Origin of the sequence: Bacteroides sp. K03 (assembly GCF_019734355.1) — a bacterium.
GTDB lineage: Bacteria > Bacteroidota > Bacteroidia > Bacteroidales > Bacteroidaceae > Bacteroides > Bacteroides nordii.
The window spans coordinates 115,343-173,013 of the sequence record NZ_JAASHC010000008.1 but is presented as its reverse complement, the minus strand read 5'-3'; the positions used below and the strand labels follow the sequence as shown (position 1 = coordinate 173,013).

Below are 57,671 nucleotides of genomic sequence, written 5' to 3'. Positions count from 1 at the left end.
CAGATGTTTTATACCATAGGTTAATACTACTGCTTCAGCAACACTTGTCCCAATATATACAGCATCTTTCAATAGTTCTTTATCCTTTCCTATACCCGCATAAATAGCCATGGCCACAGGTACACCTACCGAAATATAAGGTGCCGAACGAGAAAATACTTTGCTATAATTCCGCACAAACTTCCCATCCATACTGTTTATTTTATGCAACGTGTTTATATCCCAATTTTGTGCCTGAGCGCCTATTATACAGAACATCGAAACACAGATAACCACAAATTTTCTCATCGTATTCTTACTTATTAGATTGGACAAAGATATAGCAAAAACATTGAGTATTCATAAAAAAAATAATATCTTTGTTCCCTTAACCATTAACATGTCCTTATTTAATCCATGATAAAAAACAGTTCTTGTAAAAGATTCACCAACTGTGCACAGTGCTCCAAAACAGCTGAAAGTACACTGATCTACAGGAGTTTTCCCAGAGGACAACACTTCCCTGCTGATAAATGCACACAGAACTGTATGATATTCATAATAAAAGGCGAACTACTTGTAAATAGCCAGGAATATCCTGGTACCAGTTTGCATTCCGGACAATTTATTCTTCAGGCCATTGGTTCTAAAATTGAAATACTGGCATTGACAGAGGTGGAATATATTGTATATTGGTTCAACCAACTTCCACAAATATGCGAAGATCGCTATCGCGAAATTCTGAACGGTGCCGAAGCTCCATTGACTTATACCCCCTTGATGATGAATTCCCGCCTTAACAATCTCATAGTTGGCCTCAGCGAATATCTGGCGGAAGGTATTTCCTGCGGCCCTTTTATTGAATTAAAATGTCAGGAACTCGTATTCCTCCTCATTTGTTATTATCCTCAGCCACAACTCGCCAGTTTCTTCTATCCTATCAGTACCTATACTGAAAGTTTCCAATATTTCGTTATGCAAAATTATGGAAAAGTCAAAAATGTAGAAGAATTTGCCCACTTGGGTGGATATACTGTCACAACATTTCGCCGCCTTTTCAGAAACCTGTATGGTGTACCGGTATATGAATGGATACTCGATAAAAAACGCGAAGGAATTCTTGACGATCTGCAACACACCAAAGAACGAATTACTGATATCAGCGCCCGCTATGGCTTCGATTCTTTATCACATTTTGCCCACTTCTGTAAAGCCTCTTTTGGTGATTCTCCCCGTGCCCTGCGATCACGTGCTGCCCAAGGCGAAAAGATAAGTAAGAAATAATAGTTGACATATCTGTCAATTCCACCATAACAACACAAGCTAACCAGTACATTGACACACGGATACATTAAAGAATTATTTCTTTAATTCTTTGGTTAATCAATGTATTTCCTGTACTTTTGCACGAAGAGACGTATGCACGTAAAATAAAATTCATAGTTCTAACAATTAAATAATTTAAAATCAATCATTTATGTGGTTAAGTAATTCATCTGTAGGAAGGAAAGTGGTGATGAGCGTTACAGGTATCGCCCTTGTCCTGTTTCTAACGTTTCACATGGCGATGAACCTTGTTGCGATCATCTCGGCTGAGGGTTACAACATGGTTTGTGAGTTCCTGGGAGCAAACTGGTACGCGTTAGTGGCGACTTTAGGACTGGCTGCCCTCTTCGTGATTCACATTATCTATGCTTTCTGGCTGACAATGCAGAATCGTGCAGCACGCGGTAACGAACGTTATGCCGTAGTAGACAAACCCAAAACTGTAGAATGGGCTTCACAAAACATGCTTGTGCTGGGCCTTATCGTAATCCTTGGATTGGGTCTTCATTTGTTTAACTTCTGGGCTAAGATGCAGCTCCCCGAATTGATGCACAACATGGGGTCAGTAGTAGACACTACTTACGCTGCCGACGGTGTTTATCACATTATCAACACCTTCTCTAATCCTGTATACGTAGTGCTTTACCTCATTTGGCTTGCCGCTCTCTGGTTCCACCTTACTCACGGATTCTGGAGCTCTATGCAGTCACTGGGCTGGAACAACAAAGTATGGATCAACCGTTGGAAATGTATCTCCAATATCTATTCAACTATCGTTGTCATCTGCTTCGCCCTGGTAGTAGTCGTATTCTTCGTTAAATCGTTGGCATGCGGCGCTTGCTAAATTTTATAATTGTAACTGATTAAATCGTAAATAGCATTATGACTCAAATAGATTCTAAAATTCCTGAAGGCCAGTTAGCCGAAAAATGGAGTAACTATAAAGCTCACCAAAAACTTGTAAATCCTGCCAATAAACGTCGTCTCGACATTATCGTTGTAGGTACCGGACTTGCCGGCGCATCTGCTGCCGCTTCTCTGGGTGAAATGGGATTCAGAGTATTCAACTTCTGTATCCAGGATTCTCCCCGTCGTGCTCACTCTATTGCAGCACAGGGTGGTATCAATGCAGCTAAGAACTATCAAAATGACGGTGACTCCGTATACCGTCTTTTCTACGATACAATCAAAGGTGGCGACTACCGTGCACGTGAAGCCAACGTTTATCGTCTGGCAGAAGTATCCAACGCCATCATCGACCAGTGTGTAGCCCAGGGTGTTCCTTTCGCCCGCGATTACGGTGGCACACTTGACAACCGCTCATTCGGTGGTGCACAGGTATCACGTACATTCTATGCCCGCGGTCAGACCGGACAGCAGCTGTTGCTGGGTGCTTATTCAGCATTGAGCCGCCAGGTACAGAAAGGTACTGTCAAGTTGTTTACTCGCTATGAAATGCTTGACCTCGTTATCATCGATGGACGTGCACGTGGTATCATTGCCCGCAACCTCGTAACCGGTGAAATCGAACGTTTCGCAGCTCATGCTGTAGTAATCGGTACTGGTGGTTATGGAAACGCTTTCTTCCTTTCTACCAACGCTATGGGTTCCAACGGCTCTGTAGCTATCCAGTGTTACAAGAAAGGTGCTTATTTTGCTAACCCATGTTTCGCACAGATTCACCCGACTTGTATCCCTGTACACGGTGACAAGCAGTCTAAACTGACGCTGATGTCTGAGTCTCTCCGTAACGACGGACGTATCTGGGTTCCGAAGAAAATCGAAGATGCCAAAGCACTGCAAGCCGGAACAAAGAAACCAACTGATATTCCTGACGAAGACCGTGACTTCTACCTGGAACGCCGTTACCCTGCATTTGGTAACCTCGTACCTCGTGACGTAGCATCACGTGCTGCCAAAGAACGTTGCGATGCCGGCTTCGGTGTAAACAATACCGGTCTGGCTGTATTCCTTGATTTCAAATATGCAATCGACCGTTTGGGTGAAGATGTGGTTCGCGCCCGTTATGGTAACCTCTTCGACATGTACGAAGAAATCACCGACGAGAATCCATACAAAACTCCGATGATGATATTCCCCGCTATTCACTACACAATGGGTGGTATCTGGGTTGACTATGAATTGATGACCTCCATCCCGGGTCTGTTCGCTATCGGCGAAGCTAACTTCTCTGATCACGGAGCCAACCGTCTGGGAGCATCCGCTTTGATGCAGGGTCTGGCCGACGGATACTTCGTACTGCCTTACACAATCCAGAATTACCTGGCCGATCAGATTCAGGTTCCACGTTTCTCTACAGATCTGCCTGAGTTTGCAGCAGCAGAGAAAGCTATCAAGGAGAAGATCCAGAAGATCAAAGCCGTTAACGGTAAACACTCCGTTGATTCTATCCATAAAAAGCTGGGTCACATTATGTGGGATTTTGTAGGTATGGCTCGTACCAAAGAGTCACTGCAAAAAGCATTGAATGGTATTCAGGAAGTGAAGAAAGACTTTTGGACAAATGTACGTATCCCAGGTGATGTAAACGAACTGAACGTAGAACTTGAAAAAGCACTCCGTCTGATTGACTTTATCGAAGTAGGTATGCTAATGGCCCGTGACGCTTTGAACCGTGAAGAATCTTGTGGTGGCCACTTCCGTACAGAATACCAGACTCCGGAAGGTGAAGCGCTGCGTGACGACAAGAACTTCTCTTACGTATCCTGCTGGAAATACACCGGTGAAGATTCAGAACCGGAATTGATCAAAGAAGATTTGAACTATCAGTTTGTGAAAGTTCAGACTCGTAATTACAAGTCATAATTCGGTTAATCAATTAAAGGAAAACAAAAAATGGATAAAAATATATCATTCACGCTGAAAGTATGGCGTCAGAAAAGCCCTAAAGCTAAAGGTGCTTTTGAAACATACCAAATGAAAGATATCCCGGGTGACACATCGTTCCTCGAAATGCTGGATATTCTGAACGAACAAATTATTAATGACGGTGGCGAACCAATCGTATTCGACCATGATTGCCGCGAAGGTATCTGTGGAATGTGCTCTCTGTACATCAACGGACACCCACACGGACCTGCAACAGGTGCTACTACCTGCCAGATGTACATGCGTCGTTTCAAAGACGGTGACACAATCACTGTTGAACCATGGCGTTCTGCCGGTTTCCCGGTAATCCGCGACTTAATGGTAGACCGTTCTGCTTATGACAAGATCATGCAGGCTGGTGGTTACGTAAGCATAAATACAGGCGCTCCTCAGGATGCCAACGCTATCCTTATCTCTAAGGACATCGCTGACGAAGCTATGGACGCTGCTGCATGTATCGGTTGCGGTGCTTGTGTAGCTGCTTGTAAAAATGGTTCGGCTATGTTGTTCGTTTCAGCAAAGGTTAGTCAGTTAAATCTGCTTCCACAAGGAAAAGTAGAAGCTGCACGTCGCGCGAAGGCTATGTTGTCTAAGATGGACGAACTCGGATTCGGTAACTGTACAAACACTCGTGCTTGTGAAGCTGAATGTCCGAAAAATATTTCTATCAGCAATATCGCTCGTCTGAACCGTGACTTCATCCTTGCAAAACTGAAAGACTAAATATAATTTAGTATTTGATTAATAGCAGAAGAATCCCTCACCCAATATAGGTGGGGGATTTTTTTCTCTTAATCCGAACTGGGTGAACAGAGGATAGAAGTAATGTACTTTCATTATCACATAATAGAAGATTTTCTGCAATATACAACCATAAATTAGAGCTTTTTCTACAAAGAAATAGAAAACAAAGAAACGTCTCATCCTGCGTATTAAAGGCGATTTCAGACAAAAGCTTAACCTATTTTCTTAGGAATTAAGAAAATAAATAGATTATCACAAGCTTAATAATTATTAATACATTATATTTGCAAAAAGAAAAGAAGATGTATCACGTATTCAATGTATAAATAGCATAACTTACAGTGCATCTTTTTAGTTGCGTGAACAAATATTTGTGCCAGACTGAAACCGACCAATTTTCATCTCAAACTTCGGCACAGAGAAAGTCCCGCAACCTTTATTGCATATATATGTTATATTTGTGCTTTTTATGTACAAATAGATTATTTCGTATATATACAAATAAAGGGAGCGTGGGCTGACTCATTATTCGAAGGGAGGTTCTTGGTCGGACCACAGTCTAGAATAATGTTTCGGTCACACGCTCTCGTTTTACAAAACAAGCGCCTCCGAAACATTTGCATCTATTTTTATTATAAAGAGTATTAAAAAGAATTTATGTACACAAGAAAAGAGAAAAAACAGTGAACAGTTACAAGAAAACAAAATACAGGCATGGAGGTTATTAATATATTAGTCCATTGCCACGAAAAATAACTCTGATTTAATAGTTAATAGAATTTTATCATCCCTTATGTAAGAGAGGATGCCGGCAGCTGATAAATCTTTATGAAAAGCACACGAGCGTGTGTGCGAACTGTCAGGCATCTATTTAGGCAGGGCGTCGCTGTGAAGCGATGCCCTTTTTTCAACACATTATGAAGGAAATACTACTATGCTTTCCCGGAACGTATGTTACGGGGAGATGCACCAAAATTCTTCTTGCAAAAATTAGAGAAATGAGGCAAAGATTCGAAGCCATATTGATAACAAATTTCAGATATAGTAGCCTGCGTATAGCGAAGATCATAGATGATTCCCTCTTTACGTCGCTTCATCATCCATTCATAGACGGGTTCATGAAATACAGAGTTAAAAATACGACGAAAAGTGGTTACAGTATATCCTCCTAACTGAGCAAAGTCTTCTACTGTTTTCACTTTAGCATGATTTTCGAGAACGAAATATTGAAAGCTGGTAGTATATTTAGAAAGTGGATGTATCAACGTAGATAACTCGTAATCGGAATAATAAGAACTAAGAATAAAAGCCAGTTCTTTTCGCTTCAATGACAGCAATTCACGACAAATTTTTTCCTTAGACAAATAAATTGCAGATCCTTCGAGAAAATGCAATAACTCAGGTACTATTTTTAGTGGAGAAAAAATCAGAGGCGGAGTTACATCGTGCATGATGTAATTGTAACGCTCTTCACAAAAAAGTTCAGGTTTGTTAAAGCTATAACACACACATTCAGCATCTGCCATGACAAGTATTTCCAGTTTTGAACCAATGGCCTGAAGAATAAATTCACCAGCATGCATCATCGTACCGGCATACTCCTGGCTATTGATAAGTATTTCACCTTTGAGTAGAAAAATGATAAGATTTTCCTCACACTTCTGAGCAGGTTTATGGAACCCTCTCGGATGAGAAGCGTGGATGATAGCATTGTTCACTGCCTTAGGACATTCCGGACAGTTCATCGTTACTCCACAAGTGGGGGTACCGGGCATAGTAGTATATATTATTTGTTTATGTTTCCAGCAAATGTACAAGAATATTTTAATAGACAAAGCATCCTACTAAAAAAATCCTCAAGAAAAGCTATAATAACTCTCCTTGAGGAATCAATTAATCATTTATATGCCATCGGTGTAGGCTGGTTTATCTGTTTTGAACACCTTTCTGCTATCCTTTCACATGCTTGTGACCGGAATAATTGCTAATGTGCTTCTCGTTTTGTTGAAATAATAAACCAATGGTTGGGATTAGACACCTTCGTAAATTTTATTTCCTGAGGATATATATTATTATCAGCCTCAATAATGAACTCATTTTCACCCTCTTTCGTTAAGAAACTAATTATCGGTTCATATGATTTATAATAATACTGCGCACTCATGCCATAACCTTTCCAAAGAATACGAATTTGATCATCAGTCCCTTCTACTACTTCATATTGAGTAGTATATACGCTTCCTATGTTCTCCTTACAAATAGCCAAAATCGCCTGAAGGCTTGTTTCCGGCTCAAATGGATTGGTATATAAACCGAGATAAAAGTCATTAAAGGTAGTTCCGAAATCATTGTTCATGATATAAACCATACTATTCCACAACTGACGGAAGCGGGTACTACTACGCTTATTTGCAAAATACCACGTATCCGTTGTCTGATTAAAAATGCGATTGATAGGCAAGGTTCCTATCTCAATTGTATTTTTATCATCCTTGAAAACAAGTTTTTTCTCTGCATCATCCCATTTGAGACTTTCTATTGTTGCACCTCCAATAGTTACGGGATTGGCACATTTCGCTCCTTCCGCTGTGAGAATAAATGACATCAACTTTGTTTCAACCTTGTCATTTACCGTATGACACTAAGAACAAGGAGTTTATCGCACAACTAACCGATCGCCTGAAACAACTGCTATTGGACATGAATCCTAAAGAAATACAAGTAAAAAAACAGATACGTGAGATTATTTCGCAACTGAACCAGATTGACAGTAACAATATATTGCAAGATTTCCGGGATTCATTTGAAAGTATTCATCATCATTTCTATGAGAACTTGAATGAAGAATATCCTACTATTACAATGAAAGAAATGCGCTTGTGTGCCTTGTTACGATTAGGATTGTCTACCAAGGAGATTGCTGATATTACTTTCAAAGAGGTACGGAGTGTGGAGTCTGCACGCAACCGCCTACGTAAAAAACTGCAAATCTCCCAAACGGAAGACTTGCAGAAGTTTTTGATGAGTTTTTAAGCTATACACTTATTGGAATCTGACTATTCTACGGTAGCACCACCTTCACCTTTTATCCAATTGGTGACTGTGGCACTGGAAGAAATTTCTTTCCGCATGAAAGTTAATGTAATATCATAAGATATGCCTGCCCGAAATTCATTACCGGTAGTTGAAGTTACTTTAGATACATTCAACTCTCCATGATTAGTGACAACTGTGAGGTTTAATTCTGCATCACCCGTAATAGGAGCAATCATTACAGCCCCTCCTGCCCTTACTGCTTTGTCTTTAGGGATGGGTACTCCATTCCCGGCAGTTACATTTAAAGCATAAAGATTCTGAGTTTCGCTTACTGTTAATGTTTTACTCGTCAAATCGAATCCTACAGGTAGCTGAATACCGTTCAATTGAATCATACGGACATCGTCCATATCATCTTCGGGTATGCTTTCGCCTTTTTGTATGTAAAAAGTAAGCTGCGTAAGTGCATGGCTGAATGCCAGCGAAGGAGCAGCACTACTTTTGGTACCGAAAATTTCGTTAGAAACCAGTACGTCTGTACTTCCGTCTGCCTCAATCTTACCAAAGGTATAAAGCTGTCCGGTTACTTTTCCAATGGGAGAGAATGCCTTCATAAAGGTTTTACCACCATCGGTAAGGTAATACTGTTCGTTTTTGAAAACAACAGCGGAACCTTTTGTGGGGGAAGCAATGATGGATTCCTTGGTATCGGTAGACCAGGAAGGAGAGGCATCGTTATAGGTGGTAGCATCTGAAGTAGTTTCCCAACCTAAAATAGTTGCATAAAAAGGTTCGTTCTCGCCGATTGCTGCACGTGACTGGGCTATCGTTCTTTGCACTTCTGCACTGAGACGAATTTCCTTCGGGCCAGAGGGAGACATAGCACTATCAGTCTCTGTATCTATGATTGTACAGCTTGCTAATAGTGCTATGAAAGATATTAAGAAGGGGGTCTTAATCATTCGATAATTATTTATTCTACATCACCAGAACCTGTACCCTCTTTCCACGCAGTAACTGTAGTTTCAACTGAGATTTTTTCTTTGAATGTAAGAGTTACAGTGTAAGCTGTACCTGCTGCGAAAAATTCACTGTCATCAACAGTTACTACTACATTATCAAAGGTCTTATCACTTGTCCCATCATTAGTTACGACAGTTAAGCTCATTGTTTTTTCTGTTGTGGGAGCAATCATCAATTCTGAGTTAGCTATAGGCGTAGCAACATCCGGTATTTCAATACCTCCATCAGCAATCGTCACTGATATTGGAGTTGATGGAGCTTTCGTTACCAATGCATTACTCTTTAAATTAATACCTGTAGCAACCTGAGGGGCATTTAATTTAATAGATTTTAGCTTAGTACCATTCAACAAACCATTACCCGCTTTAATAGAAAATTTAACCTGAGTCAGTACATGGTTAAACACAAATCCTGCTACAGGAGCAGCGGTTCTACTTCCTGAAATTTCACCTGCATACAAAATATCCATGGAACCGTCTTCTGCTATACCTGTAAAATTATAAATACCATCAGCTACAGTACCTGCAGGATAACAAGCTTTCATGTAAGTCTTTTTGGTGTTGTCTGTATCGTAATATTTATTAAGCGTAACAGTTGTTGAAGTAGCTACATTTATGTCCGCAGCTGTAACAATCCAAGGAGCAGCTGTAGCATAGTCAGGAGCAGTTGTACCTTCCCATCCTAATATGGTTGCCTCAAAGGTTCCACTCGTCAATGGAGCTCTTGTCACCCCTGCAACTACATTCGTTTTTACCCCTGCAGTAACCTGAATCGCTACCGGTTCCCCATTATCAACTGCATCTATACCCTCTACTTCTGTGTTTGAACAACTTGCCATCATTCCCAATGCCAATGCTGAAAAGATAAATGTCTTCATACTTCTTGTCTTTAAAAGTTTATATTATTGTTTTATTTGTTTCTTATATCACACTACTATTTCCTGTTTCTATCACCCAACTAACTACTGTAGCAGTCGTACCTATTTTCAATAAATTGAATGTCACCTCTACAGGTGCTTCGGCTTGTACCTCTTTTATAACCTGAGTGATATCTGTCGTTATTGTTTCTTTTGCTTCATCCTCATATGTAAAACTCATTTCCAAGATAGTCTTTCCCTCTACATCTGCTCTTGTAGTACTGATTTCATGCAGGAGAGGCAATAACATTTTTCCTTCAAAACAGACTCTGTCTTCCTTATATACCGATATCAAATCAAGATAACACTCGGAAGTAGAGTAAGCAGCAATTTCCATAGTGAACAATTTCAGCGAATTGATCATCCCGATAAGATGCGCCTCAGCCTGTTTCACTTTCTTACTTGTTGGCATCTCAAAACAAGCTTTCAATACCAAAGGGTGAGGTGAGAGTACTACTAATGGCCCGTTCGTCTCGGTGACATTGAATTCTGCCACAGAAGAAAACATCATTTCCGGATGCATTACATCACCGCTCACTCCCGGCTCTAATAACTCTATCGCTGCATCCTCCGCCACATCCATATTACTGAACTTCACATTGGTCTCTGCTTTGTTCATACTAAGCAACAGCAGCTTATATTTACCAGGCAACAAATCATTGATATAAACATCATCGCCAACTTCTCTTGAAAAAGGTTTCAAAGAACGACTTTCCGGATAAAACACCAACCATTCTCCTTCCGGCTTACTATATTTCCCCCAATTGACTTTAACATGAACCGTACCATCGGGTACACTCTCAACGTCATCCTCAATAGGACGAAAAGAACAAGATGAAAGCAACAGGATTATTCCTTCACACAGTACAAGACACAGCACTTTCCATGAAGAAGATTTTCTTACTTTTTCCATCTTCTGTTTCTTTTGATACAACAAATATAGAAGATGAAAATAAACTAAAACAATACTTAGATAACTATTTTAGGGCACTGGAAGGGTTCGTGAAACGATTGGAAGTTTTTTGCAAGTTTGGGACTTTTCTATTCGCGAAACTTCTATCGTTTTACACTAATAAGCCACACTAAAGAGCATTTAACTTTTGTAGGTCCGATGTAAACAATACGGCGTGTGTCTTTCCAGGTTAGTTCTCCCTGGTCCGAAAGGTAGGTGTGAAAGTCAGTAGTCAGACAGCCTACCCCCAAGCTGAACTCCAACGAAAAATGGCGGCCTATGCGCCGGGTATATCCATAACTAAGACCGCCGGCAGCATAATACTTTCCCCGATAACCTGTTGTTTCGCCAAACTGAAAGTCATAATTACCGCCTTCGGCATATAATCCGAAGAAATGGCCGATCAAGGGATCACGCGTGCGGCGATTGCCCAACCAGCAACGTCCTTCAATGCCACCGGATACTAACTGATAGCAGAAATTACGCTCATTATTCAACCACCAGGGGCATTTGTATTCGGCATTCACTGACCAACGACGTCCCAAGGGTATCTCCAACTCAAGATTCGGAGCTAAAGCAATGTCATAAAGCAGATTGTTTTTTAATGCGAGAATCGTCTTTCGCCGTTTCGGAGTAATCAAAACCGATCCGGCGTCCTCCGGTTCTATAGATTCTGTCAGAAGAGCCGGAGACTGTTGTCCGACAGTCGATGCAAAGCCGGATACAGGTTCTACCCCGTTCAACGGAGCTACCAAATCGGCATAATTCCAGCTCACCTGTATCTCCGTCCGGTGTAAGCGAGGTAAAAGCGATTCCTGAATATACGTATAGGGTTTCTTGCCGTTAAGATATTGCAAAAGTTTTTCACACTTTGCCGGATCATAATGATGATAATCTATCACACGCAACACATCTTCCTGATCAGGAACTCCCGGATCGGACGCTATCAAAGTACGCCAATCCATCCAATCTGTCTCTTTACGACAGAGCACAAACTTAGCATGCAGGCGGGGATAACGTTCGTTTATATAATCTCTCACTGCCTCGGCACGCCGTGCAGCCAACCAGGCATTGAATTTCAGACTGCCTTCCGGCACTATCAATGAAGTTATTATCAAAGAATCGGGATGTGCCGTTTCCAAAGAATCGGCAAAAAGAGCATCAAGGGCAGCAATCGTTTCACTATTATCCAGATAATCCGGATCTATCTCATCCTGATTGAAAGGGAAATAAATATAACTACTTCTTACCGTATCCTTCTTTACAATAGGACGAGTGCCCTGAGCATAGTTTGCCCCGGGTATCATAAGAAGTAATCCTAAAATAGATATGATGCAGATACGGCTTTTCATAACAACACATTAAACAGGTAGCAAATATAGAAAAGAGATTCCAGAATAAAGCAGAATCAATACTAAATCTGAGAAAGAATGTCTCATACAGTGAAATGATTGACAGATATTTGCAACTCCGGAGTACTTCCCACACGGGGAGATATGACAGGCGATGCTGATTATTGCAATGCAGGTTAGCACTAATTTTCACAGCAGGCAGAGGGATGGCAGCAACAATCGTCGTCCATTCTGCGAAAATCCGCATAAGCCCGTGTTTCATCTGATGATAACAGCATTTGTCATTACTGCCTCTGCCTTCCCCCGTATGGATAAAACCTTATCTCGTAGAGTAACGTATGGTTCTCCGGTATGCAACGTTGTTTTACATGTACATGTTTCACTGCTCGACATGTACATGTCGTACTGCTCCACATGTGCATGTCGTACTGCTTTACATGTACATGTAAAACACAGTTGCATACTGACCAACGGCTTGTTGCTTCCTGACTCAAACAACGAGCCATACCGGGGAATAGTAACGAGGCTACTCCTAAGTACTTCCAGCGCGAAAAAGCATACCGGATCTTATATCAGAATCGTGCAGTTTTATATACCGGACGATCTCTGACACCCCCTTTTAAATAGGGTTGTGTACGATAACAGTGAAAAACCGTGAAAGAATTTAAAAGAGAACCAATATTGAAAGAAATATTTGGAGGAATAGAGTGGAAGCCTTACATTTGTACTGTGATTTTTTTCATAGTATTAGATTTAAGGTTAACAAAGGTTGGAGCAAGGCGTTGCTCCTTTTTTTATGCCTATCATTGAAGTAACTGATACATTCCGCCTGCCAGTACCCGTATCACCCCCTTCATTTCAAGTTCAAACAAAATAGCATTCATTTTATGTACAGCAATATCGGTTTCAACTACCAATGTATTGATCTGTAAAGCCCCCTGTGCTTGCAAAAGAGAGATAATCCGCTGTTCTTCTTCTGATAATTCCGGGAAGAGATTCCGCTGAACATTCTCCACTTTCCGAGACTGTGAAGAAGCATCCCAGCACATGGCTTTCACAAAATCTTCGGCAGACAAAAGAAGAGCTGCTTTATTGTCACGAATGAGTTGATTACAACCGATAGAAGAGGCATCCATCGTACGTCCGGGAAAAGCAAAACAGTCGCGATGATAACTTTCGGCAATATCGGCCGTGATCAGTGAACCGCCTTTAGCAGCAGACTCCACGACAATCGTAGCATCTGCCATACCTGCTACAATACGGTTACGGCTTATAAAGTTATGTTTATCGGGATTGGTCCCGGTGAGAAACTCGGTCAGTAAACCACCTTGCTGCAACATGTCAACAGCAGTTTTCCGATGGACGGAAGGATAAATACGATCAAGCCCATGCGCCAATACGCCAATGGTAGGAAGGCTGTTGGCAAGGGCCGCACGGTGTGCATGAATATCAATGCCATAAGCCAGACCACTTACAACAAGTACATCCGGACAGAGGATTTTCAAATCGCGAAGAAAAGAAGCACAAAGCTGCTTGCCATAATCAGTAGCGTTACGGGTACCTACCATATTAATAACGCGAAGCGCATTCAAATCGGCATTTCCTTTGAAAAAAAGAGCAATAGGGGCATCATCACATTCGCGAAGACGGGACGGATAATGTTCATCGGCCAAAGTAAGACATTGAATATGGTTCTTCTCTGCAAATTCATACTCTTCGCCGGCACGTACCAATACCTGTGAACAATCCAATGCTTCCACCACGCGGTTGTTTACTCCCGGCAAACGTTCAGGAAGTTCCTGCCGGAAACGAAAAACGTCAGCAGCACTTCCAATACCATCCACCAGCTTCTTTGCCCAAATATGCCCAATGCCCGGAACCTGTGTCAAGGCAATGCTACAAATACACTCTTCGCGGCTACTCATTGCAAGTAGGGCGCAAATACGCTGTCGAACAGTTCACTATCACTCAAACGCCCATTAACGACACATACAGTTTCAACGGTTGCCTTTACTACTACTTTGCTATCACTCTTCCGGAAGATATCCTGATAGAACACGTACTTGATACCTTCTTTTTTCATATAGAGTTTGGAGACAAATTCGTCTCCACTCTTCAATGGAGTTTTAAAGGCCATATTGATACGGGCAACAACCGGATCAACTCCCTGCTCATGCAATGCAGCAAAACTGACACCCACAGAAGAAAGGAATTCATGACGCGTATGTTCCAGATAGTGTTGATAATTGGCATTGTTGACAATGCCTTGCAGGTCGCATTCATAATCGCGTACCTTCATCTCCAGCTCGTAAATATAATTCATGGTTGTAATGTTATAAAGTTATAGGGTAGTAAAGTTATAACTCTCCTTACAACCCGCCTTTAAACTTTTTCAGTTCATCCACAGAAACCAGTTTGTAGAGCTTATCACTCGGACGTATCTTATCGAGTTTCATGGAAAAACGTTCTCCCTTTTTTACGTTTTGTACCGGTTCAAGATCAACACGTGCCTCTTCGAGGGTAGCAAACAAAGCTCCGGTAGTCGGTCCGGTTACCAATAACTTATCGCCTACATTCAATTCGGCTGCTTCTACAAGAAACTCGGCAACACCGATATTACTAAAATAACGGATTCCTTTACCCACGTAGATCTTACGTTCTGTAGCTGCCGAACCATAGTTCTTAGTCCACTCTCCCAAACGCTGTCCCAAATAGTATCCGTCCCAGAAGCCACGATTGAATACACACTTCAGGCGTTCATCCCAGGCAGCCACTTTCTCGTCAGTGAAAGTATCGTCCAGATAAGCCTTGATAGCCTCTTTATAACACTCCACCACGGTACGCACATACTCAGGACCGCGGGCACGGCCTTCTATCTTGAACACCCGTACACCGGCATCCATCATCTTATTCATAAAATGAATCGTCTTCAGGTCTTTGGGTGACATTATATACTGATTGTCAACGTCCAGCTCCACATCCGTCTCTTTATCCCGCACTGTATAAGAACGGCGGCACACCTGCATACAGGCACCACGATTGGCAGAACTGTTCATCTCATGCAACGAAAGATAACACTTACCGGAGACAGCCATACACAAAGCACCGTGACAGAACATTTCAATACGAATCTGTTCGCCCGAAGGGCCACATATATTTTCTTCTACGATATGACGATAAATCTCCGCTACCTGCTCTAAGTTCAATTCGCGGGCAAGCACTACCACATCGGCAAACTGAGCATAGAATCTCAAAGCCTCTATGTTGGATATATTCAGTTGGGTAGAAAGATGCACCTCCTGCCCGATCCGGCGGGCGTAACTCATCACCGCCACATCGGCAGCAATCACAGCCGAAATACCGGCTTCTTTCGCCGCGTCAACGATAGTGCGCATCAGTTCCAGATCATTATCATATATGATTGTATTCACCGTCAGATAACTCTTCATCCCATGTTCATCACAGGTCCGGGCTATTTCGCGCAGATCGTCAATGGTAAACGTATTGGCCGAACGGGCACGCATATTCAAATTTGCAATGCCAAAATAAATAGAGTCGGCACCTCCCTGAATGGCTGCTGCAAGTGATTCACGGGAACCAACAGGAGCCATTATTTCAAAATCATTCAAACTAAAACTCATATACTTTATTAATAGAAAGCTTATTATCCCCCCGGTCTTCCGGGAGGTTTTTCTCATAATTCAATCAGTTAAATAAATCAAGAAGTACAAAGGTAGGCTTTTTTCCGTATTTTTGTAGCGATAACGAAAGTTACTTCAACCGTAAATCGTAAAATTAAGTAAACCGAAAATGAAAATAGGTCCTATAGATTTGGGCGAACGCCCTGTATTCCTTGCTCCGATGGAGGATGTGACAGATCCTGCCTTCCGTTTGATGTGTAAAAAGTTCGGATCCGATATGGTGTATACGGAGTTTGTTTCGAGCGATGCACTGATACGCTCTGTCAACAAGACCACACAGAAACTTTCTATCTGCGACGAAGAGCGTCCTGTTGCCATACAGATATACGGAAAAGATACCGAAGCTATGGTAGGAGCAGCACGGATTGTAGAAGAGGCGCAGCCTGATATACTGGATATCAACTTCGGATGTCCCGTAAAAAAGGTGGCCGGTAAAGGTGCCGGAGCTGGGATGTTACAGAATATCCCAAAGATGCTGGAGATCACCCGTGCCGTAGTAGATGCCGTAAAGATACCTGTTACAGTAAAAACCCGCCTGGGTTGGGATGCCGACCACAAAATCATTGTAGATCTGGCAGAACAACTACAGGACTGCGGTATTGCCGCACTCGCCATCCATGGACGTACCCGGGCACAAATGTATACCGGAGAGGCAGACTGGACACTTATTGGTGAAGTGAAAAACAATCCCCGCATGCATATTCCGATCATCGGCAACGGAGACGTCACCTCGGCAGCAACCGCCAAAGCGTGTTTCGACCGTTACGGAGTAGACGCCATCATGATTGGCCGGGGCAGTATCGGACGCCCCTGGATCTTCCGCGAGGTGAAACACTATCTGGAAACAGGAACCGAACTTCCTCCCGAAACCTTTGAATGGTATCTGAATGTGCTTCGCGAAGAAGTGCTCAACAGCGTAGCCCGCCTGGACGAACGCCGGGGAATCATTCACATACGCCGCCATCTGGCTGCAACTCCTCTGTTCAAAGGTATTCCTAATTTCCGGGAAACCCGTATCGCCATGCTAAGAACAGAGTCGGTAGAAGAATTATTCCGAATATTCGACAAAATAAAACCGGATGGTGAATAAAAAAGAGATTGGCTTTAGTGGATTTATCATAAAAAAGTTATTACTTTTGCAGAAAATAGATTCTTTTATAAAGTAACAAACAATATGAGACAACTGCTACTCTTTTTTATTTTATCACTGTTCACCTCTCCGTTACTTCGTGCGCAATCTGTAGAAGAAATACAGAATAGCAAGGAATATATTTGGGGAACCGGCAATGCCTCTACGCTCAAAAAAGCCGATAACGAAGCGTTGGCGGCATTAATAAGCCAGATATCTACCAATGTATCCAGCCAGTTCAGCCAACTGACGGAAGGAGGTACAGACGGAGACAAAGTAACCGTAGACGAAACATTCAAATCAGTCATCAACACCTATTCACGTGCAACACTGAACAATACCCGACGTATCGTAATACAGAACGAACCGGAAGCTGCGGTAATGCGCTACATCAAAGTCAGCGAGATACAACGTATCTTCGAGGGGCGTAAAACAAAATTGCTCGACTTTACTCAAGAAGCGATAAAAGCTGAGAAAAAAGCACAGGTAGCTGATGCCTTACGCTATTATTACTGGGCACTGACCCTACTGCAAAGCTATCCTGACGGGAATTTTCTCACAATGAAAGACGAAGAAGGGAAAGATCAGCTATTATGTAATTGGATTCCCAAACAGATGAATGCTATCTTCTCTCATCTGGAGGTTTCCATAAACGACGTCCACATCGACGGTGATCTGAAAACAATCGATCTGAAAGTGCTCTACAAAGGTCAGCCTGCCCGCAACTACGATTATACCTATTTTGACGGGCGTGACTGGTCAAACATCTTCTCGGCAAAAGACGGACTGGGAATTATCGAAATGCCTGCTGTTGCCAATGCCAAAGGGATGCAGATAAAAACGGAGTATATGTTTGAAGGCGAGTCTAATATCGACAATGAACTGGCCGAAGTCATGCAGTCAGTCAATCCGATCCCTATGCGCAACTGCTATCTGAAACTAACAGGTGAGGAGCCTAAACCAGGAGAAACCCCGGCAGCAACATTGCTGACAGCTTCCGGTGATAGCGCCAAACAAACAGAATCCGCCATGCATTATCTGGCTAACGAAGAAGTTACTGTCTATCAGAGCACTATGAAAGAGGTAGAAAACGCCATCCGCTCCAAAAATTACGCCAATATACAATCTATTTGTACACCGGAAGGATTCACCATGTTCAACCAACTGATTAAATACGGTAATGCCAAAATAGTGAAGGAACCGGAGCTAAAATATCTGGAATGCAATGGTGAGGTAACCTGTCGCAGCCTTCCCATGAGCTTCAGTTTCAATGGCAACCGCCGCACATTCGTTGAAGACATCGTATTTACCATGACCAAAGAAGGTAAGATAGACGCCATTGCCTTCGGACTGAACAAGCCGGCTGTTGACGATATTATGAATCAGACTTCCTGGGGAGACGATGTACGTAAAGTATTGATTAACTTCCTTGAAAGTTATAAAACAGCCTATGCATTAAAACGCTATGATTACATCAACAGTATATTCTCGGATGATGCTCTGATTATCACCGGTTCGGTGCTGAAACACAAAGTAGTAAACGAGGGGCAACCTATGAGCAAAGAGGCTGTGAAGTATACCCGTCAGACAAAGAGTGAATTCATGAAAAGACTGAAACACATCTTTGCCGGAAATGAATATATCAATCTTCGCTTTGCTGACAATCAGGTACGTAAGTCGGGAGTAGGAGGCGAAATCTATGGTATCCAGATCAAACAGGACTACTTCTCGTCCAGCTATGGCGATACAGGCTACCTCTTTTTAATGGTGGACCTCAATAACCCCAAAGAACCCATTATTCATGTACGTACCTGGCAGCCGGAGAAAGACCCGGATTTCGGCCTGATAGATTTAAGTCACTTCTGATCGGAAGTGAACTGAACTCACCACAGAGTCTCACAGAATTTTAAATCTCTGATGAAACACGGATTTACGCAAATGAACGCAGATTAAAAGACTGTAGTTCTTTATCATCTGCTTGTTTCCCTTTGCGAAAATCTGTGTTAATTCGCGTTTCGATTAATCATCGCTTGGCGTACTTCCCCGTGCGGGAAGCATTCAAAACCATACAGCAAGAAATCAATTTTACCGACAACCATCGCATCAGAAAAGTTTTGTCACTGAAAACCGTTACAAAACGACTACACATAAGTTAAAAATCAAACTTATCCGATCATTTTATTTGATAAAAAGGGATTCATTTACAAACATTAATTATATTTGTTCGAAAAATACATTAATCCTAAATTACAGAAACAAACATGTCAAATAGCACTACTAAACGTCTGTTGCTACTATTTATCGTTCTTCTATTTATTTGCCCTGCCATCCCTGTGCTTGCGCAACAAGGAAAAATCAACGTAGCATCTTTCCAACGTATGGAAAGCGACATCACTGCCCGTGTCACAGCTCCCAAACGAGACCAAAACGGTGAAGTCTGTGCACTTATCCGTATCGTGACCAATGTAAAAGACCTTATGTTTGAACCGGACGCCCTGGGAATCACGGCACGTGAAAACAAAACAGGAGAAATCTGGCTGTACGTCCCGCGAGGCGCCCGCCGTATCTCTATTTTACATGACCAACTCGGTATTATGCGAAACTACTTCTATCCGGACATCATCGAAAAAGCTACCGTATACGAAATGGTACTCAACACCGGTGATCAGCAGGATAAACCTGTAGTTGAAAACAACATGCAGCTCATCGTAGTACGCCCCGAACCAGCTACCTCCAATATTTATATTGACGATGAACAGGTGCCGGTTGAGAATGGTCTGTTCAACGCTACCATGCCCAAAGGAGATCATACGTATCGTGTAGAAGCTCCGATGTACCAACCCGAAGCAGGTGTTATTTCCTTAGGGAGCAGTCCGGTAACCAAAAGTGTAGTGCTGAAACCCAAGTTCGGCTATATGGAAATATTCTCCCTGCCCGAACAGGATGCCAAAGTTTACATTGACACAGTTCTCGTAGGTACAACCCCTTACCGCAGTGACCGCATGGCTATCAAAGAGTATAAAGTACGCATCGAAAAGGAAACTTATTTCCCCATAGACACTGTACTGACTGTAGCTGCGGGCGAAACGGTACGTCCCACTTTCCGGATGATATCTACTATCAAGCCAAAAATCCCAATGAATACACTTGTCTTGCTGCAGGCCGGATACAACCCGAACTCTACTACCTTTGGCGCTATGTTAGGATTTGGTAAAAACAAGAACGGCTTCTACATCGGTTTCCGTAGCGACTTTAGTTCGGCAGGGAGCGACTTGGAATGCAACGAAAATGGCACAATAGGTGACGGAAGTATACCTCCGTTCTATAAAGAAGGAGTCACCCACCAATCACGTATGTCAGTTACCGCCGGATATTTCCGTCGCCTCAACAAGACGATCTACCTTTATGCAGGAGCCGGATACGGCAGCCGTACTCTATCTTATGAACTGGATGAACGGGCTGAGGATGAAAGTGGAAAAAGCCTTGAGGGGATACAGGTAAAGGATACAAGTAAATCTCCCACCGGAGTAGCCTTCGAGTTAGGTGGTATTCTGCGCTTCAATAAGTTCCTGATCTCTGCGGGGTACCACACAGTAAATGCCAAATACCACGAAATAAGCGCCGGTATCGGTATGATATTCTAATCCCAAAACGTAAAATGAGATGAAGAAATTCCTATATATAATAATGTGTGGGGTGCTACTCTTGTCAGGCTGCGAAGAAGACAACGAGCCGTTGGCATATCCGCCTACGCTTGCCAGTGGTAGCGTGACGGAAATGACAAGGGTGCAAGCCGTTCTTTCAGGAGCAGCCATCCCCCATCCATCCAGCATCGTGAAATGTGATATCGGCTTTATGGTTGCCACCTCAGACAACATGGCCGATGCGGAATCTTTTGTTGGCACGGAAGAGTCTGACGGCAATAATCAATACCGGGCAACAGCTACAGGATTAAAACCAGGTACCCAGTATTACTTTTGTATCTATGCTAAAAGCGGCAATACACTGGTAAAAGGCCCGGTACAGTCATTCACTACAGAAGAAAGCATTGCTCCTATTGTAAGCGTACCAACCGTTATCAGTAAAGATGAAACTACCCTGACACTTAGTAGCCAGGTGACCGATGACGGTGACGATACTCCGACCATTCGTGGGTTTGCTTATAAAATATATATTGAAGGCGACCCCGACCCGACCAAGAGCGATAACGTAGTATTGGGTTCCCTCACAGCAACACGTGGAAAAGAGGATCCTTTCACTGGTACTGCTATCAATCTGCAATCCAATACAACCTATGCCATACGGGCATATGCCACCAATAAAACCGGAACCGGATATAGTCAGGTCATTACATTGAAAACGGATGAACTAATGACCCCTATTGTTACAATCACTCCACCCAATCCGGATAAACTGACTTCCTATACACTGGAGGTAACAGGAACCGTCACTGACGAACGGGGGTATCCGGTTCAAGAACGCGGCTTTTGCTGGAGTGCGGAGAATCGTCTGCCTGTAGTGATTGAAAACGGGCAAAATCAGGTAACAGCTGATGCAACCAGTACCTTTACCAAGGTAGTGACCGGATTGAATTCCAAAACGAAATACTACCTCCGCGCCTATGCTACCAATGAAAAAGGAACCGGTTACAGTTCTCCGATAGAATTTACCACTGTCGAAGAGCAGACTGCTTCACTGACGAAAATGATTGTATCGGATATTACTTCCGAATCGGCGGTACTCTCGGCTCTGGTAGCAACGGGAATAGGTGCAGAAATCAGAGAAAAAGGATTCTGCTATAGTAAGGAACATAACCCTACCAAGGCAGATAATCCGCAACCTTTCAACGGAGAAAGTAACCAAATGCAAACCAGACTTACCGCATTGGAAGAAGGCGTCACTTACTATGCCCGTGCTTATGCCACTACACGCGATGACACATTCTACAGTAATGAAGTAGAATTCACTACCAGTGCATTACTTGTGCCCGAGATTGGTAATCCTGTCTTCAAGAATGTCACGGAAACTTCGGCAACCATCACTGCCGTTATCATTTCTAATGGGGGAAGTGAAGTGCAGGAACGGGGAATCTACTATAGTCTGACCAATCAAAACCCGGAACAAGGAGGGGCAAATGTACAAACGGCTTTATCCGAGAGTGCAGATCTTGGTAAAATAACGGTTAATCTTACCGGACTGACCGGCGGGCAGAGATATTATGTGAAAGCCTTTGCGCGTAACAGTAAAGGAATCGGATATTGCAGCGCACCTGCCACTCTACTGACTGCAGCAAATACGGCACCCAAAGTGAGTAGTTTGACAGTAATGAACATTCAGGACGATAATGCCAAGGCCAAAGCATTCGTTTCCGATGCGGGAGGAAGCGGTTTAACCATTACCGAGCGAGGGTTTGTATGGAGTAATAATGGAATAACACCTACCCTGGAAAACAATACAGGTAAAGCCGTCGCATCAGGAAGTGCAGATAGTTTTGAAGCATTATTAAACGAACTGAATCCCAGCACCTCCTATATAGTACGTGCATATGCCAAAAACAATAAAGTGCAGGAAGCCGGATATAGTCAGCCCATCAACTTTATGACAGGACAAACCTATGCACCTACTTTGACAGAAGGAAAAAGAGAATTAGTCAAATTCGATCGGATCACCATTAGTGCTGTTATTGCCAATGACGGAGGAGCTACCGTTACCGATTATGGTATCTGCTGGGCACCTGCCGGTGAAACTCCGAACATTAAAGGGAATCATGTTAAAGGGATAATGACAGGAAATACCTTCACCGCAACAGCTACAGGACTTACACATAGTACCTCTTACAGCGTAGCTGCGTATGCCAAGAATAAAGACCGGAATGGAGTTAGTTATATTCCCTTTGGTGATATAACGACTACTGCATTACCTCCCCAACCGGGCGATAACCCTACACCAGATGATCCAATTCTTGGTAAAAAACCATCAATGAACGGTGTGTATAATTCGGGAACATTCCCTACAAAATTAGTTATTACTTCCGGTATTAGTGACAAAGGGAGTGCAGCAGTTACAGCCCAAGGCTTTATTTGGAGTGCTACCGAACAAAATCCTGAAATAGGGAAAGCAGGATGTACCAATGTATCCATCACTCCAGGAGGAGAACTGAAAACTGTTCTCACCGGACTGACACCGGGCACTACTTACTATATACGCTCCTATGCCACCAACGATGTAGGTACAGGATATAGTAACACAGCCTGGCTGACTACCGAACCGGGAGACAAAGTAGAACCCGGAGAAGGAGATAATCCCACACCGGAACCAATTGATAACAAATAAAAATATCCAGATATGAAACGAATCAGTATCTATTTTATCATGCTTGTAGCTGCATTCAGCCTCAGCATAGGCGTACAAGCCAAAACAATAACAGTAACAACAGCAGGAACGCTCTCATCGTATCTGTCTTCTGAAGAGACACAAACCGTTACAGAACTTATTATCAGCGGCCCACTGAACGGTACAGACATTGCATTAATACGTACTACCGCAGGAAATCTGGAAAGACTCGATCTGACCAATGCAACCATTGTAGAAGGAGGTACTCCATATACCTCATATAATGGACAGGATTATATGACTCAGAATAATATAGTTGGCAGCTATATGTTTCGGGGAATGGTCAATCTGATAGATTTGAAATTTCCTAAGAACGTTGTAGGGTTAGGAAGTTATACTAAAAACGGATCTTATTCTACATGGAGCGGATATAGCGTATCCAACTGTCCGTCATTGGAAACCGTTACACTTCCAAGTACATTACTATGGATCGGAGAATACTCATTCGATGCATGCAGTCGTTTGAAAGAAATCATTATTCCAGAAGGAGTCAAAATAATGGGGCAATATACTTTCAATGGCTGTCAATCATTAAAAAAAGCCTCCTTACCAAGTACACTAACAGATAGTTTCACCTATGATGGATGTACTTTCACCAGTCAATATAATAGTGGTAGCAACTTTGCTGACTGTACTAATCTGGAGGAAGTCATCTTGCCGGAAGGTCTTACCTTATTGTATTCATATATGTTTTCCGGTGCAACTTCTATTAAGCATATTACATTGCCCTCCACACTAAAAGTAATAAACAGCGCTTTCAATGGATGTAGTGGTCTTTTAGAATTAGAACTTCCAAGTGGATTAACTCAATTAGGAAGCATGTACGGTTGTAGTTCATTGAAATCATTAGTTATCCCCGAAAGTGTAACTGAAGTAGGTTCTTTTGGGAGGTGTACACAATTGGAATCAATTACACTCCCCTCTGGATTAACAGGATGGTTGCCCGACTTCAATGGCTGTAGCAATCTAAAAAGTATTACTATACCGGATAATGTAATTGGAATTAATAGACGAAATTTCGAGGGTTGTAACTCATTAAAAACAGTCAATATCTCTGCCTCATCAAAGCTTGAAGAAATTAGAGAGGAAGCTTTTCAAAGGACCTCTATTACTGAAATTCATTTACCGGAATCAGTTAAAAAGTTAGGACGTTATGCTTTCGCATACTGCACACAATTGACACATGTAACCCTCCCTAAAAACAATACTGCTTTCCAAATGGAAAATTTTGTATTTACAGGTTGTTCTACTCTGGAAAACATCAATCTGCCTACTTCTTTAACCTCTATCCCTCAAGACGCTTTTAGTAATTGTATATCATTAAAAGAAGTTACTCTCCCGGGAGCACTTACAGAACTTGGACATCAAGCTTTTAAAGGATGTACACAACTCACTAAGATAACAATTCCCGGAACCATTACTTCATTTAACAGTTCCGTATTCGCCAATTCTGGACTCACAGAGGTAACAATAAACAACGGTATACGAGAAATTGGGGAAAATGCTTTTGAAAATACCCCCCTCACCAGTATTACATTTCCTAAAACCATCACACGTATCAGTGGACTTGGAAACAGTAATATCACTAACATTCATTTTGCAGAAGGTGCAGAACCTACAGAAATTGTGGAAAATGCATTTTATGGATGTAAAATTGCCACTTTTAATATCCCTGCAAGTGTAACAACCATAAAAGAGGGAGCTTTTCAATACAGTAGTATTCAGGAAATCACAATCCCCGAAACAGTAACTACCATAGAAGATCGTTGCTTTAATAACTGTAACGAACTTACCAAAGTTACTCTCCCTACCAATATGACCGAATTACCGAATAGCATGTTTTGGAGCTGTCCCAAACTAAAAACAATTCAATTACCATCTAAATTGGAAAAAATAGGGAGCTATGCATTTCGTGACAGTGGAATCAATGCAATACAACTCCCACAGAACTTAAAAGTAATAGAATACTGGGCCTTTAATGGATGTACTCAACTGAAAAGTATTACTCTTCCTCCTCATCTGGAAAAGATAGGAGAACGAGCTTTTGAAAGTACCTCTATCAATAATATTGAAATACCGGTTACCGTAACAGAAATTGGAGAAAGAGCTTTCCGGTGTTATAATTCATCTGAAGGGTCCTACAAATCCTACTTAAATACCGTAGTATGGAACCCCAGTTGGGAAGTTCCTTATAATGTATTCTCTGCAGCGACTTATCTCTACATTCCAGAGAATGGAAGCGTAGCATCCGATGCAGAATACAATTTCACTTATATTTTCCGGGGAGGTGTCACTGACCAAATGGAGATCAAAACAAATGGGAATCAGTTCAGTATTCCCAAAGAATTAAAAGCTAAAAAAGTGTATTACTACAAAAACTTCAATACAGAGAGTGGATACAACTCACCAGCTGGCTGGAAAACCATCGTATTACCGTTTGATGTTGATCAATTTACGTATACGCGGTACTCTACCGAACCCGACGCTACCGGAACCCCACTGGCACCTTTCGGCAATACCCTTTTAGAAACAGATGACACAGCCCTGCCATTCTGGTTATACGAACTTACTCCAACCGGATATGTCTCAGCCACTTCAATACAGGCCAATAAACCTTACCTCATTTGTATGCCTAACAACCGGGCTTATCCGGAAGCCAATAATATTACCGGTAATGTTCGTTTCTCTGCAGAAAATGGCGCAGGTGTTCTACTTGCTCCTACCGAAGGTGCCCTACAATCGTCAGAGGGTGCCAACTACAGTCTTGTACCAACTTATGCTACAGTTGAAAAAAGCGAACAGGTATATTCTTTAAATGAAACAAGTTCATACTTTGATGGTAACAAAGACTATCCCGCCGGTAGTGTATTTATCCGTAATTATGCCGACGTAGCCCCCTTCCAGGCCTATGTACAGACCAAAGCCGCTCCTGCATCTGCTCCACGGCTATACAGCATTGGTGGCGATGGAGGCAGTATCACCGGTATCGGAAGCATGATCCTAACTCCTAACCAGGCCACCAGAGCATACAGTGAGAACGGTATTCTCTATATCGAAAGTAATGCTGTCCGCACCATTCCTATTTATGATGCCAGCGGACGTACCATACGAGTGATCGAAGCTCAGGAAGGCCGCAACGAAGTAAACGGACTGGCAGAGGGCATCTACTTCCTTGAAGGACAAAAAGTAATGGTAAAAAAATAACGAAGTATCAACATGATTCAAAAACATCAGATACAAATAATCAGGTACCTGCTCCTTACCCTCATCCTGCTTTTACCGGCAGGATGTGATAAGGACGAGGAACCGATGATATATGCGCCTACACTGGTGACAAACAATGCTACCGGACTGACGCGATATGATGCGGTACTGACAGGTTCGGCCATTGAAAACCCAAAGAGCGTGGGAAAATGCAAGATAGGATTTCTCTATGCCGAATCGAGTTCGATGAACAATGCAAAGGAGGTAGAAGCCCAGGCCGGAGACAAAAACCAGTACACTGTAACACTGGAAGGCCTATCTATCGGAAAAACTTATTACTATTGCATTTATGCCAGTACCGGATACAGCAAAGTGAAAGGAAATGTGATAAGCTTTAGTACACTCGCCAGTGAAGCACCTACTCTCAATGTACCTGTGGCCGAAAGCAAAAGTGAAACGGGAGCTATCCTGACCAGTGGTGTAACCGATGATGGTGGTAGCGACCTGACAGACTTTGGAGTAGTTTACAAAGTAAAAACAGAAGAGGACAATGCGGATCCCACTGAATATGATATCGTAAAGAACGCGTCATCAGGCTTTACATCCGAAGCCTTCACTGTAGAACTAACCAATCTAAAGGCAAATACCACTTATCTGATACGGTCTTATGCTAAAAACAAAACGGGTAAAACCGGATACAGTGCCGAAAGCATCGAAATTACTACAGATGCATTGAAAGTACCAACAGTTACCTGCAATCCGGTTGGTGATATTTCAGCCTATACAGCACTGGCTACTGCCCGCGCTGTAACACCGGATGCAGCCTATCCGATACTGAAACGTGGTTTCTGCTGGAGTGCCGAGAACCAGGTTCCTACCATAGACAACCTGAAAGAAGAAGTTGCTTTAGGAGCAGCCGACTTTTCTAAACTACTGGAAGGTTTGAATACTGGTACGAAATATTATCTTCGGGCTTATGCAGAAAATGATAAAGGCATAGGATACAGTCCGGTGGTAGAGTTTACCACACAAAATCTGCAGGTAGTGGGTTTTGAAACAGTACCACAGATCAGTAATATCACTGTATCATCAGCTGAAGTAACCGCCGTTATTACCGTGCCCGAAGGTACGGAGATTCTGGAAAAAGGGATTTGTTATGACATCTTCTCTACCAAGCCGGGTGTAGATATGGAAGGTGGGCCTAAAAAAGATACGAGTAGCGGAAATAACATCCACATAGCCATAAACGGATTACAAGAAGGTACCAATTATTATGTAACTGCCTATGCCCGAACAGTCGACGGCTATTTTTACAGTAATCCAACATCATTCCATACCGTACAAACCCATGTTCCTGCACTCGCTGTACCGGTTATAAATAATATTGGTGAAACAGTAGCCACCGTAAAAGTAGAAGTTACTACCGACGGAGGCAGAGATATAGAGGAAATCGGCTTTTGTTGGAGCAGCGAAGTATCTGCACCTAACATAAACGATAACGATCACATCACTGAAGTTGGCAAACTAACCACCTACACCAAGCAGATCTCTAATCTGAATAAAGGTATCAAGTACTACGTACGAGCTTATGCCAAAAACGTAAACGGAGTGGCATATAGTCCCGTGACAGAGTTTACCACTCAACTAAACAGTGCACCGGAAGTGGAAGACCTGACAATGAGTATTATTAATGATGATAATGTTACTGTGGAGGCTACCATCACCAATACCGGAGGATTGAGTATCCTTAAAAAAGGTTTTGTATGGTCGGATTCCAGTAATGCTACTCCAACTCTGGAAAACTGTCTTGATAAGAAAGAATTGGGTACCGGTTCTGATGCTGGCGGGCGTTTTGAGGCTCAAATAGTAAATCTTACTATGGCTACTCCTTATTATATTTGCGCATATGCAGAGAATGAAAAAGGGATCACTTACAGTATTCCCGTCCGTTTCGTTACAATTGCGACCTATACCCCTGCCGTAGGATATCCTTCGGCAGAGAATATCACCGCAAATACAGCTGATATGTCAGCTAACATTTCAAATGACGGAGGAGCCAGTGTCACTGAAGTAGGTTTCTGCTGGAGTGAAAACAGTTCGGAACCGGTAATAGATGAAGCGAAAAAGAACTATGCAAAAGCACAGGTGGCTACTAACTTCTCTACTAAGATTTCCGGATTAAAAGCAGCAACCTATTATTATGTAAGAGCTTATGCAAAAAACAAGAATGGTATCTCATACAGTAGCGGTTACAGTAGCTTTACAACGCTGACTACTACTCCCGGTCCGGATGATAATCCATTACCCGAACCCCAATCTGCCCAAAAAGCACGAACGGTAAGAAAGTAAAACTCCTTTTTATATTCTCTCTAACATAAGGTGAGGCTCCCCCGGTATTTCTTTATAAATGTCGGGGGAGTTGTATTATAATGGTCTAATACCCATCCTATCACTCCCGTCCACATTGTAAAGATACCCTCAAAACAACCGGAAATCATAAGATAGTATAAGAGATTCAGAACAAATAGACTTTGAAATAGACTGAATACACACTATTTTTGCAAGCAGTTGCTGAAAACAGCTTTGCCTATTAATAACTAACAGAATCTAAAAATGAAAAAAAAAGAAAAGCCACTATTTATCCATTACAAATCCTGCCGGATAACTCTACTTGTTTTTGTATGGTTACTCCCACTTGTCAGCGCATATGCTACCCCTTATAATATTGCAACTCGCGCACAGGTAAAAGCCTCTTCTTTCATGCCCGGATTCGAACCGGAAAAGATTATCGACGGAGCAATCCGCCTATACGATCAGGGAGAATGGCGTTCTCAGAGCAAAGAGACGTTTTGGGGATATATTGATTACCCATGGATAGAATTAAAATGGGACGAGGCACAGCCGATAGAAAGAATTATCTTGTACGACCGCCCCAATCCCCAGAGTCAGATGGCAGGAGTTACTATCCACTTCAGCGATCATTCTAAAATCTACGTAAATTCAATTCCCAACGACGGTGCTCCAAAGGTGATTGATTTCCCTACGAAACTCAGCTCTTTTATTCGTATCGAAAGCACGGACGCAATGGGCACCAATGTAGGTCTCTCCGAAGTGGAAGTCTACCCATCCATCGAGGGATATCATGATTTTGTAGAAAAGGTAGACCCTTATATCGAGACTGCACGAGGAAGATATTTCTTCTTTGTTACAGGAAGCCTGCCCTTTGGCATGATTAGCGCAGCTCCTATGACACGAAACAAAAACCAGTACGGCGGCGGATACAATTATAATTCTAAAGAAATATTAGGGTTCCCGCAACTGCACGATTGGATGAATGGCGGCATTGTACTGATGCCTACCACAGGTGAAGTGCCCACCAAGCAGGGAGAAGAGGGATGGAAATCATCCTTCTCGCATGAAGGAGAAACAGTACGCCCGGGTTATCACAAACTATTTTTAGACAGATATAACCTATGGGTAGAGCAAACCGCCACAGACAGGGTAAGTTTTTATCGCTTTACCTATTGCAACGATGCTCCTCTTGCAGATATACTGCTCAATCTGGGAGGATATGTAGGTACAATAACCATGACCGAAGCAAATATCCAAAAGGTCAGCGATCAGGAAATAGAAGGCTCCGTCAACACCATGGGAAGACTATGGGGAGGTCCCGACAATGTAAAAGTGTATTACGTTATGCAATTTAGCAAACCAATGAAAGCCATAGATGGTTGGGATAACCAAACAGAATACCGGGACATAGAATCTCTGACAAGCCATGAAAAACCGACACGGCGCAATGCCACCGGCATGACGTATTGGGATGCACCTTCTTCGGGTATCAAAGCACGCTTTACAGCTAAAACAGGTGAACAAATCTGTGTAAAGGTGGCTATTTCCTATACCAGTATAGCCAATGCACGGCTCAATATGGAAATGGATTGTAATCATTGGGACTTTGATGCAGTGCATCAGCAATCACAAAAAGAATGGAATGATTATCTGGGAAAAATAGCAGTGAAAGGTGGTACAAGAGACCAACAAATCAAATTTTATACGGATCTTTGGCATGTGCTGCTGGGACGTCATAAAATAGACGATTACTCCGGTGACTATCCGGATTATACACAGGGAGAACGACAAGGCAAACATACAGTAAATGCCGTGTTCAAAAAAAGGACCTTACCGAAAGACGCAAATGGAAAAGTAAAATTCCATATGTATAATTCAGATGCATTTTGGCTCTCACAATGGAATTTGAATGTACTCTGGGGATTGGCATGGCCAGAAGTTTTAGATGACTTTTCCGCCTGTCTGGTGCAATATGCCGAAAATGGCGGACTGTTGCCCCGGGGACCCAACCTTGGTGGATATTCGTACATCATGTCATCTTGCCCGGCTACCAACTTACTGACCGCTGCTTATCAAAAAGACATGCTAACCAAAACAACTCCGACAGCTGCTTATAAAGCAATGGTCAACAATCATAAAGGCGGAGGAATGTTAGGCTCTAAAGAGCAAATTGACATCTATGAACAGAACGGTTATTTTCCGGATAATGCCGGATGGACGATAGAGGCTGCCTTTCAGGATTGGGCACTATCTCAAATGGCTGGAAAACTTCGGAAAAAGAAGGATGCGGCATTCTACCTGAAACGGTCCCAAGGCTGGGAAAACCTTTTCTGCGATAAAGTCAACCTGTTGATGCCCAAAAATAATAAAGGAGAATGGTTACATCAAGATCCTTTAAGCGGAGAGGGATGGATAGAAGCCAATGCCTGGCAGGCTACTTGGGGAATATCTCACGGATTAAGCAGACTGGCAGAATTAATGGGAGGAAAAGATGCTCTGTGTACCAAACTGAATGAGGCTTTCGAGCAATCTAAAGAAGATGATTTCGTATATGGGTATCGCGATGGATATGTGAGTTACGCCAATCAACCAGGGTGTTCGAATGCCCATGTATTCAACAGAACAGGCCGACCGGACTTGGCACAATACTGGGTAAGGCGTGTCAACGAACAAGCATACGGAGCAACTACCCCTGATAAAGGTTACGGTGGACACGACGAAGATCAGGGACAAATGGGAGGAGTAAGCGCCCTCATGTCAATAGGAATGTTCAGTGTAGACGGAACTTGTTCCATCCAACCCGTTTATGATATTACGTCTCCCGTATTTGATGAAATCACCATCTGGTTGGATAAAAAGTATTACCCCAATGGAGATAAGTTTATCATTAAATGCCATAACAACAGCAAAGAGAATTGCTACATTGAGAGAATAGCCCTCAATGGTAAAGAACTGTCAGAATGCCTGCTCCCGCACAAAGAATACGCAAAAGGAGGAATCTTAGAACTCTGGCTAAGCAATTCCGCACCTGTAAAATAATGACATAACATTCTGTTCAAAGGGGCAGAAGAAATCTGCCTGTCGAGAGTGTGTAAAAAGTAATAAAATGCCCCGCGAAAGTTCACATCCAACTTTCGCGGGGTACTTTGTTTATTCACTGATCTCTTTTTTTCGGTAAGCAGTAGGCGACACTCCCATAACTTTGGTAAAGACCCGGGAGAAATAAGCCTGTTCCTCAAATCCAAGCCGTAGAGCTATCTCATTCAATTTCATATCGGTAAGCTCAATATATTGACAAGCCTTCTGAATTTTCAGTCGAATAAAATAGTTGATAGGAGAAGTACCGGTCTCTTTCAAAAACAATGCCGAGAAATGAGACTCCGAATATTTAAAATATCCGGCCAAGTCCTGTAATGTCAAATTACGATCTATGTTTTCCTGCAGATAGTAAATCACCCGCATAGAAAATGAAAGCGGCTTATGTCTGGGAACACCGATATCCCGAAATTGCTCTTGAAAAATGAACGTAGATAAGAAAGAGTACAGGTACATCGCTGAATAAGCAAAATATTCTTTGATATATCCCATGGAAAAGCTATTATAGATTTCTTCAAACAGCTCAATACGAACTTGCTGACGCGAGTGTTCATCCGAAAGAATAATCCCCGGAGATATATGAACAGTAAAAATCGAATGCACTAATTTACCGCTAAAATGAAGCCAATAGATGGTCCACGGCTCATCTATATCAGCCTCAAACGAATAAGGGACATGGGGAGGGATAAATATATACTGCTTCTGCCGTATCTGATACGTCTTCCCATTAATATGATACTTACCTTTTCCGTCGACACAATATATCAGCATTGCATAATCTGTACCCGATTCTTTTTGCACATAATGATATTTCACCTTCGGGAAAAAACCGATTTTACGTACATAGAGATTCTCTATCAGAGGATCTTTACTATATTCTCTTAACAAATTTTCGGGCAGGGATACAAATCGCTCTCCTTTAAACCCTTCCTTTATTCTTACCATAGTACAAAATCATAAGATTGTATAAGAAGATCAGAACAAATATACCTCAAAAAAAGCAATAAGTAAAGTATATTTGCAGAAAAACAATTCGGCAAAATGAGAAAAAGTAATTATGACAAGACCCCTTCAACTCGTATAGAAGGAAAGATATGGATAGGATGGAGTGAAATCCTGAATAAATTAAAGAAAACAGGAGTAACTGGTGATTTCCGAAAGGTTTTTGTAGTAGAGTGTTATCAGGGAGTAAATAAACAAGAACTTCTTTCTTATTTTAAAGAACTATCTCCGACACTATTGATTGATACGGAAAGCTTGTTTAAGTCACCGGAAGATATTGAGCGTATGACAGCACCCTATATGACGGAAGACAGCTTATTCGGGTATACTTCACACTTTTCTTACAAAAACTTCCTGGATACGGAAAAGGTGGCAGCCTGCCGTGAACAAATAACACAGACGAACGGACTCATTGTTTTATGCGGACATGGAGCAGCAGAAGTTTATCCTCATCCGGACCTACTTATGTACGTTGATATGGCACGTTGGGAAATACAGCAACGCTTCCGGAGAAAAGAAGTGAACGGATTAGGAGTTAGAGACAAAGAGGTTGCCCCCTCCCTTCACTACAAACGAGGTTATTTTATAGATTGGATAGTATGTGATAACCTTAAAAAGAGGCTATTAAATAAAGTTGATTATTGGCTGGATACCCATATCAGTGATCTCCCTAAAATGATCGAAGGAGAGACCTGGAAAGCCGGTCTTAAAAAAACAGCTTCTTCTCCTTTTCGTGTAGTCCCGTTTTTCGACCCGGCTCCATGGGGTGGCCAATGGATGAAAGAAGTCTGCGATTTAGACAAGACACAAGCCAATTTCGGTTGGTGCTTTGACTGTGTTCCCGAAGAAAACAGCTTATATTTAAATATTTCCGGAACACTCTTTGAAATGCCATCCAATAATCTCATTTTCTATCAACCTCGTGAAGTTTTGGGAGAACCGGTAGAAGCCCGTTTCGGAGAAAACTTTCCTATTCGTTTTGATTTTCTGGATACGATGGGAGGAGGCAATCTCAGCCTGCAGGTACATCCTACAACCCAATATATCCGGAATACATTCGGCATGGCCTATACACAGGATGAAAGCTATTATCTGCTGGATGCACAAAAGGGTGCAACTGTCTTTTTAGGAATAAAGACAGGCATAGATCCCGAAGAAATGATTGCAGCCCTGCACGAATCGCAAAAGACAGGGAAGAAGTTCGATACAGAAAAGTATGTAAACCAATGGCCGGCAAAAAAACATGACCATTTCCTGATTCCGGCCGGAACAATCCATTGTTCCGGAGCGGGTGCAATGGTGCTCGAGATTAGTGCAACGCCAAGTATCTTTACATTTAAGCTTTGGGATTGGGGGCGTCTGGGGTTAGACGGCCGTCCTCGTCCCATAAACATCCGACATGGTGCTAATGTGATTCAATGGGAACGACAAACTGATTATACACGCCGGTATCTGGTTAATCACGTGGAAAAGATTGCAGAAGGAGAAGGTTGGTATGAAGAACGTACCGGATTACACGAAAATGAATTTATAGAGACACGCCGCCACTGGTTCACCGGTAAGGTTTTGCACCATACCGGGAATAGCGTTAATGTTTTAAATGTAATTGAAGGAGACGAATTAATAGTGGAAAGCCCTGACGGAGCATTCGAACCGTTTACTGTTCATTATGCAGAGACATTTATTATCCCGGCTTCAATCAACCAATATACCATATCTCCAGGTGCAGCATCAAAAGAGAAGCGATGTGGTACAATCAAAGCTTATGTTCGATTTAAACAATAATAAATTATGAATTATAAAGAAGAACAACGCATCGTAATGACTTTGGATGCGGGTGGAACCAATTTTGTATTTTCGGCAATAGCCGGAGGAAAAGAGATTGTAGAACCTTTTGTTTTACCTTCTGTTCCAACTCATATCGACCATTGTCTGAAAAATATAGTGACCGGGTTCCACCATATACTAAAATTATTACCGGAAACTCCGGTAGCAATAAGTTTTGCATTTCCGGGGCCGGCCGATTATGAGGCAGGAATTATTGGCGATTTACCCAACTTTCCGGCCTTTCGAGGCGGAGTTGCTTTAGGCCCCTATTTACAAGATCAATTCGGATTACCTGTTTTTATTAACAACGATGGTAATCTGTTCGCATACGGAGAAGCAATGACCGGCATTTTGCCGGAAATAAACAACCGGTTAAAAAAAGCCGGTAGTACCAAACGTTACCAAAATATCATTGGTATAACGCTGGGTACAGGTTTTGGAGCCGGAGTAGTAACAAATGGTCAACTCTTGTTGGGAGACAATGCTGCCGGTGGTGATTTATGGTGTCTACGTAACAAAAATCATCCGCAATTTATTGTAGAAGAAAGTGTCAGCATCCGGGCTATAAAACGTATGTACGCAGAACGTTCCGGTTGCAAAGAAGATTTAACCCCTAAAGATATCTATGAGATTGCGGAAGGTAACCTTCAAGGAGAACAGGAGGCAGCCAGGGCTTCCTTTGCCGAACTGGGTGAAGTGGCTGCAGAAGCATTATCTTGCGCCTTAACATTAGTAGACGGATTAGTAGTTATAGGTGGCGGATTAGCTGGGGCTTCCAAATACATACTACCTGCAATGATAAAAGAGCTAAACGGTACTATACGTATGATGGATGGAAGTATCTTCAACCGCTTACAAATGAAAGTATTCAATCTGGAAGATGAGACAGAATTTGCATCATTTGCCGGTTATCAGCCCAAACAGATAAAGGTTCCCGATACCACCCGATTTATATCTTACGATTTATATAAACGGACAGGAATAGCCGTTACCCATCAAGGCACCAGCCGTTCCATTTCATTAGGTGCCTATACTTATGCCCTTAATCAATTAGACAACCAATAATCGCACCATGAATACACAATTTAAAGCCAAAACATTCTATCCGATTCTATTCGGTTTCTTCGTAATGGGATTCGTAGATATCGTAGGTATTGCAACAAACTATGTGAAAAAAGATTTTGAACTCTCCGATACATACGCAAACCTGCTCCCAATGATGGTATTTGCCTGGTTTGCAATCTTTTCCATTCCTACCGGCATTCTAATGGGAAAAATAGGGAAAAAACTGACTGTCATAATGGCTTTAGCTACTACAACAGTAGCAATGATAGTCCCCTTTATTTCCTATACTTTCGCAAGTATGTTACTCGCTTTTACAATATTAGGTATCAGCAATACTATACTGCAAGTATCATTAAACCCGATGATTGCCAATGTTGTTTCTACTGATAAAATAGCCAGTACGTTAACTCTCGGCCAATTCGTCAAAGCAATATCTTCATTTTTAGGACCTATTGTCGCAGGAGGTACTGCCATATTATGGGGAGACTGGAAAATAACATTTGGTCTATATGCGGTAATTTCATTGTTTTCCACTATTTGGATGTATCGCAGCATCCCCGATAACCAGCAAGAAGAGGATACACGTTCTAATTTATTGTCTACTCTGTTGCTACTTAAAGATAGGAAGATCTTTCTGATTTTCTTAGGAATATTATTCATTGTCGGAATCGACGTCGGTTTAAATACAACCATTCCCAATTTCTTAACGACACAAGCCAATATGCCGTTAAGTGTAAGCGGCTTGGGAAATAGCCTGTATTTCATATCTCGTATGGCGGGTACATTTTTAGGTACTTTATTATTAGCGCGTATAAAACCTCATATTTATTTGCAAAGCTGTATATTGATTGCCATTATAGCATTTATCTCTTTATTATTGGTTCGTGTACCTTGGGAAATGTTTGCATTAATCTGCATCGTAGGCTTAGGTTGCTCCTGCATTTTTTCGATTCTGTTCTCCTACGCTTTGCAACATAAACCGGACCAGAGTAACGAAGTTTCGGCATTAATGATAATAGGAGTATCGGGTGGCGCCTTAATTACTCCTCTTATCGGAATAACATCCGATTATTGGGGAGTAACTGCCGGATTGGCTTTATTATGTCCCTGTTTACTCTATTTAGGAATACTATCTACTATAATAAATAAGCCCTCCCGCTAAAAGTGCTTCCCGCACGGGGAGGTACGCCAGGCGATGGTTCATTGAAACGCAGATGAACGCAGATTTTCGCAAAAGAAAACAAATGTATGATAAAGAGCTACAGTCTTTTAATCTGCGTCCTGCGTTTCATCAAAGATTTAAAACTCTGTGAAACTCCGTGCAACTCTGTGGTGAGTTTAATTCTTTTCGGGCCAATAATACGAACTCATTTAAACATTGGTACCGCAAACCACTTCTTAAACATCTTCGTTACAAATACATACATCACAAATGCAGAGAAAAATCCTACAATGGCATCAATAAGATAATGAGCTTGAATGTAAACAGTGGCACAACAGAGTAAGATATAGAATGGCATCAAAACAGCAAACAGCCATTTGCTCCCACGCCATGCCATAATCATAAGAATCGTAGAAATACCTACATGCGAACTGGGAAAGGCTGCCGTAGGACGTTCTCCAACTTGCTGTGAGCCCTCCACAAGATTATAAAAAAAGCCATGTTCATATCCCGGACCGGGCAGCAATTCCTGATGATGATTGAAATAATCACCGATAGCATAAAATGTACCATGCTCTGCATTCTCTAATCCGATGGCCGGGAAATAATATTGCGGACCGGCAACCGGGATAAATATATAGATCAGATAATAAATAAAAAAGGAAGTAACCAGTACAAAGGAGAGTTTCTCAAACAACTCAAATCTATAGATAAAATAATACAAAGTCACCACCAGAATCATCGGATAATAGGCAAAATAGCCCATATTAAAAGCCTCACTTATCCATTGGTGCGGCAACAAATAGCAAAAGTGCAATGCAGGCTGGCAACCAAACATCCACTGTTCGGCAGAAGCAAAGATATGATCCAGGTTGGGGAAAAAACGGTTGAACTCATACGTATCCGGATACCAATAAGAAAGCAGACTCATTTGAATGGCAATCCGCACAAAAGCAGAAAACTTACAAGGTGCCAACCTGTAGAGATACATTAATAAGAATGTCATTCCGGCAATCATAGCCCTGTCCAGCAACATGTGCCAGGGATGATCCATCCGCTGAAAAAGGAACAGAATCAATATAGAAGTCAACAAGTTGTATATCAGTGTTACCTTCTCAACAGCGAACAGTCCCTTGCGGGTCTCTACACGTTTAAATAAATCTAGAGCCATCCTTCATTCTTATACCAGGCAATGGCCTCTTTCACTCCTTTTTCCAAGTCATATTCAGGAACATATCCCAGTTCTTTCATGGCTGGAGTAATATCACATTGCCAGTTTCTTTGTTTCATTATCTTATATTTATCTGAATTCAGCGTACTACTCTTTCCTGAGCGGGTAGCAATGAATTCAGCGAGCAAAGATACGACTTTAAGGAGAATTAACGGGCATTTCAATCGAATAACGAATGGATTTCCCAATTCTTTTTGTATCAGATCCGAAAAAGTACGACTTTTATAGACCTTCCCATCAGCCAGAAAATAGGCTCTCCGGGATACCTGCTTCTCAATTCCAAGGAAAACAGCCTGAACAATATCTTTTACATATACAAATGTAAGATCCTGACGTTTGAAACCAACAGAAAAGTCCATATGATTGAGTATCGACTTAGCCATAAGAAAATAGTCCATCTCACGAGGGCCATATACCCCTGTAGGACGATAAAACACATAAGGAAACCCAGGAATACTTTGTATATACAACTCCGCTTTAAGTTTACTCAGTCCATAAGCAGTGTTCGGAGCCGGCAGATCATTTTCGTGTATCGGATTGTAATCCTCTTCGTGTATCGGGCCAAAAACACTCAGCGTACTGATATAAATAAATTGCTTGGGCACCATATTAAGTTGTATCAATGTATCAACAAAATATTTGGTTTGCAAATAATTGACACGGTCGAACTCCTTTTTATCTACACATTTAGTCAATCCGGCACAATGAACAATATAGTCAAACTTATTATATGTACCTTTATGACCGGATAACTGCGCTTTCAACTCATTGGGATGGGCAAAATCAAGTTCCAGAAAATGAATTTTCCGGTCAGATAAATACTTCCTGCTACTGGTAGAACGAATTCCTGCCCACACAGCAAATTTGCGTTTCAAAGCCTCCTCGACGATGAAACTGCCAATAAACCCACTCGCTCCTGTAACTAAAATACTTGCCATAATTAATAATTATTCAATGTACCAATAAATAATGTGCTAATGTGTTAATATGCCAATGTGCTGCGCTATAAAAACATGCCGAAAACCAATTGGTATATTAGTACATTCTTTTAATTGGCACATTGGCATATTAACACATTAGCACATTATTTAATTGGTTCTACATGTATACCCACATGCGTTCCTTCTCCAAACATTTCCTTCAATTTTCGCTCAATTCCCGTAGCAGTACGATGAGCTTCTTCCAATGAGATTTTTCCATCCATACGTACATGCAACTCAATGGCGTACTGATTCCCTATTCTACGGGTTCTTAAATGATGTGGCTGACTTACTCCGGGAAATGAAAGCGCAGCCTGCTCTATTTCACGTTCTACCTCATCAGGCAATGACTTTTCCAAAAGCTCATCTACACAAGGTATCAACAACTGAATAGCTACTTTCATTATAAAAATACTGACTACTACAGCAGCTATCGGGTCAAGTACTCTCCATTTGTCACCAAGTAAAATGGCCCCGCCAATACCAACAGCCGTTCCGATAGAAGAAAGAGCATCACTCCGATGATGCCATGCATTAGCTATCACCGCCTGTGAATTCAGTTTTCGTCCTTTTATAACGGTATATTGATACAATATTTCCTTCAGTACAATCGAAACCAACGCTGCTATCAATGCCAGCATTCCCGGCTCCCCAAGCTGTTCTCCATGAAAAAAATCAGAGATAGAGGAAGCACCGTTCCAAAGGATACCAAAGCCGACACACAAAAGTAATATCCCGATAATAGCTGTAGCCAGCGTTTCATATTTTCCATGTCCGTAGTCATGATCTTTATCTTCTGGCTTGTTAGAGATACGCACAAAGATAATCACAATAATATCAGTAACAAAATCGGATAAAGAATGAACCGCATCAGCCAGCATAGCAGCACTATGTCCTGCTATTCCGGCGAAGAACTTAAAGACAAGAAGTAAGAAGTTTACCACACTTCCCACAACAGTCACTTTATAAATTTCTTTTTCCCGGGAAGGAGTTTTGGATTCCATTTTGTTATAATATAAATCAACTATTGGGCAAATGTACATGAAATTCTTGAATTATTGATATTTAATCATTTACTTTGTAGTTAATAACAATAGAAATAAGTTACGTCTCTAAGTAACAGGTCTCACCTGTATTCGCTTCAAAATCCGTAACTTATTAGCTCGTAACTTATAATAATAAAAACATCATGGCGAAAAAGAAAGAAAAAAAAGCCGGTAAACGAATGAAGAAAAAAGAACTGGCAACCACATTAATGGATTTCTTCCACACCAGACAGGAAGAAGTTATCAGCCTTAAATATCTTTTCGCGGAACTACACCTCACCACACATCCCCTGAAAATGCTGTGCATGGATATTCTCGCGGATATGCTGACTGACGACTACATAACGGAAGTTGATAAGAATAAATACAAACTCAACAACCACGGCATCGAGATGACAGGAACCTTCCAGCGTAAAAGCAACGGAAAGAACTCATTCATCCCCGAAGGTGGAGGCGACCCGATATTCGTGGCCGAACGTAACTCTGCCCATGCAATGAACAATGACAAAGTAAAAATAGCATTCTTTGCCAAACGCAAGAACCATGACGCTGAAGGGGAAGTTATTGAAATACTGGAACGTGCCAACGACACATTTGTGGGTACGCTACAAGTAGAAAAATCTTATGCTTTCCTGGTAACAGAAAACCGGACGCTGGCAAATGATATCTTCATCCCAAGAGATAAACTGAAAGGTGGAAAAACCGGAGACAAGGCTGTTGTGAAAGTAATCGAATGGCCGGACAAAGCTAAAAATCCAATCGGACAGGTACTTGATATTCTGGGTAAAGCCGGAGACAATACCACTGAGATGCACGCTATTCTGGCAGAATTTGGTTTACCCTATGTCTATCCTCAGACAGTAGAAAAGGCTGCTGATAAGATTCCGGCTGAAATCTCTGAAGAAGAGATAGCCAAACGGGAAGATTTCCGTAAGGTCACTACTTTCACCATCGACCCAAAGGATGCCAAAGACTTTGACGATGCACTCTCTATCCGTAAACTAAAAGACAATTTATGGGAAGTAGGAGTACATATAGCAGACGTAACGCACTATGTAAAAGAAGGAAGTATCATTGATAAAGAAGCCGAGAAACGTGCTACCTCTGTCTATCTGGTAGACCGTACTATCCCGATGCTGCCCGAGCGTCTGTGTAATTTCCTTTGTTCACTACGCCCCCACGAAGAAAAGCTCGCTTTCTCCGTTATTTTTGATATCACAGAGAAAGGAGAAGTAAAGAATTCACGTATCGTACATACAATCATCTATTCCGACCGCCGCTTCACCTACGAAGAAGCACAGCAAATTATCGAAACCCAGGAAGGAGATTTCAAAGAGGAGGTTTTGATGATGGATACAATTGCCAAAGCGTTACGCGAAAGACGTTTTGCTGCCGGAGCTATTAACTTTGACCGCTACGAAGTGAAATTCGAGATAGACGAGAAAGGAAAGCCGGTCAGTGTTTATTTCAAAGAATCCAAAGATGCCAACAAACTCGTAGAAGAGTTTATGCTACTTGCCAACAGAACCGTAGCCGAGAAAATAGGACGCGTACCCAAAGGTAAGAAAGCCAAAGTATTGCCTTATCGTATCCATGATCTGCCCGATCCGGAGAAACTGGATAATCTTTCGCAATTCATTGCCCGCTTCGGATATAAGTTGCGTACCAGTGGCACAAAGACAGACATATCAAAGTCTATCAACCACCTGTTGGACGACATTCAGGGAAAGAAAGAAGAAAATCTGATTGAAACAGTTTCTATCCGTGCCATGCAAAAAGCGCGTTATTCAACACACAACATCGGACATTATGGATTGGCGTTCGATTACTATACGCACTTCACATCCCCCATTCGTCGTTTCCCGGATATGATGGTACATCGCCTCGTGACCAAATATCTGGACGGAGGAAGAAGTGTTTCGGAAAGCAAATATGAAGATCTCTGTGATCATAGTTCTAACATGGAGCAGATTGCGGCAAATGCTGAACGTGCTTCTGTCAAGTACAAGCAAGTAGAATTCATGAGCGAACGGCTGGGACAAACATATGATGGAGTAATTTCCGGTGTCACAGAATGGGGACTCTATGTGGAGCTTAACGAAAATAAGTGTGAAGGTATGATACCTATGCGTGATTTGGACGATGACTACTACGAGTTCGACGAAAAGAACTATTGTCTGCGCGGACGCCGTAAGAATAAGACATTCAGCTTGGGCGATGCAATCACTATTAAAGTAGCCCGTGCCAACCTGGAGAAAAAACAACTTGACTTTGCATTAATGTAATAAAGAAGGCGGTAAAGTGATAAGGTTATAATGTTGTAAGGTTATAACTTTACCACCTTATAACCCTATCACATTATAACTTTATACGTATGAAAACAGTCATCATAGAAGACAAACAACGGGTAGAAGAAATCATCTCCCGTTGCGATATCTGCTTTGTCGGTATTACCGATCAGGAGGGGAATCCGTATGTAATACCCATGAACTTTGGTTATCAGGAAGGGGTAATTTATCTGCATTCCGGACCAACAGGAAGCAGTATCGACATGTTGGAACGTAACAATAACGTATGTATCACTTTCAGCACAGACCATGAGCTGGTATTTCAGCATCCCAAAGTAGCCTGTAGTTACCGAATGAAAGCTAAAAGTGTGATCTGCCGTGGAAAAGTAGGTTTCATTGAAGATATGGACAGCAAACGCGAAGCACTGAATATCATCATGAAACATTATAGTAGCCGGGAATTTGTTTATTCAGACCCGGCTGTAAGAAATGTAAAAATATGGGAGATTCCTATTAGTAGTGTAACGGCAAAAGAATATGCGGCACCACATAAGAGTTGAAAGTTGAAAATTGAAAGTTGAAAATTACTATGCAGAATGACAGCGCAGCTAATTTTCAACTTTCAACTTTCAATTTTCAACTCTATAAAGGGTATTCCTCAAAAGCATACAAGATCGTAGACAGGTAGCGCTCTCCCGTATCGGGTAACAACGCTACTATTGTCTTACCCTTATTCTCCGGAAGTTCTGCCAGCTTTGTAGCCGCATATACGGCAGCTCCTGAAGATATTCCAACCAGTAAGCCTTCTTTCGTTGCCAACTCACGGCTGGTACGGATGGCATCATCATTCTGAACCTGCACAATCTCATCCACTACTGATGCGTCATAGATTTTAGGAATAAATCCGGCTCCGATACCCTGTATCTTATGAGGTCCGGGCTTGCCACCGGACAGAACCGGAGAATCAGCAGGTTCTACAGCCACTATTTTTATTTGAGGATTGTAGTCCTTTAATGCTCTCCCCACACCGCTTATTGTACCACCGGTACCAACACCTGCCACAAATATCTCTACACGTCCGTCTGTATCATGCCATATCTCCTGCCCGGTAGTCCGTACATGGACAGCAGGATTAGCAGGATTCTCAAATTGCTGCAGGATCACTGCACCGGGAGTGTTCGCTTTCAACTCTTCTGCCTTCGCTATGGCACCTTTCATTCCGTCAGCACCGGGAGTCAGTACCAGTTCGGCTCCCAAAGCCTTCAGTAAGTTCCTCCGCTCTACACTCATCGTGTCCGGCATTGTCAGAATCAGTTTATATCCTTTTGAGGCGGAAACAAAGGCCAGTCCCACGCCTGTATTACCACTGGTTGGTTCAATAATGGTAGCACCCGGTTTCAAGATTCCTTTTGATTCAGCATCTTCAATCATAGCCAAAGCGATACGGTCTTTCACGCTACCTGCCGGATTAAAATACTCCAACTTTACCACCACACGGGCTTTTAGTCCTTTACTTGCATTGTAGTTACTCAGTTCCAGCAACGGAGTGTTGCCTACGAGGTCTGTCAGTCTTTTTGCTATCTTTCCCATATCTGTTAATGTATTAATTATCTGTTTTTTATTATACGACAAAGATAGAGGAGTTTTGGTTCGCCGGAAATACCACACTTGTGGTAAATTCGTACTATGAATGAGGGATAAATGTCATAAATGACCGTTACAACTTTGCCACACTCACCTTCCAGGCATACAACATCACCACTATAAAGGAAAGCAAAGGTACGATAAAGGAAAGAGACATGGTAGTCTGATCTGCCACATACCCCATCATCAATGGCCCTACCGCTCCGCCAACAGGTGACATCATCAGATAAGAAGAAGCACGTTTGGTGTGCTTACCCAGTCCCCGCAAAGAAAGAGCAAAAATAGTGGGGAACATGATAGCCTCAAATGCATATCCTAAGAAAAGTGCTACAAGAGATACAATCCCCACATTCAGTACAATCAGCAACGAGGTGATCACCGTACACACAGCACAAAATAACAGCACTTTCTCTGCACGAATACGTTGCATAATCCAACTACCGGCAAAACGTCCGCACATGAACAACCCCAAGCCTCCAAAAGAAAGCACTATAGAAGCATCGCGGGCATTCATCCAACCATCGTCAACCACGTAGTTTATAAAGAAGCTATTAATAGAAATCTCCGCTATCTCATAACAGAACAGGGCAGCAATACCAAAAATAAAGAGTTTGTGTGACCACAGGCCTTTTGCTTTACCTTCTCTATCAGCCTCTTCTTCATGAACAATCTCCGGCAGCCTGATCTTAGAGAAAACCATAGCAACTGCCAACACTACAATCCCCATTAACGTATAAGGCAAAGATATTGCAGCCTCCCCTTCTTCAGAGAAAAGTAATAATCCACCTATCAATGGTCCGCAAATACATCCCAATCCATTGAATGACTGAGCTAAGTTCAAGCGGCTGGCAGCAGTCTCTTTATCCCCCAACTCCGTCATATAAGGATTGGCAGCAGTCTCTAAAAATACCAATCCACAAGCTATGACAAACAATGAGAACAGAAAGAAATTGAACGACATCCAGTACTCTCCGGGAATAAAAAGCAAAGATCCCAATCCATAAAGTAGTAACCCTAATACTACTCCACGACGATAACCGTACTTATTGATAAATAATCCGGCAGGAATAGCCATAACAAAATATCCCAGATAGAACATAACCTGCACCCATGCAGAATGGGTACGGCTGATGACCAGTACATCCTGAAAATGTTTGTTCAGCACATCAAGAATGGCATGGGCAAATCCCCATAAGAAGAATAAAGAAGTAACCAGAATGAAGGGAACACGATATTCCCTCTTTACCAATGCATATCTTTGCTTTTGCATAACTTCAATCTAAATAGACATGCAAAGATAAACAAAAAATAAAAATCAATCTTATTCGCTTGTCTCTGTCTTGGGATACTTAGTATTATTTATAAATCAAACCTAGTTCAATAATACATTACTTAATTTAATGGAGTAAACATCACTTCAATAGCCAAACTTCTTTTACCTTCTAATTCAATAGCCAATTTTCCAAAGCCTTTATTCTCGGAGTTCTTTGTCAAAGGGAAACTGTCTTTCAGTAAATAAGTTGCAGGGAGAGTTTGGAAAGAAGCATCCAAGGGAGAAACGATCTCAACCTTCATCTTTTTATCTGCCATGGTAAGAATAGCAATATGTCCTCTTTCCTGTAACTCTATATCAGCTTTCGTATGCATAAACCACCACACAGAAGAATTAGGATCACGACATTCCAATAAATCTTTTACAACCATGTATTTTCGCTTCCTGTCCATGCCTATTGTCCGGTTATATGAAATCAAATCCCGTTCATAACAATCGGTTAAGTCAAATGTATAACAGCTTTTTTCCTTTTTGTTTTCTGACGATTTCATAATCGCAATACCATTCTCCTTTTGTTCCGGTCGTATAGTAGGATTTACAACTATACAATTTTTACCTTCCGTTCGTAGTCGATAAAAATGCCAACGTCCCGGTTCCGTTTGTTCATTTATAGAATCTAGATAATCTGGAGAAGTTTTCTGACTAAAATACCCGGGATAAGTATAATTATCACTTCCGAGATTACCATAAGCAAACACTTCTCCTAATGCTTGAATGTAAAAAGAACCCGCATCAAGATGTCCGTGATTGGCATTATTTGCACCACCATGTATAGCAATATACATAGCATCTGACGAATCCCAATTTTCGCGGATAGAGTATAATTCTATGCCCCGAATAGCGTTATCAAGCGGAATAGTTGTAGTTTTTGCTTTTGTAACAAGTTCAGGATCATAAAAATAAATATCTTGCCATTGACAACGGCCATTTTTCATGCATAATTCTAAATGTTGTTTTGCTAATGCCGGATCGTTATAATATCGGGCAAACCATAAAAAAGAAGTATCACGTGAATAGCGTAGAGGATCATCTCCAATATTTAGACTTGTTACAGGTCCTGACATTAAAAATGGGAACCAACCGGTTTTGCGTAATCCCGCAATATCAGCCAACCCATTTGTCGTACCCAATGTATTAGTCATTGCTTCAAGACCTAAATTTGTATACATTAAACCGTATGACCAGTACATCAATCCTTCTTCACTTTGTCCGTCGGGCTCAAATTCCACGAGGTAATGGGGCAAACAGTTCATTGCTGCTGCTATGACCTGTGATAAAAAATCAGGATTTTCTTCGTACATAGCCAGTGCTGCTACTATAAGCCCACTATTACAAATTCCATTCCAGTTATTATTTGCTAAATACCATTTCCATACACTTTTTTCTCCGTCAATTTGATATTTCCCAATGTTCAATGCGTGTTTTAGTACCCCTTCTTCTAGTATTTTTCTTTGATCAGGAGTCATATAATTATAAAGTCCGTCATAAACGAATGCAAAATTAAAAGCTCCAATTCCCGTATCAAGAAAATGACGATCGGCTCCCCAGTCAGGATATTTGCAGAATATAGCAAGTTGTTGATAGCATCGATCGGCATATTTGGTTTCACCCGTCATTTGATACATAAAAATTAGATGAGGGGCTTGAGTTGCAAATTTATGTATAGAAGGTATGCGAAGTCCTGCATCATCCAAATAATAATCTAATAATGGCTCTTTTAAAATCTGATCAGCTTCTTTATGTGCATTTTCCGCATACATTACTACAAATGGATCATTTTGTGCATATAATTGTTTGATCCGATCAATAGTCCGTTGATTATAAAAAAGTCTTGGATGTACACCTTGTAATTCTTTACGGAATTTATTTTGCACTTCATTGGCTGTATTTTGTTTGAATGTCAATTCTTTGTTCCCATATTGGGTGGAAAATTTTAATTGTGCCTGAAGTAAATAGGGTATTAGGAGAAGTAAAATAAGAAAGTAATATCTCATAATATTTTTTATTTTTATTAACCATGAATAATAGTAGTATAAAAGAGGCCAACGATAAATAATTAGTCTCTTTTATATTACGCTAAGCTATTCCCATCCAGAATTCTGAATCAGTATTCCCTTGCTTTTGGCTATCTCATTATAGGGTATAGGATAAAGATACATTTTCTCTTGGAATATTCTATTTTCTACTTTAAAACGTTCGTATGTTGTTGTACCTCCGTTAGTTGAGATCAGTATTCCCATTAATGGTTTATTTTCTGTGACATTCGCGATTTTCCAACGGCGTACATCAAAGAAGCGCTGATCTTCAAAAGCCATTTCTACTTGACGTTCACGTTGAATATTAATACGCATATTTTCTTTGTCAAGACCAGATTGAATAGGTGGCATTCCGACTCTATCACGAACCAAATTAATCGCTTCCCGGGCAGATAAAGTTAGGTTAGTTGTACCGATTACTTTAACATCGGGTCCGACCGATTCATTTACTGCTTCAGCATAATTTAATAGTACTTCTGCATAGCGCATCAATACCCATGATTTAGCTCTTGATTCTGATTTGGATAAATCGAAATTTTCAACCAATAGTTTTCTCAAATAGTAACCTGTAGTGGTAGCTCCATACTTTACTCCAATGCCATCAGCTCCCCCCATATAAGACTGTACTTGACGTGCACTGCCATCAATATTTTTTCCTAAAGTCGAACCATTAATAGCAATAATCATATTAAGGCGAGGATCTCTTTCTTCATATGGATTATCTGTATTCTTTAATTTGGAAGGATCAAATACAGTACCGTTACTGTACTCAAAAGCATCTAATAGATTTTGTGAAGGACATATACAAGCACCTCCTCCATTGACCATCCCTACAGGATAATTAGCCTTTTCGAACGTGCTTCCTGCCTTTTCGAAAGGACGGGTCATTATGATTCCAGTATTTTTCCCAGCAAAAGGAACAATTGCATCATTATTGGCCTGAGCTTGGAAAAGTCCGTTATAATTAGAATATAAATAACGGACATGCTGACAATTTTTATCCGTAAGAAAATCATAACCTGCTAATGCAGCCTTTTCCCATTTACCGATATCTTCAGTTGGGTTATGCAACGGACTGGCCGCATAAAGCAACGCTTTTAGTTTTAAGAATTTTGCTACAGGTTTCTCCAGGCGACCTAAATTGGTATTGTCTTTACCTTTGCCTCCTTCACCATCCTGCCACTGATAATTTGCCCAATAGTTTGTTAAGTCTTTATAAACTACATCACATTCATCAGCAATAAAATTGACGCATTCATCAAAAGAGTTACGTGGTAAATCCAAATCATCTTCAAGTGTAAGAGAATGCTTTACCAATGGGACTCCACCATAACGTTTGATGAGTTCAAAATAAAAATAAGCTCTTAATAATCTGACTTCCGCTCTCAATTTTTTAAAATCATCACAGTTCTTTAAATAAATATCCTTATTGCTTGCAATTAAAGTATCTTCATATAAAATGTGTTTGTATTCCTCTGTCTTTTCGAGAAATAAATTAGCGTGACGGATACCTTTGTAGTAATGTGCAAATACATCATCAGGATTGGAAAATTGGTTCCAGGCACCGGTATTAAATTTTTGTACGTTTGATTGTTTGGCAAAATCTGCTTCATCACAGGCTGCGGCTAAGGAGGCACCTCCATCTAACCCATTATATGGTCGTAAATAATTATATGCTCCTAATCCCCAAGCTTTCAAATTATTGAAACCGGAATGAAGGAACATTTCTTCATCGTAGTTATCATTAATTTTTTGGTCAAGGAAGTCATTACAACTCATGAATGTGAGAGTAGCAACGATCCCTAAAAATATATTTGTTATTCTTTTCATAATTTGTAATATTAGAAATTAGAATTGGACTGAAAATCCCATATTATAACTTTTCATTACTGGATATTTAAACATATCCAGTACTTCCGGATCTACATTTAGTTCGGATATTTTGTCCCAAGTGAATGGATTTATTACGCTGACAAATACTCTGATTTTCTCTATTTTTATTTGTCGGGTGGCATTTACTGGTATGGTATATCCCAGTTCAATATTTTTCAGACGCAAATAGGAACCTGATCTTTGCCATAGAGTAGAAGGACGGTAATTGTTATTATTCTCTTCGGTTGTTAATCTTGGGAATAGAGCAGCATCTCCTTTTTCGGGAATCCAATAATTGTCTTTTACCCATTGAGTTGGTTTTACACCACCATTAAGGAAAGGAATTATTAAATTGTTATCCAACAGAGATACAGAACGATTACCTGCTCCTTGAAAAGATATAGCCAAATCGAAACCTTTGAAACCAATACCTGCATCAAATCCATAATATATTTCAGGGTAGGATGTATGCCCAACAGGAATACGGTCATTATCATCAATAAAACCATCATTGTTTTGATCTTTGTACTTGATATCACCTGGTTGAACATTACCGAACATTTGTTTTGGACTGTCTACAATATCTTGCTCATCTTTAAAGAAGCCGATAGCTTCTAAAATATATGGTTGATTGATAGGCCTTCCTTTGGCATATAAATATTCTTCATTGGCAGGGCGGTGATTTTCTTTGATATCTATTATTTTATTTTTTGCATAAGAAAAACGTCCACCCAGATAATAAGAGAAGTCTCCTACCCTATCATTCCAGAATGCTTCAATTTCTATACCTTGATTTTGCGTTTTCCCTTCATTCATATTATTAATGTCAGCCCCTAATAATGCCGAGATATAGTTATTAGGTTGTACATAAATATCATTTCTTTTTTCGAAAAAATATTCAGCAGACAGACTTAAACGATTAAATAATGTCATTTCTGTACCAACATCATATTTTAGTGCTTTTTCCCATGTCACGAAAGGATTGGCAAGTATACCTTCTTTATATAATCCGGGACTTTGATCCAGATTCTCTCCGAATAGATAATTCCCTCCACTTACATAATTCTGTTGATAGATAAATCGTCCTACGGAACCTGTACGGTCATTTCCTACAAGTCCTATGGAAGATTTTAATTTAAAGAATGTCAAAATGGTATTATGTCTCATAAATTCTTCATTTGAGATTATCCAACCAGCGGAAAAAGCGGGGAATACTCCAAAACGATGATTGACAGGGAAGTTTTCAGAACCGGAATAAGATATGGCAAAACCTCCGAAATAACGATTATTGTAACTATAGTTCGCTCTTCCTAAAATATTCTGTTTAGCATAAGGCATTTGATTCCCGGCGGCTTTGTATAATTCCTGAAAGTAGTTTAACGAAATATCTATTTGATGTTTATTAAAATAATGGCTATAGTCGGCTCCTGCCATAATTGTTGTCCGATTCCATTGTGTTCCTGAATTTTGTGAATGTGAGAAGCTTCCTTCACTTCCCCGGGCTGTAACATCATATGGCATCTCATTTTCAGGTGTTATACCCGGAATAATTTTATCAGGGCGAGGAGTTAACTCTTCATATGCTAATCCGCGTACTTTATCGAAAGTCATATAATAGTTATTGCTAAAGCCTATTTGTCCATAAATAGATAATCCCGGTGTAAGAGATTCTAAATTGGCTATCATTTTAACACTGGTATCAATTGTTCTTTCATTGATTGATTTATATCCTTTTTGCTGTATGGCAGCTACTGGATTTTCTGCATATTTTTCAACACCGCCCCATGCCCCGGATGGAGTATGTACTGCATATGGTAGAAATACCCCCATTGTCTTCCAGATTGTATTTTCATCAGCATTCGGGAAGATTTTATCTTCAATTACTCCTCTGAATTTTACTTCCGAACTTAGCCACTTTGTTAGTTGTAAATCGATATTCGTCCGTATATTATATCGCTTTAAATCATAATTAGAATTTGTAGTCCCATTTGTATGCGCGTATAATCCTTGTGTATCCATGAAACCTAATGCAGCATAATATTTAGCAAAATTGTTTCCTCCCGAAAACGTTAAAGCGTAATTATGAACAAAAGCAGACTTTTTTAATACTTCGTCATACCAATTGACATCCGGATATAAATAAGGATATTTTTGGCTTTTGAAATAATCTACAATTTGTTGGTTTTTAAAATATCCGTTCGAGATATCTTTTCCATCACTTTTCATTGCTTCATTATAAAGTTCTGCATAATCGCCATTTCCTAATAATTCCGGTAGTTGAGTAGCTTGTTGCCATCCGAAACGGGTTGATAAACTGATTTTTACTTTTTCATTGTTTATTCCTCGTTTTGTTGTGATCAACAATACCCCATTAGCACCTCTTTGACCATATAAAACAAGAGATGCTGCATCTTTTAAAAGAGTTACAGATTCTATTTCGTCAACGAGCAAGTTCGACCACTTTGTTTCTACTCCATCTACCAGTATCAGGATTCCATTATCCTGAAATGTTTGTCTGCCACGTATCATTAAATCAGGGGCATCGGTATTTCCTTGTGAACCTCCTTTCTGAACGACATGTAGACCTGCTAATTTTCCTGATAAAGCATATCCTAGATTAGAGCTATACATTGGTTTCAGTTCCTCTCCACTGACAGATGTGGCAGAATGTGTTGAGTGTTGTCTTGAGATTTCCCCTCGGTAGGGTTCCATGACTTTATGTTCTAAGAAGTTCTTTTCTGCGAACTGTGTTTTAATCGTATCTACGTTTTCCGCCTTCTGAGCTAATAGAGTCACAGGCAAACATAGAACAAATAAAAAATTTATATAGTTACATATAGTTTTCATTGAGCATTCTTGAATTTAGTATTTAACATCCATTTATAACTCCCAACCGGGATTTTGCACAATAATTCCTTTGTTAACTTCATCTTGAGGGAAAGGATATAGATACATTTTATCTTCCCAAATTCTATTTTCAAAAGGTTCAATGGCGTAGTACAGCCAGCTGTCATTATCTTTCTTTTGCTGAGCCGTCCAGCTTTCTTGCGGAACTTTGTATTTATTATATGCTTTTTCCTTTAAGCTGAATGTATAAAATTCACCTTTCATAATCCCCTCTTCTCCGGCAATTAACCAGCGTCGAACGTCGAAGAAGCGATGCTCTTCTGCATATAGCTCGACTGCTCTTTCACGGCGAATTTCTTTTTTCATATCTTCATAACCTAAGTCATTTTTTATTTTAGGAAGCCCGCCGCGTACTCTTACTTCATTGAGTGCATTTAGCATTTCGGTGATATTTCGGTCAGTGGTACTTTCGTTCAATGCTTCGGCATAGTTTAGATACATTTCACTCAATCGGAAAATGGGCCAGTTTATATCAAGTGTGGCATTGGTACCATTTACTTGATTTATAAATTTTTTAAAATGTAGACCATTGGGTACACCAGGACCTAAGATTGGCCCCGAACCGGAAACTCCCGGTGTAAGGTTGCCTGCTCTATCCATTTTTTGATAGACAAAATAAGCAGTATCTGCACCCCGGCTGGCATCCATCAATCCGGTTTCCGTATATTTTGATCCGGGCCACCAAATGGAAGCCTGCAGACGAGGTTCCATTTTTTTCATTATTTCTTTAAATTCGATAAAACTACCTTCTTGCGGAAGTTCTACATCATTCCCCTCCAGATCTCTGAACTGTTTAAGAAAATTCATAGGCATGGCATGTGAGGTATTCCCCCATGTGTAATAAATTGGACAACAGAAACGTACCAAATTCCACCACTTTTCGTTGAAATATGGCGAATAATATGAATGAGAGCGATCGAAATAGATAGTTTCTTTGTTCCTTGGATCAAGTGGTTTGCATGATGCATAATTATAGCTTTCTATTTTACCCAGTCCTCCATCATCCAGTAATTCATAATTGTTTGCTTTTGCCCAGTCTAAGACTTGTCGGCCGGCTGTAGCGGCTTTATCCCACAATGTAGGATCTTTCTTTCTATAACATATTAACGAATCTCTTTCGTCACCGTATGATAGGTACGGTTTATCCGTGTTGAACAATGGACTGGCAGCATATAATAAGGTTTTTGACTTCAGTGCTAATGCCACTCCTTTATGAACGCGTCCGTATTCTGATGTTCCCCAGAAATCATCTTTTAAAAACGGGTATGCTTCTTCACAGCTTCGCACAATAAAATTGACTACTCTCTCCACACTTTGACGGGTTCCGGAGGGAACTACTATGGCCTTGTTAACTCCGTTTACACTTTCTATCTTCACAGTTGGGGCTTGGTCCATAATAGGAATTCCTCCAAAACGTTTGAAAGCTTCAAAATGCATCAATGCCCGTAGCACTTTGGCCTCTGCTCTGACTTGCTCACGTAGCTCTATTGTCCAATTATAAGAACCACTCGCACCTAATGGCACATTATCGACATTATCTATGAAAATAGATGCATTTCGCATACCCTGAATAGCACGTGTAAGGTTAAACTCTTCTTGGTTCTGAGGTCCCCATGTACCTACGTTGAATTGGTGAGAACGATGTGAGTCTCCATATTGGTCTCCTTCATCACAGGCTCCTATTAATAAGCCATCTACACATCCTGCATCGGAAAATCCGCTACCCCCTTCTCCTGTAATAAATCCATCTACTATGCAAGTGGCATACACATTGAATAAGGCTTCCATAGCCCTGTCCGGATCAGAAAAGACGTATTCTTTATTGATTACGCTACCTTCCGGTTGTTCCAAAAAATCCGAACATGAACTGAATGATAGTGAACCGACTATTAAAAAAGCCGTAATCACTTTATATTTTGATTTATTCATACCAATCTTTAAATTATATATCATCAAAACTGAATATTAATTCCCATATTGAAAACCCGCATCATCGGATAAGCATTTCCGTTACTATCAGCTATTTCAGGATCAAAATAAGACATCTTTGTCCAAGTACACAGGTTCTGCCCATTGACATATAATCTCAGATTTTGAACCGGTGATTTTTCTCTAAATTTAAAAAGATAAGCAACTTCCACATTTTTCAGACGCAGATAAGAAGCATCCTCCTGCCACATGTTAGAGTATTGGTAATTGTGTTTTGTTCCTTCCGGTGATTCACTCAATCTGGGAAGAGAAATTGGTAATCCTTGTTCATATCTTTCTTGTGTCCAGCTTTCTTTTGCTGTTTCGAAAGCCGCTTTTGTTCCTGCTACGAAGGGCCATGCTGCAGTTCCCGACAAATATGTTGATACATGGCCTGCTCCCTGAAATAGTGCGGATATAGAAAAGTTTTTCCATTGAAATCCAAGAGAAATACCATATACAATTTCCGGGACATTTGGATAACCAATATTGACTTTATCATTTTCATCAATGAAATTGTCGCCTGTAATATCTTTATACTTTATATCACCCGGACGTAATCCGTTACCTTCCCATTTTGATCTGGGCCTGTCTGGATCATTGACTTCTTCCCACGTATTATAAAAGCCTTCGGCAATCAAGCCTTTGGGCTGTCCTATACGGGATCCGGTTTCATACAATCCGGGGTATTTTTTAGGAGCTTCGTCTTTATAAATGATTTTATTTCTTGCAAAAGAATAATTTCCGTTTACCCAATAAGTAAGTCCTATACTATTTATTTCATCTTTATAACCAAATTCAAATTCGTAACCTTTATTCTCTGTTCTTCCTACATTGTAGGGAGGTACAATTGAAGGGTCACCAAACCAGAGAGGTAAATTAAGAGAATAAAGAATATTAGAGCGCTTTTCTATGAAATAGTCGGCACTGAAATTTAAACGGTCTTTGAAAAATCTTAAATCCAATCCCAAATTCGTTTTTTTGGCTTTTTCCCATGTTACATAAGGGTTACCTAATTTGGATTCTTTATATCCGCTATATTTTGTTTGACCTGTTCCGAAATAGTAGCCAGGACTGGATACTCGTATATAAGCATCAGGCAAAAATAAAAAACGCTCTCCACCAATACGATCATTACCAACTAATCCATATGAAGCACGTATCTTACCGAAACTTAAAATATCGTTTTTTGGAAAGTAAACATCTTCTGTAAATGCGTAGCCAACGGAAAAAGATGGGAAAAAACCAAATTGTTTTCCTTTGGCAAAATTTTCGGAACCGTTATAACCGGCATTAATTTCGGCCATATACCGATATTTATAGTTATAAGTTGCACGTGCTACTAAACCCAGATAATTGTAGGGTAATTCATTCTTACCATTATAAGTTCTTTCAGCAGTACCGAGGAACAGGGCACTCACGTTATGCCCATCAAAATTGTTATTGTATTCCAAAGCCACTTCACCATAAATGCGACGATTTTTATCATAATAGTCTGATGAAGTTTTTACCGGACCCTCGTATTGATTAGGTATAATAATAGCCACAGGTTCTTCTACAGAGGAATTTGGGTCTAACTTAATATCATACATTGGAATCTGTTTGCTACGGGAAACTTTTTGATAGTAATAGTTGTCATAAGCAACTTTCCCTCGTACAGCTAATCCCTTAATGAGCTTGTCAAGCTTATATCGAGCTGCTATATCAATGTTTGCTCTGGCTGTAAAATTTTCATTAAATCCCTTACTGAGCATTTCATAAAGAGGAGGATTTGATATTTGCCATTTTTCAAGCCCCTGGACATTTCGTATCATTTTACCATCAAAAATGACTGGAGACATAACAGGATTTGCTGAAAAAATAGTTCCCATAATAGTTTTTGCATCTGAGCCAGCGTAGTTAGATTCTGTCATTTGTACCCCGGACTTAACGGAAATCGTAAAATCATTGGTAATGTTAAAATCCAAATTAGCACGTACGTTGTAGCGATTGTATTTGGGATTAGCACTGAAATCTTTGAAGAAACTTCCCATTTCATAAATACCCTGCTGATTATAATATCCCAATGATACATAATATTTAGTCCGTTTGTTCCCTCCTTGTACCGAAAGATTATGCTGATGTTGTATTGATACATTTTTCAGCATATAATCCATCCAGTTGATATCTGGATGAAAAATAGGATCATCACCATTTTTATATCGTTCGAGATCGTAATCAGAAAATGGATAATTTACCTGTTCAGGATCCGTACTGTCCTGGTATGCAGCTTCATTGCGTAAACTTGCCCATTCATATGCATTTAATAGTTTAGGCATCCGTATTGGATTTTGTAAGGCAACATTGCTGGTCAATGATATCTTTGGACGCCCTTCCTGTCCTGTTTTAGTAGTGACAATGATAACACCATTAGCTCCGCGAACACCAAACACTGCAGTAGACGATGCGTCTTTCATCACGTTTATAGACTCAATTTCATTGGGGTCTAATCCTGATAAAGAACGTTCTACACCATCCACTAAGATTAATGGTTTGGCATTACCATCAGCAAATGTTGCTATACCCCGGACATAAATTTCCGCATCGTCACGTCCTGGCTCACCCGAACGTTGAACTGTTGTAATACCTGTGGTGCGCCCCGCTAAAGCATTTCCCGCATTAGCGACAGGGGCTTTTAATATTTCTTCGTTTTTAACCGATCCTAATGCTCCTGTCACTGATATTTTAGCTTGAGAACCATAGCCGACCACTACAACCTCATCAAGCTGTTGGGAGTCCTCCTCCATAACTATAAATATAGGAGTATTTTTTTCAACAATTATTTCTTGAGTTTTATATCCTAAATAGGTAAATACTAATATAGTTCTTTTTTTAGGTGTAACAATTGAAAAATTACCATCCAAGTCTGTAATACCTCCTGTAGAAGTACCTTTAATCAGTACAGATACACCGATTATAGGCTCACCTGTGGCATCTTTTACGGTACCTGTAACTGTCATTGTCTCTTTTTGCTGTACAATCATATTATTGTCTTTGGCCGAACCTTCTGCGTTTATGTCTATTAAAGGTGCAACTAAACAAAATAATATAAGATACTTGCGTTTTAATACATGTTTCAGATTCATATTATTAAGTTATAATGGTAAAATACTTTTAATCTATAATTTTATCAATTCCATTCATTGATCGGAACAGAGGGATTATTGCTTGCACTATTA

The 57,671-nt window shown here is 40.9% G+C and carries 40 protein-coding genes (2 of these 40 running past the window's edge); 18 read left to right on the top strand and 22 right to left on the bottom strand.

Annotation, left to right across the window (positions count from 1 at the left end; all coding sequences use genetic code 11):
- Positions 1-288, bottom strand: the start of a protein-coding gene (locus HCG69_RS08590; RefSeq protein ID WP_221649713.1) for a phosphatase PAP2 family protein. It extends 339 nt beyond the left edge of the window; the window shows 288 of its 627 coding nt (coding positions 1-288); the start codon lies at positions 286-288; the stop codon falls past the left edge of the window.
- 108 nt (positions 289-396) lie between these two features.
- On the opposite strand from HCG69_RS08590, the gene HCG69_RS08585 reads away from it, so the two are divergent.
- From HCG69_RS08585 to HCG69_RS08570, 4 genes are all read left to right on the top strand, one after another.
- Entirely contained in the window at positions 397-1,263 is an 867-nt protein-coding gene (locus tag HCG69_RS08585; protein ID WP_221649712.1) for a helix-turn-helix transcriptional regulator, read from the top strand.
- A gap of 193 nt (positions 1,264-1,456) precedes the next feature.
- Positions 1,457-2,149, top strand: coding sequence for a succinate dehydrogenase/fumarate reductase cytochrome b subunit (locus tag HCG69_RS08580; RefSeq protein ID WP_002558382.1), 693 nt, complete (start codon positions 1,457-1,459; stop codon positions 2,147-2,149).
- A gap of 38 nt (positions 2,150-2,187) precedes the next feature.
- Entirely contained in the window at positions 2,188-4,131 is a 1,944-nt protein-coding gene (locus HCG69_RS08575; protein ID WP_007482946.1) for a fumarate reductase/succinate dehydrogenase flavoprotein subunit, read from the top strand.
- A 30-nt stretch (positions 4,132-4,161) separates the two neighbouring features.
- Complete coding sequence (locus tag HCG69_RS08570) at positions 4,162-4,917, top strand: succinate dehydrogenase/fumarate reductase iron-sulfur subunit (RefSeq protein WP_025866861.1); 756 nt, start codon at positions 4,162-4,164, stop codon at positions 4,915-4,917.
- Positions 4,918-5,870: 953 nt separating this feature from the next.
- Here HCG69_RS08570 and HCG69_RS08565 read toward each other — a convergent pair.
- Together HCG69_RS08565 and HCG69_RS08560 are read right to left on the bottom strand one after the other, a co-directional pair.
- Entirely contained in the window at positions 5,871-6,713 is an 843-nt protein-coding gene (locus tag HCG69_RS08565) for a helix-turn-helix transcriptional regulator (protein ID WP_221649711.1), read from the bottom strand.
- 209 nt (positions 6,714-6,922) lie between these two features.
- On the bottom strand, positions 6,923-7,543 hold the full coding sequence (locus tag HCG69_RS08560; protein WP_255585591.1) for a hypothetical protein: 621 nt from the start codon (positions 7,541-7,543) through the stop codon (positions 6,923-6,925).
- Between HCG69_RS08560 and HCG69_RS08555 the strand changes: the two genes are divergently transcribed.
- Positions 7,537-7,971: a hypothetical protein gene (locus HCG69_RS08555; RefSeq protein ID WP_255585590.1), complete on the top strand. Its 435-nt coding sequence runs from the start codon at positions 7,537-7,539 to the stop codon at positions 7,969-7,971. The genes HCG69_RS08560 and HCG69_RS08555 overlap by 7 nt on opposite strands.
- A gap of 23 nt (positions 7,972-7,994) precedes the next feature.
- On the opposite strand, the gene HCG69_RS08550 is transcribed toward HCG69_RS08555, so the two are convergent.
- The 4 genes from HCG69_RS08550 to HCG69_RS08535 form a co-directional block, all read right to left on the bottom strand.
- Positions 7,995-8,936, bottom strand: coding sequence for a fimbrillin family protein (locus HCG69_RS08550; protein ID WP_221649710.1), 942 nt, complete (start codon positions 8,934-8,936; stop codon positions 7,995-7,997).
- Between the two features lie 11 nt (positions 8,937-8,947).
- Positions 8,948-9,874 carry a fimbrillin family protein gene (locus HCG69_RS08545; RefSeq protein ID WP_221649709.1) on the bottom strand — a complete coding sequence of 309 codons (927 nt, stop codon included), beginning with the start codon at positions 9,872-9,874 and terminating at the stop codon, positions 8,948-8,950.
- A 43-nt stretch (positions 9,875-9,917) separates the two neighbouring features.
- Positions 9,918-10,826 carry a DUF5119 domain-containing protein gene (locus HCG69_RS08540; RefSeq protein ID WP_221649708.1) on the bottom strand — a complete coding sequence of 303 codons (909 nt, stop codon included), beginning with the start codon at positions 10,824-10,826 and terminating at the stop codon, positions 9,918-9,920.
- 143 nt (positions 10,827-10,969) lie between these two features.
- Entirely contained in the window at positions 10,970-12,217 is a 1,248-nt protein-coding gene (locus HCG69_RS08535; protein ID WP_196039199.1) for a DUF3575 domain-containing protein, read from the bottom strand.
- A 154-nt stretch (positions 12,218-12,371) separates the two neighbouring features.
- Here HCG69_RS08535 and HCG69_RS08530 point away from each other — a divergent pair, with 154 nt between their 5' ends.
- Positions 12,372-12,827, top strand: coding sequence for a hypothetical protein (locus HCG69_RS08530; protein ID WP_221649707.1), 456 nt, complete (start codon positions 12,372-12,374; stop codon positions 12,825-12,827).
- Between the two features lie 193 nt (positions 12,828-13,020).
- On the opposite strand, the gene dprA is transcribed toward HCG69_RS08530, so the two are convergent.
- Genes dprA through HCG69_RS08515 form a run of 3 tightly spaced genes read right to left on the bottom strand, consistent with a single transcriptional unit; the run spans position 13,021 to position 15,858 of the window.
- A complete protein-coding gene (dprA, locus tag HCG69_RS08525; protein ID WP_221649706.1) occupies positions 13,021-14,142 on the bottom strand; it encodes a DNA-processing protein DprA in 1,122 nt (373 codons plus the stop codon).
- Complete coding sequence (locus tag HCG69_RS08520; RefSeq protein ID WP_221649705.1) at positions 14,139-14,540, bottom strand: thioesterase family protein; 402 nt, start codon at positions 14,538-14,540, stop codon at positions 14,139-14,141. Before HCG69_RS08520 ends, dprA begins: the two co-directional genes overlap by 4 nt.
- Before the next feature lie 46 nt (positions 14,541-14,586).
- Entirely contained in the window at positions 14,587-15,858 is a 1,272-nt protein-coding gene (locus HCG69_RS08515) for a peptidase U32 family protein (protein WP_221649704.1), read from the bottom strand.
- 169 nt (positions 15,859-16,027) lie between these two features.
- Between HCG69_RS08515 and dusB the strand changes: the two genes are divergently transcribed.
- From dusB to HCG69_RS08480, 7 genes are all read left to right on the top strand, one after another.
- Complete coding sequence (gene dusB, locus HCG69_RS08510) at positions 16,028-17,008, top strand: tRNA dihydrouridine synthase DusB (RefSeq protein WP_221649703.1); 981 nt, start codon at positions 16,028-16,030, stop codon at positions 17,006-17,008.
- 84 nt (positions 17,009-17,092) lie between these two features.
- Complete coding sequence (locus HCG69_RS08505) at positions 17,093-18,913, top strand: LPP20 family lipoprotein (RefSeq protein ID WP_221649702.1); 1,821 nt, start codon at positions 17,093-17,095, stop codon at positions 18,911-18,913.
- A 395-nt stretch (positions 18,914-19,308) separates the two neighbouring features.
- Positions 19,309-20,691, top strand: a complete 1,383-nt coding sequence (locus HCG69_RS08500) for a PEGA domain-containing protein (RefSeq protein WP_221649701.1) — start codon at positions 19,309-19,311, stop codon at positions 20,689-20,691.
- Positions 20,692-20,710: 19 nt separating this feature from the next.
- Positions 20,711-23,380, top strand: coding sequence for a hypothetical protein (locus HCG69_RS08495; RefSeq protein ID WP_221649700.1), 2,670 nt, complete (start codon positions 20,711-20,713; stop codon positions 23,378-23,380).
- A 12-nt stretch (positions 23,381-23,392) separates the two neighbouring features.
- The gene (locus HCG69_RS08490) at positions 23,393-26,644 is read left to right on the top strand and encodes a leucine-rich repeat domain-containing protein (protein ID WP_221649699.1); all 3,252 of its coding nucleotides are present in this window, start codon (positions 23,393-23,395) and stop codon (positions 26,642-26,644) included.
- A gap of 12 nt (positions 26,645-26,656) precedes the next feature.
- Positions 26,657-28,993, top strand: coding sequence for a fibronectin type III domain-containing protein (locus HCG69_RS08485; protein ID WP_221649698.1), 2,337 nt, complete (start codon positions 26,657-26,659; stop codon positions 28,991-28,993).
- A 264-nt stretch (positions 28,994-29,257) separates the two neighbouring features.
- Positions 29,258-32,035 carry a GH92 family glycosyl hydrolase gene (locus HCG69_RS08480; RefSeq protein ID WP_221649697.1) on the top strand — a complete coding sequence of 926 codons (2,778 nt, stop codon included), beginning with the start codon at positions 29,258-29,260 and terminating at the stop codon, positions 32,033-32,035.
- Positions 32,036-32,146: 111 nt separating this feature from the next.
- Here HCG69_RS08480 and HCG69_RS08475 read toward each other — a convergent pair whose 3' ends face one another.
- Complete coding sequence (locus HCG69_RS08475) at positions 32,147-33,037, bottom strand: AraC family transcriptional regulator (protein WP_002558405.1); 891 nt, start codon at positions 33,035-33,037, stop codon at positions 32,147-32,149.
- Positions 33,038-33,133: 96 nt separating this feature from the next.
- On the opposite strand from HCG69_RS08475, the gene HCG69_RS08470 reads away from it, so the two are divergent.
- Genes HCG69_RS08470 through HCG69_RS08460 form a run of 3 tightly spaced genes read left to right on the top strand, consistent with a single transcriptional unit; the run spans position 33,134 to position 37,148 of the window.
- Entirely contained in the window at positions 33,134-34,879 is a 1,746-nt protein-coding gene (locus HCG69_RS08470) for a class I mannose-6-phosphate isomerase (RefSeq protein WP_221649696.1), read from the top strand.
- Positions 34,880-34,885: 6 nt separating this feature from the next.
- Positions 34,886-35,986, top strand: coding sequence for an ROK family protein (locus tag HCG69_RS08465; RefSeq protein WP_221649695.1), 1,101 nt, complete (start codon positions 34,886-34,888; stop codon positions 35,984-35,986).
- Between the two features lie 7 nt (positions 35,987-35,993).
- Positions 35,994-37,148, top strand: coding sequence for a sugar MFS transporter (locus HCG69_RS08460; RefSeq protein WP_221649694.1), 1,155 nt, complete (start codon positions 35,994-35,996; stop codon positions 37,146-37,148).
- A gap of 205 nt (positions 37,149-37,353) precedes the next feature.
- On the opposite strand, the gene HCG69_RS08455 is transcribed toward HCG69_RS08460, so the two are convergent.
- The 3 genes from HCG69_RS08455 to HCG69_RS08445 form a co-directional block, all read right to left on the bottom strand.
- The gene (locus HCG69_RS08455; RefSeq protein WP_221649693.1) at positions 37,354-38,319 is read right to left on the bottom strand and encodes a phosphatase PAP2 family protein; all 966 of its coding nucleotides are present in this window, start codon (positions 38,317-38,319) and stop codon (positions 37,354-37,356) included.
- Entirely contained in the window at positions 38,310-39,317 is a 1,008-nt protein-coding gene (locus HCG69_RS08450) for an NAD(P)-dependent oxidoreductase (RefSeq protein WP_002558410.1), read from the bottom strand. Before HCG69_RS08450 ends, HCG69_RS08455 begins: the two co-directional genes overlap by 10 nt.
- A 146-nt stretch (positions 39,318-39,463) precedes the next feature.
- Positions 39,464-40,363, bottom strand: a complete 900-nt coding sequence (locus HCG69_RS08445) for a cation diffusion facilitator family transporter (RefSeq protein ID WP_221649692.1) — start codon at positions 40,361-40,363, stop codon at positions 39,464-39,466.
- A gap of 185 nt (positions 40,364-40,548) precedes the next feature.
- Between HCG69_RS08445 and rnr the strand changes: the two genes are divergently transcribed.
- Both rnr and HCG69_RS08435 read left to right on the top strand, forming a co-directional pair.
- Positions 40,549-42,690 carry a ribonuclease R gene (gene rnr, locus HCG69_RS08440; protein ID WP_221649691.1) on the top strand — a complete coding sequence of 714 codons (2,142 nt, stop codon included), beginning with the start codon at positions 40,549-40,551 and terminating at the stop codon, positions 42,688-42,690.
- An 89-nt stretch (positions 42,691-42,779) separates the two neighbouring features.
- Positions 42,780-43,253: a pyridoxamine 5'-phosphate oxidase family protein gene (locus HCG69_RS08435; protein ID WP_002558413.1), complete on the top strand. Its 474-nt coding sequence runs from the start codon at positions 42,780-42,782 to the stop codon at positions 43,251-43,253.
- Between the two features lie 82 nt (positions 43,254-43,335).
- Here the strand turns inward: HCG69_RS08435 and cysK are convergent, their stop codons facing one another.
- The 8 genes from cysK to HCG69_RS08395 all read right to left on the bottom strand — a co-directional run.
- On the bottom strand, positions 43,336-44,283 hold the full coding sequence (gene cysK, locus HCG69_RS08430; protein WP_221649690.1) for a cysteine synthase A: 948 nt from the start codon (positions 44,281-44,283) through the stop codon (positions 43,336-43,338).
- Positions 44,284-44,410: 127 nt separating this feature from the next.
- Positions 44,411-45,607 (bottom strand): sugar MFS transporter, encoded by a 1,197-nt coding sequence (locus HCG69_RS08425; RefSeq protein ID WP_221649689.1) that lies wholly within the window; start codon positions 45,605-45,607, stop codon positions 44,411-44,413.
- 122 nt (positions 45,608-45,729) lie between these two features.
- Positions 45,730-47,664 (bottom strand): hypothetical protein, encoded by a 1,935-nt coding sequence (locus tag HCG69_RS08420; RefSeq protein WP_221649688.1) that lies wholly within the window; start codon positions 47,662-47,664, stop codon positions 45,730-45,732.
- 87 nt (positions 47,665-47,751) lie between these two features.
- The gene (locus tag HCG69_RS08415; protein ID WP_122201453.1) at positions 47,752-49,536 is read right to left on the bottom strand and encodes a RagB/SusD family nutrient uptake outer membrane protein; all 1,785 of its coding nucleotides are present in this window, start codon (positions 49,534-49,536) and stop codon (positions 47,752-47,754) included.
- An 18-nt stretch (positions 49,537-49,554) separates the two neighbouring features.
- Complete coding sequence (locus tag HCG69_RS08410; protein ID WP_221649687.1) at positions 49,555-52,290, bottom strand: SusC/RagA family TonB-linked outer membrane protein; 2,736 nt, start codon at positions 52,288-52,290, stop codon at positions 49,555-49,557.
- Between the two features lie 168 nt (positions 52,291-52,458).
- Positions 52,459-54,414 (bottom strand): RagB/SusD family nutrient uptake outer membrane protein, encoded by a 1,956-nt coding sequence (locus tag HCG69_RS08405; protein ID WP_195348920.1) that lies wholly within the window; start codon positions 54,412-54,414, stop codon positions 52,459-52,461.
- Positions 54,415-54,437: 23 nt separating this feature from the next.
- Positions 54,438-57,578 carry a TonB-dependent receptor gene (locus HCG69_RS08400; protein ID WP_221649686.1) on the bottom strand — a complete coding sequence of 1,047 codons (3,141 nt, stop codon included), beginning with the start codon at positions 57,576-57,578 and terminating at the stop codon, positions 54,438-54,440.
- Positions 57,579-57,622: 44 nt separating this feature from the next.
- On the bottom strand, positions 57,623-57,671 hold the final stretch of the coding sequence (locus HCG69_RS08395; protein ID WP_221649685.1) for an IPT/TIG domain-containing protein. 2,255 nt of this gene lie beyond the right edge of the window; 49 of the gene's 2,304 nt are visible here — the last part of the coding sequence; its start codon lies beyond the right edge, outside the window; its stop codon occupies positions 57,623-57,625.

Coding starts and splice junctions, on each gene's coding strand:
- HCG69_RS08585 (WP_221649712.1), top strand. CDS start 397: ATGATAAAAAACAGTTCTTGTAAAAGATTCACCAACTGTGCACAGTGC.
- HCG69_RS08580 (WP_002558382.1), top strand. CDS start 1,457: ATGTGGTTAAGTAATTCATCTGTAGGAAGGAAAGTGGTGATGAGCGTT.
- HCG69_RS08575 (WP_007482946.1), top strand. CDS start 2,188: ATGACTCAAATAGATTCTAAAATTCCTGAAGGCCAGTTAGCCGAAAAA.
- HCG69_RS08570 (WP_025866861.1), top strand. CDS start 4,162: ATGGATAAAAATATATCATTCACGCTGAAAGTATGGCGTCAGAAAAGC.
- HCG69_RS08565 (WP_221649711.1), bottom strand. CDS start 6,713: ATGCCCGGTACCCCCACTTGTGGAGTAACGATGAACTGTCCGGAATGT.
- HCG69_RS08555 (WP_255585590.1), top strand. CDS start 7,537: ATGACATCAACTTTGTTTCAACCTTGTCATTTACCGTATGACACTAAG.
- HCG69_RS08560 (WP_255585591.1), bottom strand. CDS start 7,543: ATGTCATTTATTCTCACAGCGGAAGGAGCGAAATGTGCCAATCCCGTA.
- HCG69_RS08550 (WP_221649710.1), bottom strand. CDS start 8,936: ATGATTAAGACCCCCTTCTTAATATCTTTCATAGCACTATTAGCAAGC.
- HCG69_RS08545 (WP_221649709.1), bottom strand. CDS start 9,874: ATGAAGACATTTATCTTTTCAGCATTGGCATTGGGAATGATGGCAAGT.
- HCG69_RS08540 (WP_221649708.1), bottom strand. CDS start 10,826: ATGGAAAAAGTAAGAAAATCTTCTTCATGGAAAGTGCTGTGTCTTGTA.
- HCG69_RS08535 (WP_196039199.1), bottom strand. CDS start 12,217: ATGAAAAGCCGTATCTGCATCATATCTATTTTAGGATTACTTCTTATG.
- HCG69_RS08530 (WP_221649707.1), top strand. CDS start 12,372: ATGCTGATTATTGCAATGCAGGTTAGCACTAATTTTCACAGCAGGCAG.
- dprA (WP_221649706.1), bottom strand. CDS start 14,142: ATGAGTAGCCGCGAAGAGTGTATTTGTAGCATTGCCTTGACACAGGTT.
- HCG69_RS08520 (WP_221649705.1), bottom strand. CDS start 14,540: ATGAATTATATTTACGAGCTGGAGATGAAGGTACGCGATTATGAATGC.
- HCG69_RS08515 (WP_221649704.1), bottom strand. CDS start 15,858: ATGAGTTTTAGTTTGAATGATTTTGAAATAATGGCTCCTGTTGGTTCC.
- dusB (WP_221649703.1), top strand. CDS start 16,028: ATGAAAATAGGTCCTATAGATTTGGGCGAACGCCCTGTATTCCTTGCT.
- HCG69_RS08505 (WP_221649702.1), top strand. CDS start 17,093: ATGAGACAACTGCTACTCTTTTTTATTTTATCACTGTTCACCTCTCCG.
- HCG69_RS08500 (WP_221649701.1), top strand. CDS start 19,309: ATGTCAAATAGCACTACTAAACGTCTGTTGCTACTATTTATCGTTCTT.
- HCG69_RS08495 (WP_221649700.1), top strand. CDS start 20,711: ATGAAGAAATTCCTATATATAATAATGTGTGGGGTGCTACTCTTGTCA.
- HCG69_RS08490 (WP_221649699.1), top strand. CDS start 23,393: ATGAAACGAATCAGTATCTATTTTATCATGCTTGTAGCTGCATTCAGC.
- HCG69_RS08485 (WP_221649698.1), top strand. CDS start 26,657: ATGATTCAAAAACATCAGATACAAATAATCAGGTACCTGCTCCTTACC.
- HCG69_RS08480 (WP_221649697.1), top strand. CDS start 29,258: ATGAAAAAAAAAGAAAAGCCACTATTTATCCATTACAAATCCTGCCGG.
- HCG69_RS08475 (WP_002558405.1), bottom strand. CDS start 33,037: ATGGTAAGAATAAAGGAAGGGTTTAAAGGAGAGCGATTTGTATCCCTG.
- HCG69_RS08470 (WP_221649696.1), top strand. CDS start 33,134: ATGAGAAAAAGTAATTATGACAAGACCCCTTCAACTCGTATAGAAGGA.
- HCG69_RS08465 (WP_221649695.1), top strand. CDS start 34,886: ATGAATTATAAAGAAGAACAACGCATCGTAATGACTTTGGATGCGGGT.
- HCG69_RS08460 (WP_221649694.1), top strand. CDS start 35,994: ATGAATACACAATTTAAAGCCAAAACATTCTATCCGATTCTATTCGGT.
- HCG69_RS08455 (WP_221649693.1), bottom strand. CDS start 38,319: ATGGCTCTAGATTTATTTAAACGTGTAGAGACCCGCAAGGGACTGTTC.
- HCG69_RS08450 (WP_002558410.1), bottom strand. CDS start 39,317: ATGGCAAGTATTTTAGTTACAGGAGCGAGTGGGTTTATTGGCAGTTTC.
- HCG69_RS08445 (WP_221649692.1), bottom strand. CDS start 40,363: ATGGAATCCAAAACTCCTTCCCGGGAAAAAGAAATTTATAAAGTGACT.
- rnr (WP_221649691.1), top strand. CDS start 40,549: ATGGCGAAAAAGAAAGAAAAAAAAGCCGGTAAACGAATGAAGAAAAAA.
- HCG69_RS08435 (WP_002558413.1), top strand. CDS start 42,780: ATGAAAACAGTCATCATAGAAGACAAACAACGGGTAGAAGAAATCATC.
- cysK (WP_221649690.1), bottom strand. CDS start 44,283: ATGGGAAAGATAGCAAAAAGACTGACAGACCTCGTAGGCAACACTCCG.
- HCG69_RS08425 (WP_221649689.1), bottom strand. CDS start 45,607: ATGCAAAAGCAAAGATATGCATTGGTAAAGAGGGAATATCGTGTTCCC.
- HCG69_RS08420 (WP_221649688.1), bottom strand. CDS start 47,664: ATGAGATATTACTTTCTTATTTTACTTCTCCTAATACCCTATTTACTT.
- HCG69_RS08415 (WP_122201453.1), bottom strand. CDS start 49,536: ATGAAAAGAATAACAAATATATTTTTAGGGATCGTTGCTACTCTCACA.
- HCG69_RS08410 (WP_221649687.1), bottom strand. CDS start 52,290: ATGGAACCCTACCGAGGGGAAATCTCAAGACAACACTCAACACATTCT.
- HCG69_RS08405 (WP_195348920.1), bottom strand. CDS start 54,414: ATGAATAAATCAAAATATAAAGTGATTACGGCTTTTTTAATAGTCGGT.
- HCG69_RS08400 (WP_221649686.1), bottom strand. CDS start 57,578: ATGAATCTGAAACATGTATTAAAACGCAAGTATCTTATATTATTTTGT.